The 55,274-nt window shown below is 73.6% G+C and carries 52 protein-coding genes (2 of these 52 running past the window's edge); 27 read left to right on the top strand and 25 right to left on the bottom strand.

Features of this window, described 5'->3' with window-relative positions; translation table 11 throughout:
- A protein-coding gene (locus ACGFX4_RS07020; protein WP_393070942.1) for a DHA2 family efflux MFS transporter permease subunit crosses the window boundary here: on the top strand, positions 1–930 show its 3' portion. 525 nt of this gene lie to the left of the window's left edge; only the last 930 of its 1,455 coding nucleotides appear in the window; its start codon lies off the left edge, out of view; its stop codon occupies positions 928–930.
- A gap of 22 nt (positions 931–952) precedes the next feature.
- Here the strand turns inward: ACGFX4_RS07020 and ACGFX4_RS07015 are convergent, their stop codons facing one another.
- Positions 953–3,733, bottom strand: coding sequence for a molybdopterin-dependent oxidoreductase (locus tag ACGFX4_RS07015; RefSeq protein ID WP_393070941.1), 2,781 nt, complete (start codon positions 3,731–3,733; stop codon positions 953–955).
- A complete protein-coding gene (locus ACGFX4_RS07010) occupies positions 3,730–4,554 on the bottom strand; it encodes an FAD binding domain-containing protein (RefSeq protein ID WP_393070940.1) in 825 nt (274 codons plus the stop codon). Before ACGFX4_RS07010 ends, ACGFX4_RS07015 begins: the two co-directional genes overlap by 4 nt.
- Positions 4,555–4,778: 224 nt before the next feature.
- Between ACGFX4_RS07010 and ACGFX4_RS07005 the strand changes: the two genes are divergently transcribed.
- Positions 4,779–6,002, top strand: coding sequence for a hypothetical protein (locus tag ACGFX4_RS07005; protein WP_393070939.1), 1,224 nt, complete (start codon positions 4,779–4,781; stop codon positions 6,000–6,002).
- On the top strand, positions 5,986–6,756 hold the full coding sequence (locus tag ACGFX4_RS07000; RefSeq protein WP_393070938.1) for a hypothetical protein: 771 nt from the start codon (positions 5,986–5,988) through the stop codon (positions 6,754–6,756). The genes ACGFX4_RS07005 and ACGFX4_RS07000 overlap by 17 nt, the downstream gene beginning before the upstream one ends.
- A gap of 64 nt (positions 6,757–6,820) precedes the next feature.
- Here the strand turns inward: ACGFX4_RS07000 and ACGFX4_RS06995 are convergent, their stop codons facing one another.
- On the bottom strand, positions 6,821–7,423 hold the full coding sequence (locus ACGFX4_RS06995) for a TetR/AcrR family transcriptional regulator (protein WP_345694911.1): 603 nt from the start codon (positions 7,421–7,423) through the stop codon (positions 6,821–6,823).
- 90 nt (positions 7,424–7,513) lie between these two features.
- Here ACGFX4_RS06995 and ACGFX4_RS06990 point away from each other — a divergent pair, with 90 nt between their 5' ends.
- Complete coding sequence (locus ACGFX4_RS06990; protein ID WP_393070937.1) at positions 7,514–8,653, top strand: acyl-CoA dehydrogenase family protein; 1,140 nt, start codon at positions 7,514–7,516, stop codon at positions 8,651–8,653.
- 48 nt (positions 8,654–8,701) lie between these two features.
- Positions 8,702–9,463 carry an SDR family NAD(P)-dependent oxidoreductase gene (locus ACGFX4_RS06985; protein ID WP_393070936.1) on the top strand — a complete coding sequence of 254 codons (762 nt, stop codon included), beginning with the start codon at positions 8,702–8,704 and terminating at the stop codon, positions 9,461–9,463.
- A gap of 28 nt (positions 9,464–9,491) precedes the next feature.
- On the opposite strand, the gene ACGFX4_RS06980 is transcribed toward ACGFX4_RS06985, so the two are convergent.
- Complete coding sequence (locus tag ACGFX4_RS06980; protein ID WP_393070935.1) at positions 9,492–9,857, bottom strand: iron chaperone; 366 nt, start codon at positions 9,855–9,857, stop codon at positions 9,492–9,494.
- A 186-nt stretch (positions 9,858–10,043) separates the two neighbouring features.
- On the opposite strand from ACGFX4_RS06980, the gene ACGFX4_RS06975 reads away from it, so the two are divergent.
- The gene (locus ACGFX4_RS06975) at positions 10,044–10,457 is read left to right on the top strand and encodes an ATP-binding protein (RefSeq protein WP_393070934.1); all 414 of its coding nucleotides are present in this window, start codon (positions 10,044–10,046) and stop codon (positions 10,455–10,457) included.
- A 94-nt stretch (positions 10,458–10,551) separates the two neighbouring features.
- On the opposite strand, the gene ACGFX4_RS06970 is transcribed toward ACGFX4_RS06975, so the two are convergent.
- Positions 10,552–11,988 (bottom strand): carbohydrate-binding protein, encoded by a 1,437-nt coding sequence (locus ACGFX4_RS06970; protein WP_393070933.1) that lies wholly within the window; start codon positions 11,986–11,988, stop codon positions 10,552–10,554.
- A gap of 247 nt (positions 11,989–12,235) precedes the next feature.
- Here ACGFX4_RS06970 and ACGFX4_RS06965 point away from each other — a divergent pair, with 247 nt between their 5' ends.
- From ACGFX4_RS06965 to ACGFX4_RS06955, 3 genes are all read left to right on the top strand, one after another.
- A complete protein-coding gene (locus ACGFX4_RS06965; protein ID WP_393070932.1) occupies positions 12,236–13,759 on the top strand; it encodes a glycoside hydrolase family 64 protein in 1,524 nt (507 codons plus the stop codon).
- Positions 13,760–14,085: 326 nt separating this feature from the next.
- Entirely contained in the window at positions 14,086–14,529 is a 444-nt protein-coding gene (locus tag ACGFX4_RS06960) for a hypothetical protein (RefSeq protein ID WP_393070931.1), read from the top strand.
- An 88-nt stretch (positions 14,530–14,617) separates the two neighbouring features.
- Positions 14,618–15,190 (top strand): RDD family protein, encoded by a 573-nt coding sequence (locus ACGFX4_RS06955; RefSeq protein ID WP_393070930.1) that lies wholly within the window; start codon positions 14,618–14,620, stop codon positions 15,188–15,190.
- 31 nt (positions 15,191–15,221) lie between these two features.
- Here the strand turns inward: ACGFX4_RS06955 and ACGFX4_RS06950 are convergent, their stop codons facing one another.
- The 3 genes from ACGFX4_RS06950 to ACGFX4_RS06940 form a co-directional block, all read right to left on the bottom strand.
- Entirely contained in the window at positions 15,222–16,253 is a 1,032-nt protein-coding gene (locus ACGFX4_RS06950; protein WP_393070929.1) for a hemolysin family protein, read from the bottom strand.
- Positions 16,250–17,602, bottom strand: coding sequence for a hemolysin family protein (locus tag ACGFX4_RS06945; RefSeq protein WP_393070928.1), 1,353 nt, complete (start codon positions 17,600–17,602; stop codon positions 16,250–16,252). Before ACGFX4_RS06945 ends, ACGFX4_RS06950 begins: the two co-directional genes overlap by 4 nt.
- A 135-nt stretch (positions 17,603–17,737) precedes the next feature.
- On the bottom strand, positions 17,738–18,532 hold the full coding sequence (locus ACGFX4_RS06940) for a metal-dependent hydrolase (protein ID WP_393070927.1): 795 nt from the start codon (positions 18,530–18,532) through the stop codon (positions 17,738–17,740).
- A 397-nt stretch (positions 18,533–18,929) separates the two neighbouring features.
- Here ACGFX4_RS06940 and ACGFX4_RS06935 point away from each other — a divergent pair, with 397 nt between their 5' ends.
- From ACGFX4_RS06935 to ACGFX4_RS06925, 3 genes are all read left to right on the top strand, one after another.
- Positions 18,930–19,838 carry an ion transporter gene (locus ACGFX4_RS06935; RefSeq protein ID WP_393070926.1) on the top strand — a complete coding sequence of 303 codons (909 nt, stop codon included), beginning with the start codon at positions 18,930–18,932 and terminating at the stop codon, positions 19,836–19,838.
- An 84-nt stretch (positions 19,839–19,922) separates the two neighbouring features.
- Positions 19,923–20,846: an alpha/beta fold hydrolase gene (locus ACGFX4_RS06930; RefSeq protein WP_393070925.1), complete on the top strand. Its 924-nt coding sequence runs from the start codon at positions 19,923–19,925 to the stop codon at positions 20,844–20,846.
- Between the two features lie 100 nt (positions 20,847–20,946).
- Positions 20,947–21,780 carry a DUF4239 domain-containing protein gene (locus ACGFX4_RS06925; RefSeq protein ID WP_393070924.1) on the top strand — a complete coding sequence of 278 codons (834 nt, stop codon included), beginning with the start codon at positions 20,947–20,949 and terminating at the stop codon, positions 21,778–21,780.
- Here ACGFX4_RS06925 and ACGFX4_RS06920 read toward each other — a convergent pair.
- A complete protein-coding gene (locus ACGFX4_RS06920) occupies positions 21,772–22,779 on the bottom strand; it encodes an NAD(P)-dependent alcohol dehydrogenase (RefSeq protein ID WP_393070923.1) in 1,008 nt (335 codons plus the stop codon). The genes ACGFX4_RS06925 and ACGFX4_RS06920 overlap by 9 nt on opposite strands.
- A 148-nt stretch (positions 22,780–22,927) precedes the next feature.
- Here ACGFX4_RS06920 and ACGFX4_RS06915 point away from each other — a divergent pair, with 148 nt between their 5' ends.
- Positions 22,928–23,593 carry a TetR/AcrR family transcriptional regulator gene (locus ACGFX4_RS06915; RefSeq protein WP_393070922.1) on the top strand — a complete coding sequence of 222 codons (666 nt, stop codon included), beginning with the start codon at positions 22,928–22,930 and terminating at the stop codon, positions 23,591–23,593.
- Between the two features lie 409 nt (positions 23,594–24,002).
- Here the strand turns inward: ACGFX4_RS06915 and ACGFX4_RS06910 are convergent, their stop codons facing one another.
- On the bottom strand, positions 24,003–24,959 hold the full coding sequence (locus tag ACGFX4_RS06910; protein ID WP_393070921.1) for a GyrI-like domain-containing protein: 957 nt from the start codon (positions 24,957–24,959) through the stop codon (positions 24,003–24,005).
- 198 nt (positions 24,960–25,157) lie between these two features.
- On the opposite strand from ACGFX4_RS06910, the gene ACGFX4_RS06905 reads away from it, so the two are divergent.
- Positions 25,158–26,273 (top strand): serine hydrolase domain-containing protein, encoded by a 1,116-nt coding sequence (locus tag ACGFX4_RS06905; RefSeq protein ID WP_393070920.1) that lies wholly within the window; start codon positions 25,158–25,160, stop codon positions 26,271–26,273.
- 141 nt (positions 26,274–26,414) lie between these two features.
- Positions 26,415–29,237, top strand: coding sequence for a carbohydrate-binding protein (locus ACGFX4_RS06900; protein ID WP_393070919.1), 2,823 nt, complete (start codon positions 26,415–26,417; stop codon positions 29,235–29,237).
- Between the two features lie 31 nt (positions 29,238–29,268).
- On the opposite strand, the gene ACGFX4_RS06895 is transcribed toward ACGFX4_RS06900, so the two are convergent.
- Positions 29,269–30,174: a LysR family transcriptional regulator gene (locus ACGFX4_RS06895; RefSeq protein WP_393070918.1), complete on the bottom strand. Its 906-nt coding sequence runs from the start codon at positions 30,172–30,174 to the stop codon at positions 29,269–29,271.
- 84 nt (positions 30,175–30,258) lie between these two features.
- Here ACGFX4_RS06895 and ACGFX4_RS06890 point away from each other — a divergent pair, with 84 nt between their 5' ends.
- Both ACGFX4_RS06890 and ACGFX4_RS06885 read left to right on the top strand, forming a co-directional pair.
- The gene (locus ACGFX4_RS06890; RefSeq protein ID WP_393070917.1) at positions 30,259–31,227 is read left to right on the top strand and encodes a DMT family transporter; all 969 of its coding nucleotides are present in this window, start codon (positions 30,259–30,261) and stop codon (positions 31,225–31,227) included.
- Positions 31,228–31,349: 122 nt separating this feature from the next.
- Positions 31,350–31,625, top strand: coding sequence for a hypothetical protein (locus ACGFX4_RS06885; RefSeq protein ID WP_345694931.1), 276 nt, complete (start codon positions 31,350–31,352; stop codon positions 31,623–31,625).
- A 12-nt stretch (positions 31,626–31,637) separates the two neighbouring features.
- Here the strand turns inward: ACGFX4_RS06885 and ACGFX4_RS06880 are convergent, their stop codons facing one another.
- Positions 31,638–32,273 carry a histidine phosphatase family protein gene (locus ACGFX4_RS06880; RefSeq protein WP_393070916.1) on the bottom strand — a complete coding sequence of 212 codons (636 nt, stop codon included), beginning with the start codon at positions 32,271–32,273 and terminating at the stop codon, positions 31,638–31,640.
- A gap of 155 nt (positions 32,274–32,428) precedes the next feature.
- Positions 32,429–33,514 carry a DUF5937 family protein gene (locus tag ACGFX4_RS06875; RefSeq protein ID WP_393070915.1) on the bottom strand — a complete coding sequence of 362 codons (1,086 nt, stop codon included), beginning with the start codon at positions 33,512–33,514 and terminating at the stop codon, positions 32,429–32,431.
- A gap of 99 nt (positions 33,515–33,613) precedes the next feature.
- Here ACGFX4_RS06875 and ACGFX4_RS06870 point away from each other — a divergent pair, with 99 nt between their 5' ends.
- The gene (locus ACGFX4_RS06870; protein WP_393070914.1) at positions 33,614–34,927 is read left to right on the top strand and encodes an MFS transporter; all 1,314 of its coding nucleotides are present in this window, start codon (positions 33,614–33,616) and stop codon (positions 34,925–34,927) included.
- Here ACGFX4_RS06870 and ACGFX4_RS06865 read toward each other — a convergent pair.
- The 5 genes from ACGFX4_RS06865 to ACGFX4_RS06845 form a co-directional block, all read right to left on the bottom strand.
- The gene (locus tag ACGFX4_RS06865) at positions 34,884–37,271 is read right to left on the bottom strand and encodes a SpoIIE family protein phosphatase (protein ID WP_393070913.1); all 2,388 of its coding nucleotides are present in this window, start codon (positions 37,269–37,271) and stop codon (positions 34,884–34,886) included. The two genes, ACGFX4_RS06870 and ACGFX4_RS06865, sit on opposite strands and share 44 nt — an antisense overlap.
- Before the next feature lie 149 nt (positions 37,272–37,420).
- Positions 37,421–37,597: a hypothetical protein gene (locus tag ACGFX4_RS06860; protein WP_393070912.1), complete on the bottom strand. Its 177-nt coding sequence runs from the start codon at positions 37,595–37,597 to the stop codon at positions 37,421–37,423.
- A gap of 114 nt (positions 37,598–37,711) precedes the next feature.
- Positions 37,712–38,611 carry a UTP--glucose-1-phosphate uridylyltransferase gene (locus ACGFX4_RS06855; protein ID WP_393070911.1) on the bottom strand — a complete coding sequence of 300 codons (900 nt, stop codon included), beginning with the start codon at positions 38,609–38,611 and terminating at the stop codon, positions 37,712–37,714.
- A gap of 111 nt (positions 38,612–38,722) precedes the next feature.
- Complete coding sequence (locus tag ACGFX4_RS06850; RefSeq protein WP_393070910.1) at positions 38,723–39,241, bottom strand: hypothetical protein; 519 nt, start codon at positions 39,239–39,241, stop codon at positions 38,723–38,725.
- Positions 39,242–39,373: 132 nt separating this feature from the next.
- Complete coding sequence (locus ACGFX4_RS06845; RefSeq protein WP_393070909.1) at positions 39,374–39,958, bottom strand: TetR/AcrR family transcriptional regulator; 585 nt, start codon at positions 39,956–39,958, stop codon at positions 39,374–39,376.
- A 95-nt stretch (positions 39,959–40,053) separates the two neighbouring features.
- Between ACGFX4_RS06845 and ACGFX4_RS06840 the strand changes: the two genes are divergently transcribed.
- Positions 40,054–42,300: an MMPL family transporter gene (locus ACGFX4_RS06840; protein ID WP_393070908.1), complete on the top strand. Its 2,247-nt coding sequence runs from the start codon at positions 40,054–40,056 to the stop codon at positions 42,298–42,300.
- A gap of 12 nt (positions 42,301–42,312) precedes the next feature.
- Entirely contained in the window at positions 42,313–43,059 is a 747-nt protein-coding gene (locus ACGFX4_RS06835) for an SOS response-associated peptidase (protein ID WP_393070907.1), read from the top strand.
- Positions 43,060–43,111: 52 nt separating this feature from the next.
- Here ACGFX4_RS06835 and ACGFX4_RS06830 read toward each other — a convergent pair whose 3' ends face one another.
- On the bottom strand, positions 43,112–43,771 hold the full coding sequence (locus ACGFX4_RS06830; protein ID WP_393070906.1) for a DUF402 domain-containing protein: 660 nt from the start codon (positions 43,769–43,771) through the stop codon (positions 43,112–43,114).
- Between the two features lie 83 nt (positions 43,772–43,854).
- Positions 43,855–45,417, bottom strand: coding sequence for an MFS transporter (locus ACGFX4_RS06825; protein ID WP_393070905.1), 1,563 nt, complete (start codon positions 45,415–45,417; stop codon positions 43,855–43,857).
- Between the two features lie 158 nt (positions 45,418–45,575).
- Here ACGFX4_RS06825 and ACGFX4_RS06820 point away from each other — a divergent pair, with 158 nt between their 5' ends.
- Positions 45,576–46,598 carry a MerR family transcriptional regulator gene (locus tag ACGFX4_RS06820; protein ID WP_393070904.1) on the top strand — a complete coding sequence of 341 codons (1,023 nt, stop codon included), beginning with the start codon at positions 45,576–45,578 and terminating at the stop codon, positions 46,596–46,598.
- A gap of 23 nt (positions 46,599–46,621) precedes the next feature.
- On the opposite strand, the gene ACGFX4_RS06815 is transcribed toward ACGFX4_RS06820, so the two are convergent.
- Positions 46,622–47,098, bottom strand: coding sequence for a hypothetical protein (locus ACGFX4_RS06815; RefSeq protein WP_393070903.1), 477 nt, complete (start codon positions 47,096–47,098; stop codon positions 46,622–46,624).
- A gap of 65 nt (positions 47,099–47,163) precedes the next feature.
- Between ACGFX4_RS06815 and ACGFX4_RS06810 the strand changes: the two genes are divergently transcribed.
- Positions 47,164–48,135, top strand: coding sequence for a helix-turn-helix transcriptional regulator (locus tag ACGFX4_RS06810; RefSeq protein ID WP_393070902.1), 972 nt, complete (start codon positions 47,164–47,166; stop codon positions 48,133–48,135).
- 27 nt (positions 48,136–48,162) lie between these two features.
- On the opposite strand, the gene ACGFX4_RS06805 is transcribed toward ACGFX4_RS06810, so the two are convergent.
- A complete protein-coding gene (locus ACGFX4_RS06805; RefSeq protein ID WP_393070901.1) occupies positions 48,163–49,359 on the bottom strand; it encodes a hypothetical protein in 1,197 nt (398 codons plus the stop codon).
- Between the two features lie 195 nt (positions 49,360–49,554).
- Here ACGFX4_RS06805 and ACGFX4_RS06800 point away from each other — a divergent pair, with 195 nt between their 5' ends.
- Both ACGFX4_RS06800 and ACGFX4_RS06795 read left to right on the top strand, forming a co-directional pair.
- Positions 49,555–50,391 carry an undecaprenyl-diphosphate phosphatase gene (locus ACGFX4_RS06800; RefSeq protein ID WP_393070900.1) on the top strand — a complete coding sequence of 279 codons (837 nt, stop codon included), beginning with the start codon at positions 49,555–49,557 and terminating at the stop codon, positions 50,389–50,391.
- Between the two features lie 104 nt (positions 50,392–50,495).
- The gene (locus ACGFX4_RS06795) at positions 50,496–50,846 is read left to right on the top strand and encodes a hypothetical protein (protein WP_393070899.1); all 351 of its coding nucleotides are present in this window, start codon (positions 50,496–50,498) and stop codon (positions 50,844–50,846) included.
- 41 nt (positions 50,847–50,887) lie between these two features.
- Here ACGFX4_RS06795 and ACGFX4_RS06790 read toward each other — a convergent pair whose 3' ends face one another.
- Both ACGFX4_RS06790 and ACGFX4_RS06785 read right to left on the bottom strand, forming a co-directional pair.
- Positions 50,888–51,196 (bottom strand): hypothetical protein, encoded by a 309-nt coding sequence (locus tag ACGFX4_RS06790; RefSeq protein WP_393070898.1) that lies wholly within the window; start codon positions 51,194–51,196, stop codon positions 50,888–50,890.
- Positions 51,197–51,248: 52 nt separating this feature from the next.
- Positions 51,249–51,938, bottom strand: a complete 690-nt coding sequence (locus tag ACGFX4_RS06785; protein WP_393070897.1) for a DJ-1/PfpI family protein — start codon at positions 51,936–51,938, stop codon at positions 51,249–51,251.
- Between the two features lie 187 nt (positions 51,939–52,125).
- On the opposite strand from ACGFX4_RS06785, the gene ACGFX4_RS06780 reads away from it, so the two are divergent.
- The 3 genes from ACGFX4_RS06780 (at position 52,126) to ACGFX4_RS06770 (ending at position 53,876) form a co-directional block, all read left to right on the top strand.
- Positions 52,126–53,064, top strand: a complete 939-nt coding sequence (locus ACGFX4_RS06780; RefSeq protein ID WP_393070896.1) for a GlxA family transcriptional regulator — start codon at positions 52,126–52,128, stop codon at positions 53,062–53,064.
- Positions 53,065–53,151: 87 nt separating this feature from the next.
- A complete protein-coding gene (locus tag ACGFX4_RS06775; RefSeq protein WP_393070895.1) occupies positions 53,152–53,643 on the top strand; it encodes a DUF2975 domain-containing protein in 492 nt (163 codons plus the stop codon).
- Positions 53,643–53,876 carry a helix-turn-helix domain-containing protein gene (locus tag ACGFX4_RS06770; RefSeq protein ID WP_393070894.1) on the top strand — a complete coding sequence of 78 codons (234 nt, stop codon included), beginning with the start codon at positions 53,643–53,645 and terminating at the stop codon, positions 53,874–53,876. The genes ACGFX4_RS06775 and ACGFX4_RS06770 overlap by 1 nt, the downstream gene beginning before the upstream one ends.
- A gap of 119 nt (positions 53,877–53,995) precedes the next feature.
- Here the strand turns inward: ACGFX4_RS06770 and ACGFX4_RS06765 are convergent, their stop codons facing one another.
- Positions 53,996–55,274: the 3' portion of a hypothetical protein gene (locus ACGFX4_RS06765; protein WP_393070893.1), read on the bottom strand. The gene runs 209 nt beyond the window's last position; only the last 1,279 of its 1,488 coding nucleotides appear in the window; the start codon falls outside the window, past its right edge; it ends in the stop codon at positions 53,996–53,998.

The raw sequence follows: 55,274 nt of genomic DNA, 5'->3' as shown, positions 1-55,274 counted from the left end.
GTGCTGGCCGTCCTGGCCGGCCGGCGGCTGCTGGACGACGACCGCGGCCCGGGCCTGCGGGCCGGTGCCGACGCCCTCGGCGCGGTCCTGGTCACCGCCGGGCTGATGATCGGCGTCTACGCGATCGTCGAGGCCGCCTCGTACGGCTGGGCCTCCCCGCACACCGCCGGGCTCGGCAGCCTGTCGATCGCCCTGCTGGCGGCCTTCCTGGTCCGTCAGGCCCGCGCCGCGAAGCCGCTCCTGCCGCTGCGGATGTTCGCCTCCCGCACGGTGGTGGCCGCCAACCTCGTCCAACTGCTGATGCTCGCCGCGCTGTTCAGCTTCCAGGTGCTGGTCGCCCTCTACCTGCAGAACGTCCTGCACTACAGTGCCTCCCGCACCGGCCTGGCCATGCTGCCGGCCGCACTGACCATCGGCACCGTCTCGCTGGCCGTCTCCGCCCGCGCCATCGGCCGCTTCGGCGAGCGCACCACGCTGCTGGCCGGTCTGGCCCTGCTCACCGTCGGCCTCGGCCTGCTCGTCCGGCTGCCCGCCCACGACGCCGACTACGCCACCGACCTGCTGCCCACGATGCTCGCCGCCGGCGGCTTCGGGCTGGCGATCACCGCGCTGACCGCCCTGGGCATGTCCGGCGCCCGGCCGGAGGACGCGGGCCTGGCGTCCGGCCTGTTCAACACCACCCAGCAGGTCGGCGCGGCGCTCGGCGTCGCCGTCCTGACGACGGTCGCCTCTTCCCGCGCCACCGGCCTGATCTCGGCGGGCACGGGTCGGGCGGAGGCGCTCACCGCCGGCTTCCACCTGGCCTTCGCGATCGGCGCGGGCCTGCTGCTCACCGCCCTGGCCGTCACCGCCGTCGCCCTCCGGCGGCAGCGGCCCGCACCCGGAGCCGCGACGGCTCCCGCCGACGCGCAGGTGTCCGTCCACGTCTGACGGCCCCTCCGCCGCGACCGGCTCAGCCCGCCGCGCCGCCCTTCCCTCCGGACGGGCGGGCGCGGCGGCGGTGCTCGTCCAGGGCCTGCCAGACCTTGTCGCGCAGGAACGGGGCCTCGGTGAAGCGGATCCCGGTGGCGTCGCGCAGCGCGTTGGCGAAGGCGGGCGGCACGGGGTTGAACGGGCTCTCGGACATCGACTTGGCGCCGAGCGGGCCGATCGCGTCGGAGGTCTCGCTGAAGTGCACCTCGGTGCGGGGCACGTCGGCGTAGGCGGGCAGCCGGTAGCGGCGGAACGCGGCGGTGGTGACCTCGCCGCGCCCGTCGAGCAGCACCTGCTCGAACAGGGTCGCGCCGAGCGCCTGGGCGACGCCGCCCTCGACCTGGCCGCGGCACTGCAGCGGGTTCATCACCTTGCCGGCGTCGGCGCCGTGGACGCTGCGCAGGATGCGGATCTCGCCGCTGTCGGGGTCGACGGCGATCCGGAACCACTGCGAGTTGAAGGCGACCGACCGCGGTGACCCCCCGAAGTGCCCGTCGGCCCGCAGCTCGACGCCCTGCCCCCGCGCGGCCTCGTACACCTCCTTCAGCGGTACCGTCCGCCCGTCGCACTCCACCGCGTCGGCGGTCAGCCTCAGCAGGCCGCGCGGGGTGCGGGCGTACTCGGCGGTGAAGGTGAGGATCCGTTCGGCGAGCGCGTTGGCGGCCCTCATCACGGCCTTGCCGGCCACCACCGTTCCCGCCGAGCCGAAGGCGCCGGTGTCGTGCCCGACCAGGTCGGTGTCGGACTGCCGGATGCCGATCCGGTCGACGGTGGTGCCCAGCGCACCGGCGGTGATCTGCTGGTGCACGGTGGTGGTGCCGTTGCCGAACTCCGCGGTGCCCACCGCGATGTCGTACGTGCCGTCCTCCAGCAGCTTCACCGCGGCGTCGGCGATGTGGCCGCCGGGCGGGCCGCAGGCGATCGCCGACATGGCGAACCCCTGGCCGACCAGCCAGCCCTCGGGGGCGAGTTCGGCACTGGTGTCGTCGGCGAGCGCGGTGCGCACCACGCCGAGGCACTGGTCGAGGCCGTAGGAGGCGATGTGCAGGTCCTCCTCCTCGCCGAGCGGGCCCTCCATGTGCTCGCCGGGGCCGATGACGTTCTTCTCCCGCAGCACCAGCGGGTCGACACCGAGGCGGCGCGCCAGCTCGTCCATCGCCGACTCCACCGCGAAGGTCACCTGCCCCAGCCCGTAGCCGCGGAAGGCACCGGCGGGCACGCCGTTGGTGTAGACGGAGTACGCCTCGACCTTCTTGTGCGGCGCCCGGTAGATGCCCATCGACTCGCCGATGCTGTGGAACATCACCGCCGGCCCGTGGTTGCCGTACGCGCCGGTGTTGGCGACCACCCGGAACTGGAGGGCCGTCAGCGTGCCGTCCCGCTTGGCCCCGAGCTTCACCGTGACGCGGAACGGGTGCCGGGTGGTGGCGCCGTGGAACTGCTCGGCCCGGGTGAACTCCAGCTTCACCGGCCGGTGCAGCCGCATCGCCGCGAGCACCGCGATGTCCTCGGTCAGCATCTCCTGCTTGCCGCCGAAGCCGCCGCCGACCCGGCCCGCGACCACCCGCACCTTCTCCGGCGGCAGGTCGTACAGGTCGCACAGCGCCCGCCGGGTGAGGAACGGCACCTGGGTGGAGGAGCGCACGACGATCCGCTCCTCGCCGGTCTCCTCCGACTCCTCGAACCACACCACGCAGCCGTGCGTCTCCAGGCTGGCGTGCTGCACCCGCTGGGTCCGGAAGGTCTCCTCGTACACCACGTCGGCCTCGGCGAAGCCCGCCTCCACGTCGCCGAGTTCGCCGTGCGCCTCGCCGCAGACGTTGCGCTCCGGCCGGGCGATCCGCGACTGCGGTCCCTTCGGGTGGATCACCGGCGCGCCCGGCGCCATCGCCTCCTCCGGGTCCAGCACGTACGGGAGTTGCTCGTACTCGACGACGATCCGCCGGCAGCCCTCCTCCGCCGCGCCCTCGCTCTCGGCGACCACGGCGGCGACCCGCTGGCCGACGAAGCGGACCACGTCGTCCAGCACCCGGGTGTCGTCCGGGTCCTCGGTCGGGTGCTCGTGCCGGGCGGAGGAGTAGAGCTTCGCCGGCGCGTCCTCGTGGGTGAGCACCTCGACCACGCCGGGCACCCGCAGGGCGGCCGAGGTGTCGATCGAGAGGATCCGGGCGTGCGGGTGCGGGGAGCGCAGCAGCTTCATGTGCAGCAGGCCGTCGACGGCGACGTCGAAGGTGTACCGGGCCGTGCCGGTGACCACCTGCGGGCCGGCGGGTGCGCCCGGGCTGCGCCCGACGGCCTGGCCGGCGCAGGGCGCCTCGGTGTGCCGCACGCCGCGGATCGCGTCCTCGATGGCCCGGTAGCCGGTGCAGCGGCACAGGTTGCCCTTGAGCGCCCGCGGCAGGTCGGCGCGCTTCTCCTCGTCGAAGGCGTCGGAGGACGTGGTCATCAGCATGCCGGCCGTGCAGAACCCGCACTGGAAGCCCTGCGCGTCGAGGAACCGCTGCTGCATCGGGTGCAGCTCGCCGTCCTCGGCGAGCCCCTCCACCGTGGTCACCGAGCGGCCCCCGGCGCGCAGCGCGGGGTAGAGGCAGCTGTGCACCGGCTCGCCGTCGACCTGTACGGTGCACGCGCCGCAGTCGCCGGCGTCGCAGCCCTTCTTCACCCCGAACCAGCCGCGGTCGCGCAGGTAGGTGCGCAGGCACTGGCCGGCGCGAGGTTCCTCGTCGAAGTCCTCGCCGTTGACCCGGATCGCGAAGCTCATCTGTCCTCCCCCTCGACCAGCTCGCGCCGGATCTCCTCGGCGTAGCGGAACGTCATGTGCCGGCGCCAGGCCGGGAGTCCGTGGATGTCGTCGAAGTACTCCTCCGGCCGGATGCCGTACCCGACGGCCTCGCGGACCGCCTCCGCGTTCGGCGGCACCGCGAACCGCAGCTGGATCGGCCGCACCGTCGACGCGGTGACGGTCAGCGCGAGCTCACCGTCGATCGGGTCGCGGGCGCCGATCACCAGGGCGCCCGAGCGGCCCAGCCCGTACAGCGAGGCCTGCCGGAAGGCGGTGCGGCTCGCCAGTGCCCGTGCGGGCAGGGTGATGGAGCGCAGCAGTTCGCCGGGGCGCAGGTCCTTGACGCCGGCGCCGAGGACGAAGTCCTTGACCGGCACCTCGCGCACCCCGCCGTCCTGGGCGAGCAGGGTGCACACGCCGTCCAGTGCGGCGGTCAGCGAGATCATCGGGCCGGCGGGCAGGCCGTTGCAGAGGTTGCCGCCGATGGTGGCCAGGTTCCAGATCTTCCAGGACGCGAGGAACGCCCGGCAGCACTGCTCGACCAGCGGTGCGGCCGGCCGGTCCGCGCCCCGGGCGAAGCGCGACAGCTCGGCGATCGTGCAGGTCGCCGCGATCTCCAGGTCACCGGCCGCGGTGACCCGCAGCGGCTCCCAGCCCATCCGGCTCAGGTCGAGCAGCCGCCGGATGTGCGGCTGCGGCTCGGAGAACAGGTACGTCCCGCCGCCCAGCCAGGCATCGCCCGGGCGCCACGTCCCGCGACTGCGCGCGTCGCGCAGCTCCACCACCGTGTTCAGGTCCACGTGCCACCACCGTCCTCGACCGATCGACACGGCGATTCAAGCAACGCCCGACCTGCCCGAACGAGTGGTCGCGCGCACCACGCCCCACGTCCCGAACTGGACGATCACCCAACGGCGGCTCGTTGCCCGCCGTCCTGCGCCCGTGAGAGCATCGGGGTCCAACGGTCCGTCATGTCCACGGCTTTGCACGGTCCACCGAGCGAGGCGATGGCAGGTACCGTCCGATGTCCACAGCCCGGCCCGCGGAGGCCCGGATCGAGGAGGCGGGCGCCGTCCTGGTCGCGCCTGCGGCGCTGCGGGACGACACCCCGGTCAGGGACTTCTTCGGGTCCGTCGTCACCCCGGAGGAGCTTGCCTCCGGTTCTCCCGACCTCACGGGGAGGACCGTCTACCTGTGCGGCGACGCCTCGGCGGTCGACGTCCGCCGGCTGCGCACGGCCGCGCGGGTGTTCGTCGTCCGGGAGCAGCCGCACGGCCACGAGGACCTCGCCGGGCCCTGGCCGGTCGTCGGCCCCGGCCGGGTGCCCGTCCGCGTCCACGGCGTCGGCGTGTACTGCCCCCGCTTCTTCGAGCCCGGCGACGACCACTTCGGACGGATCCGCGCGGAGCACGAGTTCCAGTCCCTGACGGAGTCCACCAAGCCCGGCGCGGCGCACCGCAGCGGGATCTACCTGACGCCCGTCACGCGGGACGGCGACGGGCTCCGCTTCCGCCTGCTCCGCTGCTCCACGAACCTCTCCGGGCCGACCGAGAACTTCCGCCCGACGGACACGGGCATCGTCGACGCCCTCAACGCCGAGGCCGCCACCCTCTTCCGGGGCCACGCGCCGCTGAACCACGTCCTCGCCCAGACCTACCACAACACCCGTGCCACGGACGGCCGCAAGCAGTCCAAGGCCAGGATCTCGAACCATGCGGACAAGACCAAGGACATGCCCGCCAACGGCATCATGGCCTTCTGCACCTTCTACGACGGGCTCGACGGGCTGCAGCCCCTGCCGGGCGACGCCTTCGACCGCGGCGTGAAGGGCGTCAGCGCCCTGACCGGCATCCGCTTCCGCCTCAAGGACGCGGCCGGGGACGAAGCCCGCACGCTCCCGGAGCAGTTCACGCTGACCCTCCACCCCGGGTCGGTGTTCTTCATGCCGCTGTCCACCAACCGCCTGTACACCCACGAGATCCGGCCCTCGGCGCTGGACGCCGAGCTGCTCCCGACCCGCCTGGGCTACGTGGTGCGCTGCTCGGACACCGAAGCCGTCCACCGGGACGGCCGGACGTTCCTCAGGACGGCCGGAGGTCCGGTCGAGCTGGAGCCGCCGAGCGAGGCCGGCATGGACGAGCTGCGCAGGCTGTACGCGGAGGAGAACAGGTCCACCTCCCGCATCGACTACGGCGGCCGGTTCCTGTTCAGCATGAACACGGGGGACTACCGTGCCCCTCGGCTCTAGCGTCCCGGACGGGATCCTCCGGCTGTCCGTCCCGTCCGACGCGGACCTGTTCGCGGAGCTGTCCGCGGCGTCCGCCCTGGAGGACGTGGGCAAGGGCCGACGGGGCGCCGTGCTCGCCGGGGTCGACGAGGCGGGCCGCGTCCCGCTGGTGCGCACCACCACCCGGTACGGCAGTCCGGCCCAGCGGTTCCGGGACGTTCACGAGCGCCTCGCGCGGGAGATCCAGGACCGCGCGGGCCTTGCGGTCGGCTTCAACAACGCCCTCGTCGAGGTCTACACGAACGCCTACGCCACCATGGGCGCCCACTCCGACCAGGCCCTCGATCTGGCCGACGGCTCCTTCATCGCCGTGTTCTCCTGCTACCGGCGTCCCGAGGCGGAGCCGGCGAGGAAGCTGGTCTTCGAGCAGAAGGAGCCCGGGGGCGAGGGGTTCGAGATCCCCCTCGCCCACCACGGCGTTGTCGCGTTCTCGGTGGCCCTGAACCGTCGGCTCAGGCACCGGATTGTGCTGGACGCGCCCGCCCGGGCCGCGGACAACGAGTGGCTGGGCGTCACCTTCCGGACGTCGAGGACCTTCCTCCGGTTCGAGGACGGACAGCCGCACCTCCCGCAGGGCGGGCGTCTGACCCCGGCGACCGACGAGCAGAGCCGCGACTTCTACCGGCTCCGCCGCCGCGAGAACCAGGAGACGGACTTCCGCTATCCCCCGCTGACCTACACCGTCAGCGCGAGCGACCTGCTGCCGCCGGTCTGACCTCCGGCGGCCTCCCCCGGCCGTCCCGTTACGGGCCGTCCCGGTACGGGCCGTGCCCGCCGGTTCAGCGGGTCAGGCCGTGCAGCAGCAGCTCGGCGAGGTGCGCGTACGCGGCGGCGTCGGCGAGTCCGGTGGCGGCGGCGACCTGGCGCTGCTGGATCCGGACCATCACCGAGCTGATCACCTCTGCGGCGAACGCGACGTGCACCTCGCGGAACGCGCCGGCCGCCACGCCCTCCTCGATCAGCTGCCCGATCCGGGCGGCGGCGGCCCGGGTGTTGCGCTCGTAGACCTCGGCGGCGGGTTCGAAGGCCGCCACGTCGTCGAAGAATCCGGGCGAGACGGGGGCCAGCTCGGCGGCGACGGCCCGCAGGTAGGCGGCCAGCCGGCCGGCCGGGTCGGTCTCGGCCGCGAGGGCGGCCTCCACCCGCTCGGTGGCCCGGCGGAAGAAGTGCACCACGGCCGCCCGGACGAGCTGCTCCTTGCTGCCGGCCAGCCCGTACAGCGTGCGCTTGGAGCAGTGCAGCCGGCCCGCCAGGTCGTCCAGGGTGAACTGCGCGAAGCCCTCCCCGATCAGCAGTGCGACCAGGTCCTCGAAGAGCTCCGCTCGGCGCGCGGCGCCGCGCCCGGTGGGCCTCGCGGCCGGTGTCGCTGGGGTCTCGATCACCGGCTCAGTATTCCAGCCTCGATCCCGCGCCATGATGGCGCTACGCTAAGCGGTACTGACGTACCTCATCGAGTACCGCTTGGAGCCCTCATGGCCGTGGACCGTCTGCTTCCCACCGAGGAAGCAGAAGACCTGATCGACCTGGTCCGGGACATCGCCGACCGCGAGCTCGGCTCCCGGGTCGAGCAGCACGAGAGCACCGAGACGTACCCGGAGGGCCTGTTCGGCACCCTCGGCAAGGCCGGGCTGCTGGGCCTGCCGTACCCGGAGGAGTTCGGCGGCGGCGGCCAGCCGTACGAGGTCTACCTGCAGGTCCTGGAGGAGCTGGCCGCGCGCTGGGCGGCGGTCGCCGTGGCCACCAGCGTCCACACCCTCGCCTGCCACCCGCTGAACGCCTACGGCACCGACGCGCAGAAGGAGCGCTGGCTCCCCGACGCCCTGGCGGGCGACCTGGTCGGCGGCTACAGCCTCTCCGAGCCGCAGGCCGGCTCCGACGCGGCCTCGCTCGCCTGCAAGGCCGAGCGCACCGAGGCCGGGTACCGGATCACCGGCACCAAGGCCTGGATCACCCACGGCGGCAAGGCCGGCTTCTACGCGCTGTTCGCCCGCACCGCGCCCGGCGGCAACGGCGTCTCCTGCTTCCTGGCGCCCGGCGCCACCGAGGGCCTGTCCTTCGGCGCCCCGGAGAAGAAGATGGGCCTGCAGGGCATCCCGACCTGTGCCGCCTACTGGGACGGCGCCGAGCTGGACGCCGACCGCCTGCTCGGCTCCGAGGGCCAGGGCCTGCAGATCGCCTTCAGCGCCCTGGACTCCGGCCGCCTCGGCATCGCCGCCTGCGCCACCGGCGTCGCCCAGGCCGCCCTCGACGCGGCGACCGCGTACGCCAACGAGCGCACCACCTTCGGGCGCAAGATCATCGACCACCAGGGGCTGGGCTTCCTGCTCGCCGACATGGCCGCCGCCGTCGACTCGGCGCGCGCCACCTACCTCGACGCCGCCCGCCGCCGCGACGCCGGCCGCCCGTTCGGGCGCCAGGCGAGCGTCGCCAAGCTGATCGCCACCGACGCCGCGATGAAGGTCACCACCGACGCCGTCCAGGTCCTCGGCGGGTACGGCTACACCCGTGACTTCCCGGTCGAGCGCTACATGCGCGAGGCGAAGATCATGCAGATCTTCGAGGGCACCAACCAGATCCAGCGCCTCGTCATCAGCCGCGGCCTCGGCCGCTGACCCCGGCCCCCACCCGTACCACCGGACAGCCCCACGAGGAGCATTCGCATGGACATCACCGGATCCGCCGCCCTGGTCACCGGCGCAGCCTCCGGCCTGGGCGCGGCCACCGCCGCCGCCCTGGCCGAGCGCGGCGCCACCGTGTACGGACTCGACCTGCCGCAGGCCGTCGAGGCCGCCGGCCCCCGGCCGGACGGCGTCGTCCTGCTCGGCGCCGACGTCACCGCCGAGGAGCCGGTCCGCGCCGCGCTGGCCCGGATCGACGAGGACGGCGCCCGCCTGCGGATGGCCGTCAACTGCGCCGGCATCGCCCCCTCCGCCCGCATCCTCGGCCGCAAGGGCCCGCACGACCTGGCGCTCTTCCAGGCCGTGCTCAACGTCAACCTGCTGGGCACCTTCAACGTGATGCGCCTGGCCGCCGAGTCCATCGCCCGACACGAGCCGGACGAGCGCGGGCAGCGCGGAGTGATCGTCAACACCGCCTCGATCGCCGCCTTCGAGGGCCAGGTCGGCCAGATCGCCTACGCCGCGTCCAAGGCCGGCGTGGCGGGCATGACCATCACCGCCGCCCGCGACCTCGCCCAGTTCGGCATCCGGGTCGTCACCATCGCCCCCGGCATCGTCGACACCCCGATGATGGCCGGCTTCAGCGACGAGGTCCGGGCCGGCCTCGCCGCGGGCGTGACCTTCCCGCAGCGCCTCGCCGAGCCCGCCGAGTACGCCCGCCTGGTCACCATGGTCGCCGAGCACGACTACCTCAACGGCGAGACCATCCGGATGGACGGCGCCCTGCGGATGGCCGCCCGCTGACCCGACGGGACAGGCCCGGCCGGGAACGTCAGCAGACCGTTCCGGGCCGGGCCGCCGTGGCCCTGAGCAGCTCCCGTACCAGGTCGAAGTCCACGTTCTCCGGCCTGCGGAAGCGCAGACAGCTCCGGCCCATGTCCTGTCCGGCCAGCCGCTCGCCGAACGCCTCCCGGACGTCGCCGCGCATCAGGTAGAACGAGAGGTACTGCCGCTGCGCGGCGAACGCGATCTCGCAGGCCCCGTCCCGCTCGTACGCGGGCATGCCGAACGCCATCACCTCGTCGAAGCCGACCAGCTCCTCCCGGCACAGCTGCCGCAGCCGGGCCGGCGCCGCCCTGCGCTCCTCGGGAAGCTCCGCCAGGTAGCCGTCCACGTCCTTCGCCGCGCTCCGCACCATGCTCCGAGGCTACGCCGGAGCGGCCTTCGGCTCACGGACCAAGGTCCCACCCGCCCGGGATCCTCCGCCCCCGATCGGGGACAGGTGACTCTGACCACAGGGACGACCCCGGCCGTAGCGTCGGAAGTACAGGGGCCGTACGGCAACGACGACGCCGGCCTTCCGATCCTGCCGAGAGGAGCTCCCATGCCGTGCCGAAGGACGTCCCTGGCCGCGACCCGTGTCGAACTGGCCCGCGTGCCACAGGCCGTGCGGGTGGCGCGGCGCCTCCTGCGGACGATGGCGGGCGACTGCGGCGGCTGCGTCGCCGGCGGCCCGGCCGAGCTCCTACTCAGCGAGGTGGTGTCGAACGCGGTGCGGTACGCACGCGGCAGCCATGTGGACGTGGTGGTGGCACCCAACGGGACCAGGGGCCTGATGGCCGCGGTGTTCGACGAGGAGCCGCACCTGGACCGGGGCACCCGGGCCGGCTCCGGGAACGACGGCATGGAGCGAGGCCGCGGCCTGGACCTGATCGAGGCGCTGTCCGACACCTGGGGCGTCACCACCGTCGGCGACCGCGGCAAGTGGGTCTGGTTCACCACGGCCGCCCCCGCCTGACACCCGGGCGACGGACCGTCAGGATGTCCGTGAGGCGCCGTTCGGACCTCGCCGGCGAGGTGAGGATCCGAACGGCTGGACGGGCTGTCGGCGATCAGTGGCCGAAGGTGAACCAGTTGAGGTTGACGAAGTCGGCGGGCTGGCCGCTGGTGAAGGTCAGGTAGACGTCGTGGGTGCCGGTGACGGCGCTGATGTTGGCGGGGACGGACCGCCAGCTCTGCCAGCCACCGGTGTTGGCGACGGCGAAGGAGCCGATCGGCGCGCTGCTGCGGCTGTCGAGGCGGACCTCGACCAGGCCGCTGACGCCTCCGGCGGCGCCGCTGGCCACCCGTGCGTTGAACTGGCGGGCGGCGCTGCTGCCGAAGTTGACGCCCTTGTAGAGCGCCCAGTCGCCGTTGGCGAGCGTGCCGAGGTCCTGGCCGCCCTCGCTGCAGGCCTCCAGGACTGTGCCGGCCTGCCCGTCGTAGGACTCGGCCTGGATGGTGGCGTACGCGTCGCGGTTGCCGGGCACCGGGGTGCCGGTGGGCGTGGCCGTGGGGGTGCCGGTCGGCGTGGGGGTGGGCGTGGAGGTCGGAGTGGGCGTCGGCGTGCCGCCGCCGGGGCCCGTCTGCCAGACGCCGACGTAGTCGACGGTCAGCGGCACGCCCGAGGCGGTGCCGGCGTCCGGGCCGCCGCCGAAGGCGGCCGGGAACTCGCCGCCCATGGCCACGTTGAGGATCAGGAAGTAGCCGTGGTTGGTCGCGGCCGCCCAGGTGCCGGTGTCCATCTGATTGGCGCTCACCGAGTGGAACTGCACGCCGTCGAGGTAGAACCGCACCTGCTCGGGGCTGGTGCTGCGGTCCCACTCCATCCCGTAGGTGTGGAAGCCGCTCTGGCAGGTGCCGGGGCTGCAGACCTTCTGGCCGCCGATGCCGCTCTTCTCGTTGCACGGGCCGCCGGGGCTGGTGCCGCAGTGCATGGTGGCCCACTCGTTGTTGATGCCCTGGACGTTCTCCATGATGTCGATCTCGCCGACGCCCGGCCAGTTCCACCAGTTGCCCCGGTAGGGCGTGCCGAGCATCCAGAACGCGGGCCAGTAGCCCTTGGCCGCGGCGCCGGTGACGTTGGGGAGCTGCATCCGGGCCTCGACCCGGAGCTTGCCGCCGGCCGGCGGCTGGAAGTCCTCGCGGTTGGTCTCGATCCGGCCGGACGTCCAGTGGCCGGCGGCGTCGCGGACGGGGGTGATCCGGAGGTTCCCGGCGCCGTCGAGCGACACGTTGCCGGTGCTGGAGGTCATCGTCTCGACCTCGCCGGTACCGAAGCCAGCCGGGCCTCCGGGGTAGCTGGTCCCGGTGGTGTAGCGCCAGTTGGCGGTGTTGACCCCGGTGCCGGCGGGGCCGTTGAAGTCGTCGGCGAAGACCTGCGTCCAGCCGGCCGGGGCCGGGACGGCGGCGTTGGCCTCGTTCATCACGCCGGCCAGTCCGGCGGCCAGCAGGGCGGCCGTGGAGAGGGCGGCGACCAGGGTTCTGACGCGCCGTGCTCGTGCAGTCATGACTGCCTCTCGGGTGGGGGACGGTCGTTGAGAGCGCTCTCGAACGCATTTGGTACCGACCGCACGACAGAGTGTCAATGCATTGGACTCAAAGGCACATTCTTTATTGAATAATTAAAGACTGGTGAGCGATTTGATACGGTTTCAACCCCCGCTTCCGGCATGGCACTTGACAGCAAGTGAACCCATCGCCACGCTCACCGAGAGCGCTCTCATTCCCCGTCCCCACCCCCACGAGGGATGCGCCATGCCCCGTTCCCGTCGTTCCACCCCGGGCCTGTTCCTGGCCGTACTGCTGTTGATCTGCGCGGTCTTCGCGGGAGCCCCGCCCGCCGGGGCCGCCGTCGACTACACCCAGGGCGTCGCCGCGGCCGGCGCCGGCCAGGCCCAGTTCTGGTTCAAGCCCGCCACCCCCGCCGCCCTGGTCGACGTCCACTACCTGGTCAACGGCTCCGGCCAGCAGAACTTCCGGATGGACAACGCCGCCGGCACCTGGACGAAGACCGTCACCGGCCTGCCGGGCGGCGGCGCCGTGGACTACTGGTTCACCTACGAGAAGGGCGGGCCGCTCTTCGACACCCCGCACTTCGCCTGGACGGCCGGGTCCGGCGGCAGCACCCCGCCCCCCGGCGGCGGAGGCACCACACCGCCGCCCGGCGGCACCGGCACCTTCCCCGTGGTGTTCCGGAACAACACCCGCGGCGTCTGGCCGGACAGCCAGGTCTACGTACTCGTCCTCGGCATGGCCACCCCCGGCCAGTGGTCCTACCTGAAGCCGAACGGCACCCTCGCGCACATCAACCACCTGGAGGAGAACGCCCCGGGCCACCTCACCAAGAACGGCCGCAACTACGCCGCGATGTCCTTCTCCCTCGCCCAGGCCTCCACCGTCACCGTCCCCAGCGCCCTGGAGGGCGCCCGGATGTACCTCTCCGTCGGCTCGCCGATGTTCGTCCCGATCTCGCCGGACGACGCGGGCTGGGGCGGACCCGACCTGCTCAACCCCGCCGACCCCAACGCCGACGTGTACTTCGACTGGTACGAGTTCACCTACCGGCACGGCGTCATCCCGTTCGGCGGCAACACCACCCAGGTCGACATGTTCGGCTTCCCGGTCACCGCCCGCCTGGAGCAGTCCGCCACCGGCTACGACCAGACCGTCGGCATCACGCTCACCCGCGACCAGGTCCGCACGCAGTACGCCGCCGCCGTCGGCCCGGCGTTCCGGCCGCTCGCCTCGCCGTACCGGATCACCGCTCCGCGCAGCGCCGCCGCCTTCCGTCCCGGCGGTGCCCAGGCCGGGTACCTGCAGCCGGCCATCGACCAGGCCTGGTCGTACTACACCGGGCACCAGTTCACCCTGACCCGGCTCAACCAGACCTTCACCGGCCGCGTGGTGAACGGGCGCCTGCAGTTCACCAAGGACGGCGCCGGGCCGTTCTTCCTGAGCAAGCCCACCACCGCCGATGTGACGGCCTGCGCCGGGGCCCTCGCCTCGGCCGGGATGAACACCACCGAGCTCGAACTCGGCGCCGAGTTCTGCGCCGCCTTCAACCGCGGCGTCGCACTCGACACCACCCAGTGGTACGCCCCGGCCGCGTACTACCCGGCCGCCACGCCCAAGAACGACTACGCCGGGTTCTTCCACACCGTCGGCCTCGGCCACCGGGCCTACGGTTTCGCCTACGACGACATCAACGACCAGAGCTCGGTCCGGATCCTGCCCAACGCCGACCCGCCGACCCGCCTCACCATCGGCATCGGCTGGTAGCCGGCGCCCCTCCCCCGCGTCCACCCGCCCGCAAGCCAGGGATGCCCCGGGTGGACGCGGGCCAGGGTCTCGCACGGGATGCCGTCCCGAGTGCGGAGGACGATGTCGCGGTAGGGAAGCCGTGGAACACGTCGAGCAGGTAGTTCCCGGTGCGCGGATCGCGGAGCCAGGTCTGGTGCCCGGCGGCGAGCACGTCCGGTCGGGCGTCCTCCCGGATCCGACCGCTGCCTGCCGCGGAACAGGTCACCACCGAAAGCTCTCGGCGGGCGGCGGGCGCGCGGGCCGCAGGAGCCGAGCGGCGGACCGGGCGGCGATAGCATCGACGGGTGAACGATCTTCGGACGTCCCCGGCGCGCCGGGAGGACGCGATCCGCCGCTGGCTGCCCCGGGTGCTGCGGGTCGCCGGCTGCCTGCTGGTGCCCTGGATCGTGGCGCTGGGCCTGTCGGTGCGCCGCTTCGGCGCCCGCAACCTCGCCAACTCCTGGATCTGGCTGGACGTCATCGAGGTCTGCGCACTGTTCCTGCTCGCGTACCTGGTCCGCCGGCGCCACCCCGCGACCAGCCCGGTGGCCTCCGCGACGGCGGTCCTGCTGGCGATGGACGCCTTCTTCGACCTGTGGTCCGCCCACCACGGATCCGACTACCGGCTGGCCCAAGTCCTCGCGTACGCCGCCGAACTGCCCAGCGCCCTGATGCTGGCCGCACTCTCCTGGTACGCACTTCCCTGGGCGGCCTCCGGACGCTCCCGGCGAACCGTACTACCACGGTAACGACTTGCGTTTCCGTCTTCCGGTGATCGACGCCGACCCGGTAGAACAGCCGTGTCAGCGCCGCCCGAGAACCAGGGAACAGGTCACCATGAGCACCAGCGATCCCGCAGGCTTCGACAAGGACCCCTACGCGCAGCAGCCCCCGTACGGCCAGCCCCAGCAGCCCGGGTACGGCACCCCGCCGCCCGGGCAGGCGCCGCAGGCCGGTTGGCCGACCTGGCTGCCGCAGGGTGGCGCGCCGGTCCCCGGCACCCCGCAGCTCGCCCCGATAGGCGAGCGGCTGGTGGCCCGGCTGATCGACGCCGCCGTGCTGCTCATCCCGACGCTGCTGCTCGCCGCGATCCTGGGCACCTCGTACCTGTACTACGCGCTGGCGGCGCTGGTCGCCTTCGGCTACGAGGCGGCCATGCTGCTGACCCAGGGCGGACAGACCGTCGGCAAGAAGGTCATGAAGCTGCGCATCGTCGACGTCGCCCAGGGCGGCCGCCCCGCCGACAACGCCTACCTGATCCGCGCCGCCGTCTACGGCCTGCCGAACGCGGTCTACTGCCTCGGCTCGCTCTTCACCCTGGTCAACGTCCTGTCGCCGCTGTGGGACAAGCCGCTGCAGCAGGCCCTGCACGACAAGGCCGCCTCCACCGTGGTGGTCAAGGAGTCCTGAGCGACCGGCCCCGCACCCGCCGTGCGACAGCTCAGGTCCGCCGCACGGCGGGCGCGGGGCCGACCAGCTCCTTCAGCACGTCCTCCAGCGTCACCAGGCCGAGCGGGGTGCCGTCGGCGGCGACCGCGGCGGCCAGGTGGCTGCCGGAGCGCCGCATCGCGGTGAGGACGTCGTCCAGCGGCATCGATCCGGGCACCCGGGCGATCGGCCGCAGGGTGCCCGCCGGGAACGGCCGGTCGCGCTCGGCGTCGTGATCGAGCGCGTCCTTGATGTGCAGGTAGCCGGCGACCGTCCGGTCGACCGCGAGCACGGGGAACCGGGAGAAGCCGGTGCTCGCGGCGAGCTGCTCCAGCTGCGCCGGGGTGGTCCCGGGGTGGGCGAAGACCACCTCGGGACTCGGGGTGACCACCTCGGACACCGGACGGCTGCCCAGTTCCAGGGCGTCGTGCAGCAGTTCGGTGTCGCGGTCGCCGAGCAGCTCGGCGTCGGAGGAGTCCCTGACCATCCGGGCCAGCTCCTCCTCGCTGAAGACCGAGGCCACCTCGTCCTTCGGCTCCACGTTGAGCAGCCGCAGGATCCGGTTGGCGAAGGCGTTGATGGAGAACGCGATCGGCCGCACCGCCCGGGTGGTGGCGACCAGCGGCGGTACCAGCAGCAGGGCGGCCTTCTCGGGCGCGGCGAGGGCGATGTTCTTGGGGATCATCTCGCCGAACAGCATGTGCAGGTAGGTGGCCACGGCAAGGGCGACCACGAAGGCGATCGGGTGGATCAGGCCCTCGGGTACGCCGAGCGCGTGGAACGGGGGTTCCAACAGGTGGGCGATGGCCGGTTCGGCGACCATGCCGAGGACCAGCGAGGAGACGGTGATGCCGAGCTGGGCAGTGGCCAGCATGGCGGAGACGTGCTCCAGGCCCCACAGGACAGTGCGGGCCCGGCGGTCGCCGGCCTCCGCGCGCGGCTCGACCTGGCTGCGCCGGACGGAGATCAGCGCGAACTCGCCGCCGACGAAGAAGGCGTTGGCCACGATGGTGAGCAGGCCGACGATCAGCTGAAGAGCGGTCACCGGTCGTTCTCCTCGCGCTCGGCGGGGTCCTCGTCCGCGGTCGGCGTCTCGGGGGCGGTGATCCGCACCCGCTCGGCAACGTGGTGGGCCACGGCGCGGACCTGCAGCGACCAGCCGCCGACCTCGGCGGTGTCGCCGGGTACCGGGATCCGGCCGAGCCGTTCGGCGATCAGGCCGGCCAGGGTCTCGTACGGGCCTTCGGGCACCGGCATGCCGAGGCGCTCGAGTTCGTCGGTGCGGGTGATGCCGTCGGCGTCCCAGAGGTGGCGGCCGTCGTCCGCGGTGCCGAGGTCCACCAGGTCGGGGGTCTCGGTGGGGTCGTGTTCGTCGATGACCTCGCCCACGACCTCCTCGACGATGTCCTCCAGGGTGACGATGCCGGCGGTGCCGCCGTACTCGTCGATGACCACCGCCAGGGTCTCCTCGCCGCGCATCCGGTCCAGCAGCCGGTCCACCGTCAGCGACTCGGGGACCAGCATCGGCGCGGTCATCAGCTCGGAGACCGGGTGGGTCGACCGCCGCTCGACCGGGACGGTGAGTGCGTCCTTGATGTGGACGGTGCCGACGACCTGGTCGAGGCTCTCGCGGTAGACCGGGAAGCGGGACAGGCCGGTGGCCCGGGTGAGGTTGGCGACGTCCGCGGCGGTGGCGTTCTCCTCCAGCGCCCGGACGTCGACCCGGGGCTTCATCACGTTCTCCGCGGTCAGCTCGCGCAGGTTGAGCGAGCGGACGAACAGCTCCGCGGTGTCCGGTTCCAGTACGCCCTCGCGGGCGGAGTGGCGGGCGAGCGCGACGAGTTCCTGCGGGGTGCGGGCGGAGGCGAGGTGCTCGGCGGGTTCCAGGCCGAGGCGGCGCACCGCGCGGTTCGCGGTGTTGTTGAGGTGGCCGATCAGCGGCGAGAACGCGGCCGAGAACCAGTACTGGGGCCCGGCGACCACCTTGGCGACCGCGAGCGGCCGGGAGATCGCCCAGTTCTTCGGGACCAGTTCGCCGGCGACCATCAGCACCACGGTGGACAGCAGCACGCCGAGGACCAGCGACACGGTCCCGGCCACTCCTGCGGGCAGACCCACCGCCTCCAGCGGGCCGCGCAGCAGGGCCGCGACCGACGGCTGGGCGATCATACCGATCACCAGGCTGGTGATGGTGATGCCCAGCTGCGCGCCAGAGAGCTGGAAGGTCAGCCGCCGGACGGCCTTCAGCGCGGTTGCCGCACCGGGTTCACCGGCCTCGGCGGCCCGCTCGACCGCACCGCGCTCGACCGTCGTCAGGGAGAACTCCGCGGCGACGAACACGGCGCAGGCCGCCGTCAGGAGCAACGCGAGGAGCACGAGGAGCACTTCGGTCACGGGGTCCGCGACTCCTTTGCGGCGGAGATGATCGGTTCTACAGGAGTGTAAAGCTCTGGCAAATCGGAAACGCACAAGGCCCGGCCCCGGGCGGCCGGTTGTCGCGGCCGCCCGGAGCCGGGCCCCAAGGTCGGTTCAGCCCACCAGGCGCAGGGCGATCAGCGCGCCCACCGCGCCGAGGCCCATGAAGACCGGTGAGAGCACCTTGATCTCGACCCAGCTGCCGGCGCGGAACCGCATCGCCTTCGGCGGGCCGATCGGGTACCAGCGCTTGCGGCCGATCGGGATCGGCCACAGGATCGGGCAGCCGGAGACCGTCAGCGCGTCGCCGATGCAGTGCACGAGCGCGCCGAGCACGATCGGCAGGCCGATCCACAGGTACTCCTGGCCCGGCTGGTCGAAGAGCCACTGCGAGCCGTTGCCGGGCTTGTCGAGGATGTCGGCGAGCATCCAGGCGCTGGTGACGCCCAGCAGCCAGACCAGCACGTCGCTGGACATCCGGGCGTGGCGCCACAGCAGGCCCTCGATGGCCAGCACCATGTGCACGAACAGCACCAGCAGCACGCCCCAGCGCCCGCCGTACAGCGCGATCGCGGCGGCCACGCCGCCGCACATCACGGCCCAGAGCCAGGTGTGGGTGAGCGTCCGGTGCCCGCCGGAGCGGCGGGCGTCGCCCTTGCCCCGGGTGGACTTGTAGACGGCGTACGACAGCTTGTCGATCACCTCGCACGCCCACCGGGACACCGGCCCGAAGGCCCGGGATATCGTCGCCGCCTTGTGGTCGAGGTCCGGGGCGAGCGCGGCACCCGCGCAGATCAGGGCGCCGACCAGCAGTACCGGCCACGGCATGGGCTCGCCCATGCCGGCCGCGATCGCACCGACCCCCAACCACGCCGCCGCACCGGACAGCGCGTGCGCCGGTCCCATCATGGTGATCCCACCCTCTCGTTCCGTCCCAGACACCGCGCGGCATCTGACGGAGCGGGAGCATATCCGTCCGTGATCACGACTTGACCACGGCCCGGCACCGGCGGCCGCTGCGGGGCTCGTGCGCGGACGGAGGATCAGCGGCGTGCCGCCAGGCGGGCGAGGACGAACTGCTTGACCTGACCCGGGCGGGACGGAAGAGCCCGCGCGGGCGGGTGGCCGCTGTCAACCGTCCGCGAGGTGCCACGGCCGCTGCCCCTCGACCGGACAAGGGGCGCGCCACGATCGGGGGATCCCCCGCGTGCCTATTCACCCCGGGCGGCGTTGGGAGTCCCGGAATTCGATCATCGCCGCGGCCGGGGAGAAGCCGACGGGCCGGTGGTCGACGTGGAGGAGCGCGATGACTCAGTTGACGGTACCGGCGTCCGGCCGGCGGATCCTCGCCACGCGGTGCCGGGCGGTGTGCGAGGCCCCGGCGTTCGGGTTCGCCGTCCTGCTGGTGATCCTGGTGAACGCCGTACTGCTGGGGGTGGACACCTACAGCGGTGTCGCCGCGGAGTACCACGAGGTGCTGAAGCGTTCCGAGGATCTCTGCGTGACGGCGTTCACGGTGGAGATGGTCCTGCGCCTGGGGGCGCACGCGGACCGGCCGAAAGCTTTCTTCCGGGATCCCTGGAACGTCTTCGACCTGGTGGTGGTCTCCTCCGCCTTCGTGCCGTTCCTGCGCGAGAACACCACGCTGCTCCGCCTGCTGCGGCTGGCCCGGGTGCTGCGGACCGCCCGGTTCATGCCGCAGCTGCGGATCCTGCTGGTCGCGGTCGGCCGCAGCCTGCCGGGAACGGTGAGTTTCCTGTTCGTGGGGGCGTTGATCCTCTACGTGTACGCCATGGTGGGCTGGATCTGCTTCGCCGCGCGCGACCCCGAGCACTACGGCTCGCTCGGCCGGGCCGGTCTGACGCTGTTTCTGCTGATGATGATGGACGGGCTCGGGGAAGCCGTCCACGCGGGGCTGGCGATCTCGCCCCTGAGCATCCTCTTCTACGCCTCGTTCGTCCTGCTGGCCTCGTTCGTGCTGGTCAACGTCCTGATCGGCGTGGTGCTCAACGCGCTGGAGGAGGCCCGGGAGCTGGAGCGGACGGAGGCCCGGGAGGCCGAGGAGGCCCAGGCCGGCCCGCCCCCGCCGGTGGAGGCCGACCACGGACTGCGGCAGCGGATCGTCGCGATGCGCGACGCCCTGGACGAGTTGGAGGCCCGCCTCGACCACGAGGCGCCCGGGGCGCGGCCGCCGCTGACCGGAGCCCGCAGCTGAACCTCGCGCCACGAGGGGGCGCCGTTGCGCCGACCGGCGCAGCGGAGGTTCGTCCCGCCCCGGGCCGGGAGACGTAGTGGGGCCATGAGCGAAGAGATGGCCCTGGACGTCGGCCCCGCGGGGATCGCGATGGCGTACGAGCGGTTCGGCGACCCCGCGGCGCCGGCCGTCCTGCTGGTGATGGGCGCGGGCGCACAGCTGGTCTACTGGCCGGAGGGATTCTGCGCCGAGCTGGTCGGCCGCTGCCTCCAGGTGGTCCGGTTCGACAGCCGCGACTGCGGCCGCTCCTCCCGCTTCCCCGCCGGCCCGGACCCCGCCCGGGCCGGCTACACGCTGTCGGACATGGCCGCCGACACGGTCGGGCTGCTCGACGCCCTGGGCATCGGCGCCGCGCACCTGGTGGGCGGCTCGCTGGGCGGTATGGTCGCGCAGACCGTCGCGATCGAGCACCCGTCCCGGATCCTGTCCCTGACCTCGCTGATGTCCGGCACCGGGGCGCCCGGCGTCGGACGGACCGATCCGGGGGCGGTCGCCGGGCTCGGGCCGCCGCCCGCGGACCGCGCCGGCTACGTCGCCTGGGAGGTACGGGCCCTGCGGGCGGTCGGTTCGCCCGGGTTCCCGTTCGACGAGGCCGAGGCGGCCGACCGGGCCGGACGGGCGTACGACCGGGGCCTCGACCACGCCGGTGCGGCCCGGCAGCTCGCCGCGGCCGCGGCCTCCGGGGACCGCACCGGGCGGCTGCGCCCGGTGCGCGTCCCGACCCTGGTCGTCCACGGCACCGACGACGTCCTGTGCGACGTCAGCGGCGGCCGGGCCACCGCGGCGGCCGTCCCGGGCGCCGAGCTGATGATCGTCGAGGGCCTGGGCCACGACCTGCCCGCCGGGCTGTGGGCCCCGCTCGCCGCCCGCGTCGCCGCCCTGGTGCGCCGCGCGGAAGCCGGAGCCGCAGCCGCAGCCGCAGCCGGGCACCGGTCGGGGACCGGGGACCGGCGGTCGGGCCGGGGGTAGTCCATGGCATTGGCGTGAACCGCGTTCGCACACGGAGCGCCGTTGCGACCGAAGGCTCGGACGTGGCCCAGGCTGGCCGGGGAGACGCAGGACGCTGCCGATGCGAAGGACCCTGTCCGTGGAACTCTGGCTGCTCAACCACCTCTCGACCCTCGTCCTGGCCTTCGCGGTCGTCGGCGGGGTCGTCGTCCTCGCCGTCGCCGGAAGCGTCCTGACGAGCCGCCTGAAGCCGTCGCTGGTGAGCGGTGAGCACAACGACATGGTCGGGGTGGTGCTGGGGATGTTCGGAGCGATCTACGGCATCATCCTGGCCTTCGTCATCGTCAATCTCTGGACGCAGTTGGAGACCACCGAGACGGTGGTCGCGACCGAGGCCACGGCGGCGTCCCAGATCGTCCGCGACGCCCGGGTCTTCCCCGATGCCGACCGGGCCCGGGTGAACGCGGCGGTCGCAGACTACGTGCACGCCGTGGTGGAGCAGCAGTGGCCGCTGATGCGGGCCGGGGCGGGCGACTTCGCGCGTACCGCGGACCGGGTCGAGGCCATGTACCAGTCGCTGCGCGTCTACGAGCCGCAGACGCAGGCCGAGCAGGCCTTCTACGGCCAGGCGGTGGACAGCCTGGACGAGCTGGTCGCCCAGCGCCGGGCCCGGATCGCCCAGAGCAACGCGGAACTTCCCACGCTGCTGAAGGCGCTGGTGTTCGGCGGCGCCCTCGTGATCCTTCCGCTCACCTTCCTGTACGGGATCCGCAGCCAGGGCCTGCGCCTGCTGTTCGTCGGCTCGGTGGCCGGTCTGATCGGCTTCAGCCTGCTGCTGGTGGTGGTCCTCGACCGGCCGTTCGCCGGGGACCTGTGCGTCAGCCCGATGCCGTTCAAGCAGAGTGCGCTGGCCCAGTTCTGGCCGGTCCAGCCGGGCCCGACGACCTCACACTGAGCCGGCGGCGGGCATCGCCAGGGCCACCTTCCCGACGGCCCGCCCGTCGAGCAGTCGGCGCACGGCGGCGGCCGCCTCCGCGAGCGGATGGACCCGGTCCACGACGGGGGCGAGGGCGCCCGCGTCGATCAGGCCGGTCAGCTCGCGCAGGCCGTCGGCGTGCTCGGAGGCGATGAAGGTGCCCAGGTGCTGCCCGACGAACGGTGAGAGCAACTGGGCGCGGAGCTGCCGGTCGGTGCCGCCCAGCAGGCGGCCGCCGGTCTCGCCGCCGGTGATGACCAGCCGGCCGTGGGGTGTGAGGGCGCGGCGCAGGTCGCGCAGCCGCCGATTGCCCGCGATGTCGATGATCGTGTCGTAACGGCGCGGCCCGGCGAGGAAGTCCTCGCGGGTGTAGTCGACGACGCGGTCGGCGCCCAGCACCCGGACCGCGTCGAGCTTGGCCGTGCTCGCGACCGCCGTCACCTCGGCGCCGAGGTGACGGGCGAGTTGGACGGCGAAGCTGCCGACGCCGCCGGCCGCTCCGGTGATCAGGACCTGCCGCCCCTCCCCCACCGCGCCCTTGTCGCGGACCGCCTGCAGCGCGGTGAGCGCGCTGATCGGGACGGTCGCCGCCTCCTCGAAAGCGAGCCGGGCGGGCTTCGGGGCGATCCGGTCCGGGCGGACGACGGCGTACTCGGCGAAGGCGGCCGGGGCGGTGCCGTAGACCTCGTCACCGACGGCGAAGCCGGTGACCTCGGCGCCCACCGCGGCGACGACTCCGGCGAGGGCGCGGCCCGGGTTGGAGAGCTTGGGCCGTCGCAGGCCGCTGACCGGCCGGACCGCGTACGGGAGGCCGGCCATCAGGTGCCAGGTGCCCCGGTCCACGCTGGCGGCGTGCACCCGGACCAGCACCTGGCGCGGGCCGATCTCCGGGAGCGGCAGCCGTCCCAGGCCCAGGACGGCCTCGGGCCGCTCGCCGTACCGCTCCTGCACGACAGCTGCCATCGTCTCGGCGCGCATCGTTCCGCCTCCCGCTCACTTACGACGTAAGTCCTTCACTTACGCCGTAAGTACAGCACTTACGGCGTAAGCTCGTCAACGTCGGGAGACCACCCGGAGACCACCCGGAGACTGCCCGGGCACCGTCGAGAGAGAGCGACCGCCCACCGTGACCCCACGCGCCACCTCGCGGCCGGGCCGCACCTCGCTCACCCGGCAGCGGGTGCTGGAGGCAGCCGTCCACCTCGCCGACACGGCCGGGGCGGAGGCACTCACCATGCGACGGCTGGGCGAGGCGCTCGGGGTCGAGGCGATGTCCCTCTACAACCACGTGGCCAACAAGGAGGACCTGCTCGACGGCATGGTCGACCTGGTCTTCGCCGAGGTCGAGCTGCCCGCCGACGGCGAGGAGTGGCGGCCGGCGATGCGGCGCAGCGCGCTGTCGATGCGCGCCGCGCTGAGCCGCCACCGCTGGGCCGTCGGGCTGATGGAGTCCCGCACCGCCCCGGGACCGGCGACCCTGCGCCACCACGACACGGTGCTCGGCTGCCTGCGCCGGGGCGGTTTCTCGCTCGCGCTGACCGCCCACGCCGTCTCGGTCCTGGACAGCTACGTCTACGGCTTCGCGCTGCAGGAGAAGTCCCTGCCGTTCGACTCCCCGGCCGAGACCGCCGAAGTCGCGGAGTCCATCATGGGTGGCTTCGCCGAGGGCGAGTACCCGTACCTGACCGAGATCGCCACCGCCCACGTCCTGCAACCGGGGTACTCCTACGGCGAGGAGTTCGCCTTCGGACTCGACCTCGTCCTCGACGGCCTCGCCCGCGCCGCCGGCTGACGCGCCGTGGGCGCACCCGGCTCCGAGGGAGCCCCTCCGGCTGTGCGGGCTCAGGCCGTCGGGCCGCCCGGATCCGCCCGGTGCAGGCGCTCACGGATCCGGCGGACGCGCTCCGCGGCCCGACCGGGCTCGTCGATGCCGAGCCGAACGCGCCGGTGGAGGCCTCCGACGACCGTCCGGCCCGACGGGGCGTCAGGCGTCTTTCGCCAGGTCGCCGGCCGTCGGCGGAGCGCGCCGCGTTCGACCGCCTCCGCCGAGGAGTCCGGTGCGAGCGGCCCGGAGAGTGCGGCCGGCACGGTGCGGGCGCGTCGCCGGTCTGCGCTGTCGACGGCCTGCTTGTTGCGGCGGATGTTCTTCCGCGAGCTCCTGTCGTTCTCGCCGTAGCTGTTGCGCCGGTCCTTGGCGCAGCTCAGCCGCTTCTTCTCCCGGGGCGTCCTGCGTCGTCCCGCGCCTCACCCCCACGGGCCTCGCCGAGGCTGTCGCCAGGGGGCAGCCGCAGCAAGGGAATCCGCTCGACCGGGATCCACAGCTGGGAGTCGGTCTCCGCGCCCAGCTCCACCGGCCGCGCCCGCAGGAGCTCGGGGCCCGGTCGGCTGACGTACGGGTTGGAGGGGAACCACTGCGTGAACACGTCGCGCCACAGCTGCTGGAGGGCGCTCGGATAGGCCCCGTGGTTGTCGAAGACCGCCCAGGTCCCAGCTGGCACGTCGAGGGTGTCGAGTCCCTCGCAGGCCGTGTCCGGACCGGTCACCACGCCGATCCACCAGTCCGCCTCGTCGCCCTCCTCCCGGCTGTCGGTCAGGTACACCGCCGCCGACAGGATCCCCGGCGGCTCCCGGTCGGCGAGCTCCTTCATCCGGACGATCGCCCGCTGTCCCAGGCTCTCCAGGTGGGCCGCGGCGGCCGCGTTGAGGCCCTCGTGCACGAGCGGGACGCGGGCCTTCCTGCCGACGATCCGGAAGGGCTCCTTCTCCACGATCCGGTACCGCATCGCCGCACTGCCCTCGATGACGAGGCGGAAGGAGATCCTCGGCTGGGCCGTGAGCACCGCGCCCGTGCGCCGGGCCTCGCCGGGCCCGATGCCGTGCACCGACCGGAACGCCCGGGCGAACGCCTCGGCCGACCCGTACCCGTACCGCACCGCGATGTCGAGCAGCGTCGGTTCACCGGCCAGCACGTCGGCTCCGGCGAGCGTCATCCGACGGCGCCGCAGGTAGACCGGCAGCGGCATCCCGGCGAGCGTGGAGAAGAGCCGCCGGAAGTGGTACTCCGACACCGTGGCGATCCGGGCCGCCTCGGCCACGTCGACCTCCCGGCCGAGGCCGGCCTCCAGGTGGTCCAGCGCCTGGTTCAGCCGTTCCAGCACGCGTATCAGCCCTTCCTCGCCGTTGGTCGCTCCCTCCCTCGCAACCCCCATACTGCCAACCGGCCGCGGCCCCGGTGGCCGCTGCGGCCGTCGGGTCCGCCCGCCTGGAGTAGACGGGGGTCCGACCGCGCCGCGCCCGACCGAACCGGTGCGGGAACGGTCGGGCGGGAGCCCGGCCTCTGCCCGAGGCTTGATGCCATGACCGATATCGAGGGATTCTGCGAACCGCGGTTCGCCGCCGTGCGTGCCGCTCTTGAGGCGTCGCTCGGCAAGGAGGACGTGGGTGCCTCGGTGGCCGTCCACGTCGACGGCGAGCCGGTGGTCGACCTCTGGGGCGGGTACACCGACGAGGCCCGCTCCGTCGGCTGGGAGCGCGACACCCTCGTCGGTGTGAACTCGACGACCAAGACCATGACGGCCCTGTGCGCCCTGCTGCTGGCCGACCGGGGCGAGCTCGACCTGAACGCACCGGTCGCGGCCTACTGGCCCGAGTTCGCGACGGCGGGCAAGGAGCGCGTCCTGGTACGGCACGTGCTGTCGCACACCGCGGGGCTGCCGGACCTGTCCGGACCGACGGCGGTCGAGGAGCTCTACGACTGGGAGGGCGTGACGTCGGGCCTGGCCGCACAGGCGCCGGAATGGGAGCCGGGAACGGCTGCCGGCTACCACGCGCTCACCTTCGGCTACCTGGTGGGTGAACTCGTCCGCCGGATCACCGGCCGCAGCATCGGCGCGTTCTTCGCCGAGGAGGTCGCCGGACCGCTGGGCACGGACTTCCACATCGGGCTCCCCGTCGGGCACGACCACCGCCTCGCACCGCTCCTCCCGCCCCCGTCGCTGTCCGCCGAGTACGCCGCCGACGCGCCGACCCGGCCGGACGGCACTCGCCGCCGGGGCACGGGCCTCTCGATCCGGGTGGAGGACACCAACTCCGCGGCCTGGCGCCGCGCGCAGATCCCGGCGGTCAACGGCTTCGGCAACGCCCGCTCCGTCGCCCTCGTCCAGTCGGTCCTGTCGAACCGGGGTTCCGCCGGCGGCGTGCGCCTGCTGTCCCCCGAGGGCTGTGAACCCGCGTGGCACGAGGAGTTCCGCGGCGTCGACCGCGTGCTGGGGACGCCAACGACCTGGACGGTGGGCTTCGGCAGGTTCGGCAACACCTTCGGCTGGGGCGGCTGGGGCGGCTCGCTGGTCGTGAACGACCCCGACGCCCGCATGACGGTGGCCTACGTCATGAACCGGATGATCGACCGCGAGCGACAGGCGGACGACCGCGGCATGGAGATCGTGACCGCCGCCTACGGCGGCCTCCACTGACCACGCGACACCCCGGGCAGGATGCGATCAATCTTCTTCCAGCAGTGAGATTCTTCCGCACTTTGATATGAACCTTGCAAGCATCCGTAGCGCTCTGTACGGTCGGGCCCCACACCCACCCGTGTTCTGAAGGAGCGTCATATGCCGTGGTTCACGCTGCCGTTGCGCAACTCGGGACGTACAAGGCGAAGGCCGGCGGTGTCCGCCGCGGCCGCGGCCAGCGCGCTGTGGCTGTCGATGGCGCCGGCGGCCGCGGTACCCCACCACGCCGCTTCCGCTGCCTCTGCGGCGAGTTCGACGGTCGGCGCCACGACGGCCTTCACCGGGTTTGAGGCGGAGGCGGGGACGCCCGGCGGCGGTGCGGCGGTCACCGCGGTGACGGTCGCGCCGACGACGCGGTACTCCAGCGCGGCGCTGGAGGCCTCGGGCCACGCGTACGTCCGCCTCGGCGGGACCGGGCAGTCGGTGCAGTGGACGAACACCACCGGCCGGCCGATCAGCTTCCTCAACGTCCGCGCCAGCATCCCGGATTCGCCCTCCGGCGGCGGTACCACCGCCACCCTGGACCTCTACGTCGACGGCATCTTCCGGCAGGCACTCGACCTCAACTCCAAGCAGAGCTGGGTCTACGAGGGCGGCAGCAACAACTACAACACCAGCGACAACCAGAACCCCTCCGACGGCAACCCGCGGGTCTTCTGGGACGAGGCCCACACCTTCGTCACCGGCGCGCCCATCCCCGCCGGCGCCACCTTCTCCCTCCGGAAGGACGCCGCCAACACCGCCGCCTTCTATGACATCGACGTCCTCGACGCCGAGAACCCGCCCCCGCCAGGCACCCAGCCCGCCGACTCGCTCTCCATCACCAGCTGCGGCGCCGTCGCCGACACCACACCCACCAACGGCACCGCCGCCCCGGGCTCGGTGGACAGCGGCCCCGCGATCCAGACCTGCATCGACCAGGCCCAGACCCAGCACAGGACCCTGTGGATCCCCCCGGGCACCTTCTACGTCAAGGGAACCCGGGGCCTGAACGCCCAGGGCATCACCATCGCCGGCGCCGGCCAGTGGTACAGCACCGTCTACCGCGACGTCCCCGTCCCCAACACCACCCCACTGGCCGCCCTGTTCAACCTGACCTCCTGCACCGTGCGCGACTTCCACATCGACGCCAACGCGGTCAGCCGCTCCACCATCGGCGGCGACGGCGGCGCCATGGACACCACCGGCACCAACTGGTCGGCCAGCGGCATCTGGACCCAGCACACCATGTCCGGCTTCTGGGCGTCCGGCACCGGCGGCAAGGTCAGCAACAGCCGCCTCACCTCCATCTGGGCCGACGGCATCAACATCAACAACGTCGCCCTCGGCGCCGACACCGGCAACGACCTCACCGTCACCGACAACTTCGTCCGCGGCACCGGGGACGACGCGATCGCCGTCAACTCCGTCGACTACAACACCAACAGTGACGGCACCAGGACCTACTACCGGCCGATGACCGACGCCACCGTCTCCAACAACACCTCCGTCGCCCCCTGGGGCGGCAAGGGCGTCGGCATCTACGGCGGCAGCGGCCACCACATCACCGGCAACCGTGTCAGCGACACCGCCCGCTACATCGGCCTCGGCGCGGGCCGCTTCGGCGTCAACGGCAGCGACCTGCTGTCCGCGACCGTCACCGGCAACACCGTGGTCCGCTCCGGAGGCAACGCCTACAGCCAGGGCCAGCCCGCCCTCCACGTCGGCAACGGCGGCGACGGACAGAACACCGGCACCGTCGACAACGTCACCGTCACCGGAAACACCGTCACCGACTCGCTCTACGACGCCGTCGGCTTCTCCACCTCCACCAACACCCAGTTGAGGGACAACACCCTCACCAACCCCGGCCGCAACGGCGTCGTCATCGCCCCGCCCTTCTACCCCGCGCCCACCGGCTCCGCCACGATCACCGGCAACACCCTGACCGGGCTGAAGTCCGGCGCGCTCGCGTACGCCAACAACTCCGGCGGCTTCACCGCCTCGCTCAGCGGCAACAGCTGGCAGGGCACCACCACCCCGCAGGGCCCGTTCGGCGGCACCCCCGCGGCCGTGCCGGGCACCGTCCAGGCGGAGAACTACGACACCGGCGGCCAGGGCGTCGCCTACAACGTCGGGTCCGTCAACGGCAACGGCCCCGGCTACCGTCCCGACGGCGTCGACCTGGAGACCACCTCCGACACCGGCGGCGGCTGGAACCTCGGCTGGACGGCCGGCGGGCAGTGGTTCCGCTACACCGTGGACGTCGCCGCCGCCGGCAGCTACACCGTCGGGCTGCGGGTGGCCGCCCCCGCCGCCGCGGCCGGGGCGCTGCACCTCGCCGACGCCTCGGGCGCCGACCTCAGCGGCCCGGTCACCGTCCCCGCCACCGGCGGCTGGCAGACCTGGACCACCGTCACCACCACCGTCGTCCTCCCGGCCGGACGCCAGGTACTCACCCTCAACCAGGACAACGGCGGCTGGAACCTCAACCAGCTCACCTTCACCGCGTCCGGCACCACTCCCCCGCCCACCGACCTCGCCGCCGGCCGGCCCACCACCGAGTCCAGCCACACCGACGTCTACGCCTCCTCCAACCTCACCGACGGCAACCGCAGCAGCTACTGGGAGAGCGTCAACAACGCCTTCCCGCAGTGGGCCCAGGTCGACCTCGGCGCCGCGAAGAGCATCGGCAGGGTCGTCCTGCGACTCCCCGCCGGCTGGGGCGCCCGCACCCAGACCCTGACCGTCCAGGGCTCCCCCGACGGCACCACCCTCACCACCCTGAAGCCCTCCGCCGCCTACACCTTCGACCCGGCCACCGACAACACCGTCACCCTGACCTTCACCCCCACCACCACCCGCTATCTCCGCATCACCGTCACCGCCAACACCGGCTGGCCCGCCGGCCAGCTCTCCGACCTCCAGGTCTGGAACGCCTAGGGTCGGCCACTGGGCGGACGTGATCGCCCGGTCACTCCGGCGACGGGTCGCGGGCGGATCTCCTGACGAGGAGGTCGGTGACCAGGGCGAGCGCCGGCCAGTCCAGTCGGCCGTGGCGGGTGACGGCGTAGGCGCGCAGCTCGACTTCGGGGGCGGTGAGCGGGACGAGCCGTACGGCCGGGAACGTGACGGTGCCGAGCGGAAGCAGGCCGACACCGAGCCCTGCGGTGATCATGCCCTGGACGAGGTCGAGGCTGTCGGCCTGGTGGGTGATGCGGGGGCTGAAGCCCGCCATCGAGGCCAGGGTGCGGATGACCGTCTCGTCCGCCGTGTTGCGCGAGTTGACGATCCAGTCCTGCCCGGCGAGCCCGGCGAACACGTCCAGCGTCGTCCCTTCGCGGAGGTCGGTCCGCGCGGGGACGCCCAGCCCCCAGCCCGCGGTCCACAGGGGGGTGGCGGACAGCGCCGGGTTCTCGGCCGCGGGCGCCAGGTTGTAGTCGTAGGTCAGGGCCAGGTCGGTCGCGTCCTCGGCGAGGAGCTGCAGTGCCTCGGCGGGTTCGTGTTCGCGGACCAGGACGCGCAGCCGGGGGTGGCTCGTGGTCAGAGCGGTGACGACGGGAAGCAGGTGCGCCCGGATGGCGGTGGCGTAGCCCGCGACGCGCACGGTGCCGTTGGGCTCGCTTCCCGGGGCCAGATCGTGGCGGGCGGTCTCGACGGCGGCGAGGATCGTCACCGCGTGCTCGGCCAGCCGGCGGCCCGCGGGGGTCAGCCGGACCAGGCGCCCGTACGGTTCGGTCAGGGCCGTGCCCATGTCGTCCGCCAGGGTGGCGATCTGCTGCGAGACCGTCGAGGTCGTGGTGCCCATGGTCTCGGCCACCGCGCGCATCGATCCCAGGCGGGACAGCTCGAGCAGCATCCTCAGGCGTCGGGTCTCCATGCCGCCATTGTCCAGGATTCCCGAACGGACCGTTCATGATCGACACGTGGACACGAACGGTCCGACCGGCGTGTACTCGGATGCATGAGCGTGCTCACCCACCACGACCGCGCGGGACTGCGCCTGCGCCTGCCCTCCGCCGCGACCGGCGCCCTGATGGCGGTGGCCTCCATGTCCACCGTCCAGCTCGGGCTGGCGCTGTCGGTTCCGCTGGTCGACCGGCTCGGCCCGCTGGGCACGACCGGGCTGCGCATGGCCTGGGCCGGTGTGCTCCTGCTGGTCCTGGTACGGCCCCGGCTCCGCGACTTCACCGGCCGCGACCTTGTGGCGTGCGCGGCGTTGGGGCTGGTCAGCGCTGGCATGATGGTGTTCTTCATGCTCGCCGTGACCCGGCTGCCGCTGGGTACGGCCAGCGCGCTGGAGTTCCTCGGGCCGCTGGCCGTGTCCCTCTACGGGCCCGGACGCGGCCGCAAGCGCTGGACGGCCCTGGCCGCCGTCGGCGTCGTGGCCCTGACCGAACCCTGGCGCGGCGGCATCGACGCGGCCGGCGCCGGCTTCGCCCTGACCGCCGCGGCCTGCTGGGCGGCCTACATCCTGCTGACCCAGCGGGTGGGCGACTCCGTGACCGGTCTCAACGGCCTGGCCGTCTCCATGCCGGTCGCCGGTCTCGTCGGTCTGCTCGTCGCAGCACCGTCCGACCTGGGAAACGTCACCTGGAAGCTGCTCGCGGCGATGCTCGGGCTGGCCGCCCTGGGCGCCGCGCTCCCCTTCGTCCTCGAGTTCCTCGCCCTGCGCCGCCTCACCACCTCGGCCTTCGGCACCCTGATGAGCCTGGAGCCGGCCATCGCACTCCTCGCCGGCCTGCTGGTGCTCGGCCAGGTACCCGGTCTCGCACCCACGGCCGGTGTCGCTCTCGTCGTCGCCGCCGGCATCGGCGCCACCCGCAGCGGCGCCCGCCCAGCACCCGCACCCGCACCCGCACCCGCACCCGCACCCGCACCCGCACCCGCACCCGCACCGGGCCTCCCCGAACTCCAGGTCCGGAACACCTAGCCCCGCGCTCAGCCGTCCGACACCTCGGGCCGGGTCGGCGCGGCCCCTGCCCCCGCACCCAGCGCCGCTGATTCGGGCGCTCCTGACGCCAGGTCCGAGCACAGCGGCCGTAGGATCGGGCCATGTCGAGGATGTCGTGGTACTCCCGCGGTTCGGTGCTCTCGATCGGGTCGGTGGGCTCGTGCCTGTCGATCGGGTCGGTCGGGAGTGTGCTGTCGGTCGGGTCGGTCGGCAGTGCGCTGTCGGTCGGGTCGGCGGGGTCGTGGCTGAGTGCCGGTTCGCTGCTGTCCGCCCGTTCGTGCTGGTCGGTGATGTCCTGGCGTTCCGACCGCGCGGTGCTGGCGGCCGGGGCGGTGGCGGTGCTGGCCGGGGTGGCACTGGCGCGGCGTCCCCGGTAGCGGCGGGCGGGCTCAGGCGTCGTCGGCGGTGGCGCTGCTGTCCTGCTGGACGTGGGCGTTGTCGTTCCAGCGGAGCAGGGCGGGGATGCCGTGCTGCGCGCCGAGGACGGTGAGGGACGCCGGGCCGAGGCGCAGGTGGGCGGCGAAGTCGACCTCCTGGTCGAGCCAGCGGGCGGCGACGGCGCACAGGATGTGGCCGTGTGCGAAGACCAGCTTGTCGGCCGTGCTGGCGCGCGCCCAGGCCACGACCTCGTCGGCGCGGGCGCTGACGGCGTCGAGGGACTCGCCGCCCGGGGTGCCGTCCTGCCAGAGCTGCCAGCCGGGCCGGTGTTGCTGGATCTGGGCGGTGGTGAGGCCTTCGTAGTCGCCGTAGTCGACCTCGGCGAGGGCCGCCCAGGTGGTGGCGCGGTCGCCGAAGCCGGCCAGCTCGCAGGTGCGGACGGACCGCGACAGCGGGCTGGTGCGCACCTCGGCGCCGGGCAGGCCGTTCCAGGGCGCGGCGTGCAGGCGCCGGCCGAGCAGGGTGGCGCGGACCTCGCCCTGGGGCAGCAGGGGGATGTCGGTGCGGCCGGTGTGCTGTCCGGATTCGGCCCAGGTGGTGAGTCCGTGGCGGGCCATCAGCAGCCGGGGTGCGGCGGGTTCGGGCATGGGTGGTCTCCCGGCTCGGGCGCCGCGTCTCCCGACGCCGATCTCTTGTTGACCCCGCTCATCCAACGAGGTGTCGGCCGGTCCGTCGGGGAGGCGGGGGGAGGCTGGCCGGTGGGCGCACCCGTTCGGCCCACGGGTACGTCACGCGGGGGCGGTCAGCGGAGCATCGCGGTGAGCAGGTCGCTGCCGAGGCCGGTCAGTGCGGCTTGGTCGAGGGTGTAGCTGACGTAGCGTCCGTGGCGCCGGGTGGTGAGCAGGCCGGCGCGGCGGAGCAGGGCGAGGTGGCGGGAGACCTCGGGGGGTGTGAGGTCCCAGGCGGTGGCGAGTTCGCCGGTGGTGTGGGGGCCGCGGGCGAGGGTGCGCAGCAGGCGCAGCCGGACGGGGTGGGAGAGTGCTTCGAGGCGCAGTTCGACGGTCTGCAGGGGGACGGGGCGCGGGGGTCGGGGTTCGGCGACGGGGTACTGGACGACGGGTTGCCAGCCGGGTGCGCTGACGACGACCAGGTGGGGGCTGCCGAAGACGCTGGGGATGAAGGTGACTCCGCTGCCGTGCGCGCCGGTGGCGTTGTCCTGCAGTTTGTCGACGAGGATCCGGGTGCCGTCCGGGGAGAGGGCGACGGCGGCGGAGACCGAGGTGAGGGCCGGGCCGATGCCCTGGTGCCTGAGCAGGTCGTTCTTGAGGCGCAGGTCGGTGGCGAGTTGGGTGGTGATGTCTGCCCAGGCGGTGTCGAAGAAGGCTTCGCCGCACAGTTCGAGGGTGTGGCGGACGCGGGCCCGCACGCCGGCGGGGTCGGCGAGGAGGCGTTCGGCGAAGGCCTCCTGGAGGGCGCCGCGGGCCTGGGCCTGGGCGAGGGCGCGGTCGCGGGCGGCCGGGTCGGTGAGCGGTGATCCGGTGCCGAAGCGGACGCGGTTGCTGCCGCAGGTGGTGATGAGGGCGGCGGTGGCGTAGGTGTCGTCGTCGAGCAGGTCGAGGTCGTCGAGTTCCTGGGCGAGGGTCGGCCGGGGGCGGGCGGGGACCAGGAAGTCGGCGCGCGAGGAGCGCCAGAGGAACTCCGCTTCGCGGAGGCGTTCGGCGAGTTCGGGGCGGAGGGCGGCCCAGGTCTCGGCGGCCCAGCCGGCGAGCTGCGGGTGGTGTCCGGGTTCGGCGAGGACGTGCAGCATCGAGGTCAGCTCGGCGAGCGGGGAGGCGGTGAACCGCAGGCGTTCGGCGGGCAGTCCGGCGATGTCGATCGTCAGTGTCACGGGTCCATCCTCGCCGGTGGGGCGGCCGGTTCCCGCGTCGGTTGACGGTTTCCGTCAACCGACGGGACCGGCGGGGCTGCGGTCCGCACCGTTGGCGGCATGTCATCCACGATCCGGCTCCGGGCCGCCGCTCTCGTCCGCTCCTCCGGAGGTCCCCGCTACGCCGTCGCCCTCGCGGTCGACGCGCTCGGCACCGGCCTGCTGCGGCCGTTCCTGCTGCTGTACGGCCTGGCGGTGCTGCGCCTGTCGGCGCCGGTCACCGGGACGGCGATGACGGTCGGGGTGGTGGCGGGGCTGGCGTGCATGCCGGCGCTGGGTGCCTGGCTGGACCGGGGTGCGCGCAGTTCGGCGGTCGCGGCGTCGATGCTGGTGCGGGTGGTGGGTGTGGTGCTGCTGCTGGTCGCGCCGCCGGGCGGCGCGGTGCTGTTCGCCGTGGCGGCGCTGTTCCTCGGGGTCGGCAACCAGGCGTGGCCGGCCGCGCACGCGGCGCTGGTGGCGACGGTGAGCGAGGGCCGGGAGCGCGATGCCGCGCTGGCGGCGGGCCGGGCGCTGCGCAACGCGGGCCTGGGGGTGGGGGCGCTGCTGGCGACGGCCTGTCTGGCGGGTGGCGCGACCGCGCTGCGGCTGCTGGCGGCGGCGACGGGGGTGGCGTACCTGGTCGCCGCCGCCCTGGCCCGGTCGGTGCGCGTCGAGGCGCCGCCGGCTGCCGGGCGGGCCGCCGCGGACGGTCCGGCGCCCCGGCTGGGGACGCTGCTGGTGGCGAACGCGGTGTACGTGTTCTGCCTCAACGTCCCGGAGATCGCGCTGCCGCTGGTCCTGGTGACGCAGCTGCACGCCTCGCCGGTGTGGTCGGCGGCGATCTTCGTGGCCAACACGGTCCTGGTGGTGACCCTCCAGGTGCCGGTCACCGTGGCGCTGGCCCGTCTCCCGCGGCGGACGGCGCTGGCCCTCGGCGGGCTCGTCCTCGCGGTCTCCTACCTGGGCTTCCTCGCGGCCGGTGGGCTCGGCCGCGGCTGGGCGGCGCCGGCCGTCGCCGCGGTCTCGGTGGTCTGCACGGTCGGCGAGATCGTGTACGCGGGGACGGCGACCGCGCTGGTCACCGAGCTCGCCCCGCCGCACGCGCTGGGCCGGGCGCTGGCCCGCTTCCAGCTGTCCACCGGCGCCGGCCTCGCCGTCTCCCCGGCCGTGATCACCGCCCTGGCCCCGCACGGCCCGGCCGCCCTGTGGGGCACGCTCGCCGCCGGGACGCTGCTCGCGGCGGGCGCCGTCGCCCGCCCGGGCACGGACCGGCCCCGGGGCCCTCGCGTCCCCGGCGCGGCGGCGGGCCCTCGCGTCCCCGGCGCGGCGGCGGGCCCTGCGACGGGCGGCGTCAGCCCGGCACGGTCTCGGGCAGTGGCTGCTCGCACCAGATGATCTTGCCGGTGTCGGTGTACCGGGTGCCCCACCGGCGGGTCAGCTGGGCCAGGATGAACAGGCCCCGCCCACCCTCGTCGGTGGTCCGGGCGTGGCGCAGCCGCGGGGAGCTGCTGGCGCCGTCGGAGACCTCGCAGATGAGGGACGCCTGCCGGATCAGCCGCAGCGAGATCGGCGGCCTGCCGTAGCGGAGGGCGTTGGTGACCAGTTCGCTGACGGCCAGTTCGGTGGTGAAGGCGAGCTCCTGAAGCTCCCACACGTCGAGCTGGCGCGCCGCGAGGAGCCTGGCCCGGGACACCTCGGTGGGGTCGCTCTCCAGGTCCCAGGTGGCGATGCGGTCGGGTGCGATCCGGCCGGTGCGGGCCACCAGCAGGGCGACGTCCTCCTGCGGCACGGGCGGCAGGGCGCGGACCAGGCGGTCGCAGACCAGTTCCGGGGGGTCGGCCGCGGACACCGCGTCGGGCAGCGGCCGGCCGCCCTCGTCCGGCCGGGCGGCGCGGGTGGTGAGGGCGAGCACGGTGCCCTCGGGGAGGTCCAGGGCCGTGGTCTCGAACGGCAGGCTGCCCTCGCCGAGCGGCGGGCCGGGCGGCAGGCCGAGCCGGACGGCCGGGTTGCCGGGGCGGGCCAGGATCGGCCCCGGGTGGCCGGCGCTGGCCGCGGTGCACCGCCCGGTCGCCGGGTCGTGGACCAGGTAGAGGCAGGTGGCGCCCTGGGCCGCCGCCGCGGCGCCGCCGTGCGGCTGGTGGGCCCGTTCCTCGCCGAGGCGCAGCACCAGGTCGTCCAGGTGGGCGAGCAGTTCGTCGGGCGCCAGGTCCTGGTCGGCCAGGGTGTGGACGGCAGTGCGCAGCCGTCCCATCGCGGCGGCGGCGTCGATGCCGCGGCCTGCCACCTCGCCGACCACCAGCGCGGTGCGGGCGCCGGGCAGCGGGATGACGTCGAACCACTTGCCGCCGACCTCGCCGGCGGTGGCGGCCGGCAGGTAGCGGTGGGCGATCTCCAGGGTGGGGCCGCTGGGCAGCACCGGCGGCAGCAGGCTGCGCTGGAGGGCCAGGGCGGTACGGTGCTCGCGGGCGAAGCGCCGGGCGTTGTCCAGGCAGACCGCGGCCCGGGACACCAGCTCCTCCGCGAGGGCCACGTCGTCCGGCTCGAAGGGTTCGCCGCGCAGCAGGACGACGACGCCGAGGACCGCTCCGCGGGCGCCGATCGGGAGGGCCAGGACGGCCGAGGCGGCGCCGCTGGTCACCGCGGGCTGCCGGCTCAGGTCGGCGGCGAGCCACGGCGGCCAGGGCAGCAGGTGGTTCTCCAGCACCGCGGACCCGGTGGCGAGGGCGGCGGCCATCGGCGAGTCCGGGTGGTAGTGGGGCTCGCCGCCGACGGCCGCGACCGGCCGGATGCCGTCGGGGCCCGCCGCGGCGTGGGCGACCCGGCGGAGCCTGCCCACGGCTGCTCCCGGGTCGGGTTCGCCGCCGGCGAGGACGGTCTCCAGCAGGTCCACGGCGGCGAAGTCGGCCAGCCGCGACACCACGACGTCCGCCAGCTCCCGTGCGGTGGTGGTGAAGTCGAGGGTGCTGCCGATCCTGGCGCCCGACTCGGTGAGGAGCACCAGGCGTTCGCGGGTGCGGACCCGGTCGGTCACGTCGATGCCCATGTAGCACAGGCCGAGGGTGCGGCCGCGGTCGTCGTCCAGGCGCAGGTAGCCGGCCGAGAAGACGCGGTCCCGGCCCGGGTCGGCGGGCACCCGGCCGCGGTACTCGAAGTCGAGCACCGGCTGCCCGGTCCGCAGGACGTGCCGCATCACCTCGTCCACGGCCTCCGACCCGAGCTCGGGCAGGATCTCGGCCATCCGCCGGCCGACCCGGGCCGCGTTCGGCACGCCCGCGATCCGCTCCAGGGTGCGGTTGCCCCAGACGTAGCGCAGCTCGGTGTCGAGCACGGCGATGCCGTACGGGGAGTCGCTCAGGAAGCGTTCGAGGGCCGAGTGGCTGGAGCGCCACCAGGGCGCGGTGGCGAGGTCGATCGCGGCCAGGGACCACAGCCGCCGGCCGCCGGGTCCGTCCAGCGCGGTGGCGTGGACACCGAGGGTGAGGACGCGTCCGTCGCCGTGCACGGCCCTGAGCACCACCCCGTCCTCCACGGCGGAGAGCTCGGGCATCGCGTGGCCGTCGGCGAGGAGCGCGGTGAGCGGCTGCCCGAGGACGTCGGCGGCCGGGCGGCCGAGGAGCTCGGCGGCGGCCCGGGACCATCCGGTGACGGTGAGTTCGTCGTCGGCGAGCGCCCGCGCCATCGGCATGGTGTCGAAGGGCACGGCGGGGGTCGGGCCGTGGAACGGGTCCGCTGGGGGCATGGGCGCACCTTCCTCGCACGCGCTGCCGACCGGTCTCCCACACTACGCCTGGCGACCGCCGCCGGGCGCGCGGGGACACGGCCGTGTCCCGCCCCGTGCGCCGGGCACGGGGCGGGACAGCGCCGGACGGCGGGTGCGGGCGCGGCCGGTCACGGAGCCCGGACGTCGGCGGCCGGCGGCTCGGGCCGGTCCTTCCCGCCCGCCCGGTCGTCGGCCTTCTCGCGGACGTCCCGCGGGGTGGGTGACGTGATGTTCCGTTGCTCTGCCGAGCGCTCGACCGCCTCCTCGTCCTCGAGCGGGGCGTCCTTGTCACCGGGGGTGGTCATGACGCGGTCCTCTCGCCGGGGTCTTCTCGCCGGGGTCCTCTTCCGCGGGCGCGGCTACCCACCGACGCCCGGTCCACGCCCGACCCGCCGGAGGGAGATCCACCGGGGCAGGGGTCATCGGTCCCCGGCGTGCTCCTTGGCGAGTTCGAGCAGCGCCGGTCCGTACGCGGGGTCGGCGAGGACGTGGGCGAACTGCGCGGTCAGGTAGGCGAGCGGGTTGCCGGTGTCGTACCAGCGGCCCTCGATCACCTGCCCGTAGACGGCGCGCCGGGCCGCGTAGGCGTTGAGCGCGTCGGTGAGGTAGAGCTCGCCGACCGGGTTCTCCTCGAAGTGCCGGTACTGCTCTCGCAGTTCGTCGACGACACCGGGGGTGAGGACGTAGCCGCCGATCGCGGCGTAGCCGGACGGGGCGTCCTCGGGCCTGGGCTTCTCGACGAGTCCGGTGATCCGCAGCGAGCCGTCGCCGAGGTCCTCCTTGACCACCGGGACGCCGTAGCGCTGCGAGTCGGCCGGGTCCATCGGCATCAGCGCGAGGACCGGGGCGTTGGTCTTCTCGAAGGCGGCGACGAGCTGCCGGGCGCGGGGCACCTCGGCGACGAAGACGTCGTCCGGCCAGAGCACCAGGAAGGGCTCGTCGCCGAAGTTGCGCGCCGCGTTCAGCACGGGCGTGCCGTTGCCGTACGGGCCGTGCTGGTACAGGTAGGTGATGTGGCCGCGGCGGGAGAGCTCGCCGACCTCCTCCACCGCGTCGGCGTACGCGGTCTTGCCGTCGGCGCGCAGCTGGGCGACCAGCGCGGGCGTGGGCCGGAAGTGCTCCTGGATCGCCGACTTGTCGCCGGAGACGACGATGGTGATGTCGGTGATGCCGCTGTCGATCAGCTCGCGGACGGTGTGCTCGATGACCGGCCGGTCGCCGACCGGCAGCATCTCCTTCGGCGTGGCCTTGGTGAGCGGCAGCAGGCGGGAGCCGAGGCCGGCGGCGGGGATGACGGCGCGGCGGATGGTGGTGGGCATTGCTCTCTCTTCCACGTCCTCTACGGTGCGCTGCCATTCGACCACGGCGGGGGGCCGGCCCGGGTTCCACCGGATGAACGCGGCCGGTGCGCTTCCTGAACGTCGCCGCTCTCACGCCTCCGTCTCGAACGCCTCGCTCCCGGCCTCGACCAGGCGGACGGCCCCGTGCAGGACCGGCCCGCGCTCCTGCGCGTCCTCCAGGACGGTTTCGAGCATCCCGTCCAGCGCCTCCGGCATCAGCCCGGCCAGGCCCTGCGGCCAGGTGCCGGGCGGGACGACGGTCAGCACGATGCCGCCGTCGGCCTCGGCGGCGGACAGCCACTGCTCGCTGATCTCGAGCGGGGAGTCGGGCTCCCAGACCTGGCGGCCGCCGACGAGGTCGATCCTGGTCAGCCGGTGGCCGTCGACGTGCACGGCCGCCGTGGTCGGCGGCGGCTCGCCGACGGCGAGGGCCAGTCCGCTGTCGAGGGCGTCCGTCACGACGACCGGGTAGCGCGCGGTGTCGAACTCGATGATCGCCTCTGCGTAGAGCGGCTCGTCCTCGTCGGCGGAGGCGTGCACCACCAGCGCCCACACCATCGCCTCCGGCTCCGCGCCGGCGCCGCCCGGCGTGTCCGACCGGCCGGTCACGGCCGGTCACCGCCCGGGCGTTCCACTGCCGCCATCGCCGTCTCCCTCTGCCGGATCGCCGACGCTCGACGCAGCGATCGTCCCGGACGTCTGCCCGGTCCCGGCGCTTTTCACCACCGGATCGGCGGCGGCTCAGGACGGGCGGCCGCCGGGGAGGGTGGCGATGCCGGCGCTGAGGAAGGCCATCGCGGCCTCCAGGTTGGCCTCGCTCGGGCGCAGGCAGACCTCGCTGATCACGGCGGCGGCGGCCGCGGCGACCATCCGCGGGACGAAGTCGTCGGGCGCGCTGCCGTGTTCGGCGGCGAAGATCCGCGCGCCTTCCTGGATGGCCTCGGCGAGGCGGCTGTTGGCGACGGCCCGCAACTGCGGGTTGCGGTCGAGCATCAGCTCCCAGAGCTCGTCGAGCTCGTCCCGGCCGTCGTTCTCGGCGAGGTCCTGGCGGAGCCAGTTCTCCAGTGCCTCCAGGGCGCTGACGCCGTCGGCGCGGCCGTCCACGGCGCGGCTGAGGTCGTCGGTGAAGTCGGCCAGGTGGGAGGTGGCGAGGTCGAGCTTGGCCGGGAAGTAGAGCGTCACCGTGCGGGGCGAGACCTCGGCGCGTTCGGCGATGTCGGCGATGGTCGTCGCCTCGAAGCCGCGTTCCGCGAACAGCTCGTAGGCGGCCCGCAGGATCGCCTGTCGGCGCCGGGCCTTGCCGCGCTCTCTCGCACCTTCCGCCATGGCCGCATGCTACCAGCGGAGGTAATTTTGCAGTCGACTGCAAAGTTACCTTAGGCTGCAAAAATCCAGTGGACTTCGAACACGAGGGGGACGCCATGGCGTCGGTCCTGTACGCGTGGGGGCAGTGGGCGGTGCGCCGCCGCGGCCGGGTGATCGGGCTGTGGCTGGTGCTGCTGGCCGCGGTCGGCGGCCTCGGCACCACCCTGGCCGGGCCGACCAGCACCGAGTTCAGCGTGCCGGGCATCGAGTCCCAGCAGGCCCAGGACCTGCTGCAGCGCAGGATGCCGGAGGCCGCCGGAGGCACCGCCCGGATCGTCCTCGCCGCCCCCGCGGGCAGCACCCTCGACGCGCCCGCCGCGAAGGCCGCGGTCGAACAGGGCCTGCAGCGCGCCGCCCAGGTGCCCGGCGTGGTCCAGGTCGCCGACCCGTACACCGCGCGGACCGTCTCGCCCGACCTGCGGATCGGCTTCGCCGACGTCCGGTTCGACCGGGCCGCGCACGAGGTGCCGCAGAGCGCGAAGGACGCCCTCGCCGACGCGGCCGCGCCGATCCGCGCCGCCGGGATCCAGGTCGAGTACGGCGGGACGGTCATGGAACCGGTCGTCGAGGTCGGCGGCCCCGCCGAGGTGGTCGGCGTCGTCGTGGCCTTCGTCGTGCTCGCCGTCGCCCTCGGCTCGCTGGTCGCCGCCGGTCTCCCGCTGCTGACCGCCGTCGTCGGCGTCGCCATCGGCGTCCTCGGCGCGCAGCTGGTCGCCAACGTGGTCGACATGACCAACACCGCCACCGTGCTGGCCCTGATGATCGGCCTGGCGGTGGGCATCGACTACGCGCTGTTCATCGTCGCCCGGCACCGCGAGCAGCTGGCCGAGCCCGGCGCGGACGTCGAGGAGTCCGCCGCCCGGGCCACCGCCACCGCGGGCAGCGCCGTGGTCTTCGCCGGCGCGACCGTGATCATCGCCCTGGCCGCCCTCGCCGTCACCGGCATCCCGTTCCTGACCGTGATGGGCCTGGCCGCCGCCGCGACCGTGCTGCTCTCCGTCCTCATCGCCGTCACCCTGGTGCCCGCCGTGCTCGGCCTGCTCGGCGAGCGGCTGCGCCCGCGCCCCGGACGGCAGCCCAAGGCCCGGCCGGCCGGCGCCTGGTCGCTCGCCTGGGCCCGCGCCGTCACCCGCCGGCCGCTGCTCGTCCTGCTCGCGGGCGTGGTCGCGCTGGTCGGCCTCGCGCTGCCCGCCCGGGACCTGCGGCTGGGCCTGCCCGGCAACAACGCCCAGCCCGCCGCCAGCACCCAGCACCGCGGCTACGACCTGCTCAGCGAGGGCTTCGGCCCCGGCTTCAACGCCACCCTGGTCGCGGTCGTCGACACCGCCGGCGTCCCCGCCGCCGACCGCGGCACCGCGCTCGCCGACCTGCACGCCCGGCTCGCCGCGGACCCGGGCGTCGCCGTCGCCGGCCGGCCCGTCGCCAACGCCGACTCCACGCTCGTCGCCGTACCGGTCGTCCCGCGGACCGGCCCCGACGACCCGGCCACCGCGGACCTCGTCGACCGGCTCCGCGCCCTGGCCCCGGACGTCGCCGGGCACGGCGGCACGCTCTACGTCGCCGGTGCCACCGCCGCCGCGATCGACGTCTCCGCCAAGCTCGCCGACGCGATGCCGCTGTTCGTCGGCGTCATCGTCCTGCTCGCCCTGGTCCTGCTGACCGTCGCCTTCCGCTCCGTCCTGGTGCCGCTGAAGGCCGTCCTCGGGTTCCTGCTCTCCATCGCCGCCTCGCTCGGCGCCACGGTGTGGGTGTTCCAGCACGGGCACCTCAACGGGCTGCTCGACATCCCGTCCGCCGGGCCGGTGACCAGCTTCCTGCCGGTGCTGCTGATCGGCGTGCTGTTCGGCCTCGCCATGGACTACGAGGTCTTCCTGGTCAGCCGGATGCGCGAGCACCACCAGCACACCGGCGACGCGGCCGCGGCCGTCACCCACGGCGTCGCCCGCAGCGGACGGGTCGTCACCGCCGCCGCCCTGATCATGGTCGCGGTGTTCGGCGGCTTCGTCTTCAACCACGACCCGATCATCAAGTCCATCGGGTTCGCCCTGGCCGTCGGCGTCTTCATCGACGCGTTCGTCGTCCGGATGACCCTGGTCCCCGCCGCGATGGCGCTGCTCGGCCGCCGCGCCTGGTACCTGCCGTCCTGGCTCGACCGCCTCACCCCCGACGTCGACATCGAGGGCGCGAACCTCCCTTCCCCCACGCGCCCCGCCCCGACCGGAACCGTGAACGTGAACGTGACCGGGACCGTGTCCGACAGGCCGAACCCGGCCCGGAACGGCACGCCCGGCGTACGGTCGTGACAGGGTGGGGGCATGTGCGGACGCTTCGTCTCCACCGTCGGCCCGGCGGACCTGGTGGACCTCGTGAACGAATTGCGCTGGGACCCCGCCGAGGTCCTCGCGCCGAGCTGGAACGTCGCGCCCACCGACCCCGTCCCGGCCGTGATGCAGCGGGTCGACCGGTCCACCGGCGAGCTGGAGCACCGGTTCCGACCGCTGCGCTGGGGCCTGGTGCCGTCCTGGTCGAAGGACGCGTCCGGCGCGGCCCGGCTGATCAACGCCCGCTCGGAGACCGTCGACCAGAAGCCGTCCTTCCGCAGGGCGTTCGCCGCCCGGCGGTGCGTGATCCCCGCGGACGGCTACTTCGAGTGGCGCCCGGTCCCCGCCGGGGACGGCCGGAAGGCGTTCAAGCAGCCGTACTACCTGACCACCGGCACCACGATGCTGATGGCCGGCCTGTACGAGTTCTGGAAGGACCCGGCGGTGCCGGAGGACGACCCGGCGGCGTGGCTGACCACGGCGTGCATCCTCACCCGTGACGCCACCGACAGCGCCGGCCGCGTCCACGACCGCATGCCGGTCGTCATCGCCCCCGACGACCTCGCCCTGTGGCTCGACCCGACCGTCTCCGACCGCTCGGACCTCCACCACCTGCTGAACCTCCCCGCCGACGGCGAAATGGCCGTCCGGGCGGTCTCCACCACCGTCAACAGGGTCGGCACCAACGGCCCGGAACTCCTCGACCGGGTCGAGGACCCCCTCGGCATCGCCGACCACTGACCACCCCGCCCGGCCGCTGCGACACCCCGCGCGCGACCGCCGACCGGCGCCGCTACGCCCGGTCGGCGCCGTCGGGCAGGGTGGGCAGGGGCCAGTGCGGGTCGGGTTCCCAACGGGACCAGCCTCCGGCGAACGGGCCGGTCCGCTCCGCGATCATCGCGACGGCCCTCTCGCGGCCGCGCTCGACCTCGCGGTGCGTCGGGTCGTCGACCAGCCCCAGCCGGCGCACCTGGGCGCACTCGTCCTCGTCCTTCCACCGGTGGGTCGACAGGTCGGGGGCGACGACCAGGTCCAGGCACAGGTCGAGGGTGTCGATGCCGAGGCCGGGGCGGCGCCGGTAGGGCTTCTCGAAGTTCACGTACCAGTGCAGCGGCTCCTTGGTGACGGCGTCCTGGAAGCAGTGCACGGAGAACCATTCGCCGGCCAGGCAGTGGGAGCGCAGCGCGGTGCGCTCCCACCGGTAGCGGCCGAGGGCCCAGGTACCGGCGGCGAGTTCGTCGAGGCCGCCCTTGCGGGTGGCGTCGTCGCCGGTCCGCGTCGAGGTGATCCAGGACGTCGGCGCGAGGCTTTCGATGCCCGGCCAGCCGGCGAGGGTCAGCACGGTGCCGGTGTCGGCGACCACCCGCTGGGGCATGGCCGTCCACACCCGGTCGGCGTGGATGTCGCGGCGCACCACGGTGGTGCCGGCCGGGAAGAGGTCGGTGTCGGTCACGGGGGCAGTGTTCCCGCCCGGGGGCAGCCGACTCCGCCCGATCGTGTGACGCCGCGCCGTGCCGGGATCCCGCCCGCCGGGCGCTACGCCTCCGCGCCGCCCGCCGTCCCCGGAGCCCCCGCCGCCCCGGTGCTCGCCGCCCGCGGAGTCCCCGCCGTCCCGGCGCTGGGCGTGGTGGGGACGGTGTGCGAGCCGGCCACGGCGTAGTGGGCGGTGGACGGAAGGCCCGCGGGGCGGATCCGGCCGACCAGCAGCGCCAGCGCGATGCCGAAGGCGCAGAACAGCGCCAGGCCGATCGCCGACCGGGAGAACCCGCTCGCGAGCGCGTCCGCGTTCGCCGCGCCGGTGGCCTGCTGGCGGACGGCGACCGAGTTGAAGAGCGCCGCGGTGACGGCGGTGAGGACGGCGGCGCCCACGTAGCGGCCCATGTTGGAGATGCCGGAGGCGGCGCCGACCTGGTCCTCGGTGACGCAGGCGGTGGCGACCGAGGAGGAGGGGCCGTTCGCCAGCCCGAGCCCGACCGCGAGGACGACCATCGGCACCACGAACGCCCCGTACGCCCAGGACGAGTGGACGAAGCCGAGCACGGCGAACGCGACGGTCGCGACCGCGAACCCGCCGGCGATCACCTTGCGCGCACCGGCCTTGTCGACCAGCGGTGTGATCAGCGGCGCGGTCGCGACGATGCCGGCCGCCGCGGGCAGGGTGGCGAACCCGGCCTGCAGCGGGGTCATGCCGAGGCCGTCGGGGTTCTGGAAGTACAGGCTGCAGATGTACATCACCGCGTTGATGCAGCCGGCCACCACGAGGATCGCGACGCTGGAGCCGACCAGGATCTTGTTGCGCAGCAGCGCCAGGTCGATCAGCGGGGCGCTGACCCGCTTCTCCACCACCGCGAAGCCGATCACCGCCGCGGCCGAGGCGATGAAGCACACCAGCGTCTTGGCGCTCAGCCAACCCCAGTCGCCGCCCTCGGTCACCGCGAAGACGAACGGGACGAGGATGCCGGCCACCAGCAGCGTGCCCGCGATGTCGATGGAGCGCGGACGCGAGGGGTCCAGGGATTCGCGGACCGTCCGGAGGGTCAGCGGCACGCAGGCCGCGGCGATGCCCGCGTCGATCCAGAACAGGCCCTGCCAGCCGGTGATGTCGACGAGCAGGCCGCCGAGCAGCGGGCCGGCCGCGGCGCCTGCGGCCGAGGCCGCGCCCCACAGCGACACCGAGCGCATCTGCGTCTCGCCGGAGATCCCCGCGGAGAGCAGGCTGAGCCCGCACGCCAGGATCGTCGAACCGGCCGCGCCCTGGATCGCGCGGCCGGCGATCACCAGTCCGGCGCCGTTGGCCAGCGCGATCAGGACGCAGGACGCGACGAACAGCAGCAGGCCGCCGATGAAGATCCGGCGCCGGCCGAAGATGTCGCCGAGCGCGCCGGAGGTGACGATGACGGCCGCGCCGACCAGCGAGTAGCCGGTCACCGCCCACTGCAGGGTGGCCAGCGAGGCGCCGGTGTCGTCGCTGATCGCCGGCAGCAGGATGCTGACGGCGGAGGTGTTGGCGTTGACGACGAATGCGGAGACGCAGGTGGCCGCGAGCACACCGGTGGCCGCGCGCGCGGGCGCGGCCGATGAGTCGGCGCCGGTTCCCATGGTCGATCACCCTCCCGAGCCCGGGCGCTGCGCCCGAGTTGATCACTGCCTGCGGCCAGTGTCACGACTTCCGGGCCGTACAGCCCAGCCGGGTTGGTCCATCGGGGTGACGGAACCGGGTTGAGTCTCCACCGACTGGAGGCTGCACAGTGGGGGGCATGGACGCGACGACCCTCTTCCCGATCGGTGAGCTCTCCCGCCGGACCGGACTGTCCGTCAGGACGATCCGGTTCTACTCCGACGAGGGGGTGGTCGCGCCGACCACTCGAACCGCCGCCGGCTACCGGCTCTACGACCTCGACGCGCTGCTGCGCCTGGAGCTCCTGCGCACCCTGCGCGAGCTCGGCATCGACCTTCCCGCGATCCGGCGGGTGCTGGATCGCGAACTCACGGTCGCGGAGGTCGCCGCCGCGCACGCCGACGCCCTGGACCTGCGGATCCGGGAGCTGCGGCTGCGCCGGGACGTGCTGCGCGCGGTGGCCCGGCGCGGTTCCGACCCCGAGGAGACCACCCACGTGCACCGGCTCACCCGCCTCACCCGTCTCACCGCCGAGCAGCGTCGGCGCCTGATCGACGACTTCCTGACCGGCACCTTCCCCGACCCTGGCGCCGGCCCGCACCCCGGCCCCGCCGCCGACCCGGATACCGGCCCGGACGCGGGCGCGGGCGCGGGCGCGATGCTGCGCGCCGCCGTCCCCGACCTGCCCGACGATCCGTCCGACGAGCAGGTCGCCGCTTGGGTGGAGCTCGCCGAGCTGGTCGGGGACGAGGAGTTCCGGGAGCGGATGCGGCGGAGCTCCCCCGGCCTGGCCGCCGGGCGACCGGCTTCCGCTCACCCGGCCGCCGTCGAGGTCGAGGCCGGTGAGGAGCTGACGGCCTGGACCCACCGGCGGGTGACCGAGGCCGCGGAGTGCGGGATCGCGCCGGGGAGCGAGCGGGCCGCGGCCGTGGTCGACGACCTGGTCCGGCGCTTCGCCGAGGCGTTCGGGCGCAGCCCCGGCCCGGAGTTCCGGGACTGGTTGGCCCGCCGCTTCGAGGAGGCGCACGACCCCGCGGTGGACCGGTACTGGCGGCTGGTCTGGATCGTCAACGGCTGGCAGGAGGTGCCCGGCCTCGTCCCGGTGCACTCTTGGCTCGTCCGCGCCCTGCGCGGCGACCGGGAGGAGGCGGCCGGCGGGTAGGACGCGGCCGGCCGGCCAACCGGTCAGCCGGTCCGGCGGGTGAAGTCCATCTGCCAGTTGGTGATCCAGCTCCGTCCCCCGTCGACGGAGAACGCCTGCTCCCAGTGGGCCGTGGTCGCGGTGATCCCCGACCAGAGGAAGCGGGCCTGCACGGCGCGGCCCCGGTACTCGTCGTCGCCGAGGAAGAGGCCCGTGCCGTCCGGCCGGAAGCCTCCGGTGACGGGCGGGAAGAGGGTGCCGGTGCGCCCGCTCGCCCAGTACAGGGACCACGCGTCGGCCGCGGGGTCGTACAGGCGCAGGGCCAGGCCCGCGAAGCCCTTGGTCGGGAACTCGATCTCGTCGAAGCTGGCGCGGCCGTCGAAGTGCGCGGAGGCCCGGGTCACGCCGGGGAACTCCTCCCAGCGCCCGTCGCCCTCGGCCGGGTCGAGGAAGTCCTTGCGCCAACGGTTGACCACGTCGTAGGTGCCGGTGAAGAAGCCGAAGCCGGTGCTGTTGTCCATGGCCGGGACGCTAGGGCCGATCCACTGACACCGGCTGTCAGTGGATGCGGCTAGATTTCGGCGCCATGCGCGCCGACCGACTCCTCTCCCTCCTCCTGCTCCTGCAGAACCGCGGCCGGATGACCGCCGCCGAGCTCGCGGCGGAGCTGGAGGTCTCCGTCCGGACGGTCTACCGGGACGTCGAGGCGCTCGCCGCGTCCGGCGTCCCGGTGTACGGCGAGCCCGGCCACGACGGCGGCTACGCGCTCCTCGACGGCTACCGCACCCGCCTGACCGGGCTGACCGCGGGCGAGGCGGAGGCGCTGTTCCTCGCCGGGCTGCCCGGGCCGGCGGCCGAGCTGGGGCTCGGCCCGGTGCTGACCGCCGCCGAGCTCAAGCTGGAGGCCGCCCTGCCGGAGGGCCTGCGCCGCCGGGCCCGGCGCGTCCGCGAGCGCTTCCACCTCGACGCACCCGGCTGGTACCGCAACGCCGACGACGTCCCGCACCTGCCCGCGGTCGCGGCGGCGGTGTGGCAGCGGCGGGCGGTCCGGGTCCGCTACCGGCGCTGGTACGCCCCCGAGCTCGTGGAGCGGCGGCTCGAACCGTACGGCGTCGTGCTCAAGGCGGGCCAGTGGTACGTGGTGGCCCACGCGGGCGGTGATGCGCCGCGGGTCTACCGGATCAGCCAGATCCTCGAACTCCGGCCACTCGACGAGGAGTTCGCGGTGCCGCCCGGCTTCGACCTGGCCGCGCACTGGCAGGAGCACTCCGAGCGCCTCCAGGAGCGGCTCTGGCAGGGGCGCGCCGAGATCCGCATCTCCCCCGCCGGCGTCGAACGGCTGCGGGAGATCGCAGCGCCCGCCGTCGTCGAGGCCGTCGACGCGGGGACGCCCGAGCACCCGGGCGGCTGGCGCCGCGCCTCGATCCCGATCGAGAGCGCGACGCACGCGGAAGGCCAACTCCTCATGCTGGGACCGCAGGTCGAGGTCCTCGCCCCGCCCGACCTGCGCGAGCGCCTCGCGGCCGCGACGCGGGCGATGGCCGCGCTCTACGGCTGACGCCCGGTCGCCTCCCGCGCTCGGCGGTCAGTGCTCGGTGGTCCGGGTCCAGCTGAAGGGCCCGAAGGACGTGTCGGTGGTCGGGTGGTGGGCGCCCGGGGTGACGGTGAGCTTCAGCCACTCCAGCGGCACGGTGCTGCCGTGGACAACGATCCGGTGGAAGTTCGGCACGTCGTACCCGGGGTGGCTGCTCCACGCGTCGGTGGAGCAGACGTCCCCGTCGCCGGCGCAGGGCGCGCCCTGGCTGAGCGGGTTGTCCGAGCGGTACACGTGCGAGTCGCCCATCAGCAGGAGCACCGGCCTGCCGAACGTGGTGGTGTGCGAGGCGAGGCTCGCGACGATCGGCTCGTAGCCGGCCACGTGCGTCGCGGGCTTGCCGTCCAGGTCCCACATGTCGGCCTGGGTGGTGACCACGACGGAGGATATCCCGCCGACGTGGGCGACGGCGAAGGCGGCGTCCAGCCAGCGCAGGTCGGCGGCGGTGCGCCGGGCGGCCTCGTCGAGCTGCTCCGGGGAGGCGGTGGGCGCGCCGTACCAGGGGTCGGCGTCGTTGTTGGAGCCGCCGGGGACGTTGACCGTGACGAACAGCGTGCCGTTCTTGATCCACAGCACGTTCTCGACGTACTCGGCGTCCTCGGGGTGCGCCGGGTTGGGGAGTTCGGCCTGGGAGAGGACCCGCAGCGTTCCGCTGCCGAGCGTGTGGCCGGCCTGCGGGAAGAAGGTCCGGCGGACCAGGTCCAGGTTGGCGACCGGGTTGCCCGCCGCGTGGTCGACGGGCTGCCCGGTGACCGGGTCGAGCACCGGGTCGACCTTGCCGGTCGCGGCGTTGTACTTGCCGCCGCCCTCGGCGGCCTTGTGGCAGTCCGCCCACTCGTTGTCGCCGGGGGTGTAGACCAGCGGGTCGGCGAAGGTCCGCCAGAGCGCGGCGACGGACTCGTCGTACGCGGCGGTGCAGTACTGCTTGCCGGAGTGGATGTCACCCACGTGGATGACGGTGCTGACGTCCGGGTCGGCGTTCACGTAGGCGATGAACGCCGGCGTGGCCTGGAACTCGGCGGTGTCGGTCGGCGAGGTGCCGTACGGGGCGTCGCCGTACACGGCCAGGGTGAACGGCGCCCGGGCGCCGCGGGTCGGGCCGCCGCCCTGCTCCGCCGTCGCGACGGTGGCCGGCACCACGCTCATCGCGAGGGCGAGGCAGGCGGCCGCGCGGATACGTCTGTTCATGTGCTGTCTCCCGGAGGGTGCGCCGTACGAAGTCCGTGCGGGCAGCAGCGTGCACGGCGCCGGGAACGGCCGGGTGAACACCGGTTCAAGGGCTCACCAGGAAATTGACGACCCGCCACCGACGGCGCTCGCGGACCCCCGCGGTACGGCAAGCTGGTCCGGTACCAGAACCGCCGTGAAGCGAGGAAGTCCGCCGTGAGTGCCATCAGCGTGATGCAGGCCGCCGTGCTCGGAGTGGTCGAGGGGGTGACCGAGTTCCTCCCGATCTCCTCGACCGGCCACCTGAAGATCACCGAGGGGCTGATGGGGATCCCGGTCGACGACAAGGCCGTCGTCGGCTTCACGGCGGTGATCCAGGTCGGGGCGATCGCCGCGGTCCTGGTCTACTTCTTCAAGGACATCGTCCGGATCGTCTCCGCGTGGGGCCGGGGCCTGGTCGACCGCGAGGAGCGCTACCACCACGACTACAAGTTCGCCTGGTGGGTCATCTACGCGACCGCCCCCATCGTGGTCGTGGGCCTCGCCGCCAAGCCGCTGATCGACGGACCGCTCGCCTCCCTGTGGGTGGTGGCCGGTTCGCTGATCGCCGGCAGCGGACTCATGTGGGTCGCCGACCACGTCGGCCGCCACAAGCGCGGCGAGGACGACACCGACCTGCGCGACACCATGATCGTCGGCTCGGCCCAGATCCTCGCCCTGCTCTTCCCCGGGTTCTCCCGCTCCGGCGCCACCATGTCCACCGCCCTGATCCTCGACCTCGACCGGGTCGCCGCCACCCGCCTCTCCTTCTTCCTCGGCATCCCCGCCCTCACCGGCGCCGGCCTCTACGAACTCAAGGACGCCCTCGGCAGCGGCGTCGACCCCCTCCCCGTCGCCGTCGGCACCGCTGTCTCCTTCGGCGTCGCCTACGCCTCGATCGCCTGGCTGCTCAAGTACGTCGCCAAGCACTCCTTCAACGCCTTCGTCGTCTACCGCATCGTCATCGGCCTCCTCCTGATGGGCCTCCTCGCCACCGGCGTGGTCAACGCCTGACCTCCTGGCCCGGGCCGTGGAATCCGGATGACACGGCCCGGCGGCACCTGCAGAATGCCGACCGTGACCGAGTCGGTTCCGGTGCGAGAGGGTGTGCAACCGGCATGAGCGTCTCCGACGTTCCATCACCCTGGGCGCCCCGGCCCTGCGCCTACTGCGGGGCGGTGTACCAGCCGGGAGGCCGGGGCAACGGTGGCTGGTTCCACTTCAGAGTGGTCGCGGTAGAGCGCCGGAACGACGGCCGGGCCAGGATCTCCGGCCACTGGCGGGCGGGCGACTGGACGGACGGGATGCCGCTCGTCCTCGCCACCCGCAACGGCCCACGAACGACAGTCCTCGGGGCAACCATGGAACCGCCGCGCAACAACGCGTGCGAGGCCGGCGGACAACGCACCCTGCTCGTCCCCGACCTCGGCCCGCTCGAACCGACCAACTGCATCCACGCCGCAAGGTGACACACCCCGAGCACCCGGGACCTGCCACCCCCGAGGCCGCATCAGCGCCGGGCGGGGCGGCGGGTTCCGGTGACCTTGGAGGCGGGGAGGCGGCCGGCCTTGGAGGTGCCGTGGAGGGTGTCGCCGGTGACGGTCAGGTCGAAGGCGAGGTTGAGGCGCAGGGGCTTGGTGACGGCCTGTTTCCAGGTGAGCCGGTCGTCGTCGAGGACGAGGTCGGTGAGGGGCACGTCCTCGCCGGCGCCGTGGGCGATGCCGGTGAGGGTGCCGCCCTGCTCGCGGAGGTCGACGACGGCGTCGAGCCTGCCGATGGGAGTGGCGATGGACAGGTCCCAGGTGCCTGCGACGGACATGGTGAAGGTCTCCTGACGGTGTGAAGGGGAGGGCGGACGAGGGAGCGGAGGCTCAGAGCGTGCTGGGCACGGGGCCCTTGGCGGGCCAGACGGTGCCGCGCCGCTCGTGGGCGAAGAGCTCTTCGACGGCGTGCGCGACGCGGGGGCCCACTTCGCGTTCGAGCAGGTAGAGGCCGAGGTCGAGCCCGGAGGTGACGCCGGCGCCGGTGATCAGGTCGCCGTCGTCGACGATCCGGGCACGGACGGCGTGGGCGCCGGTGGCGTCCAGCAGGTCGAGGCCGAGGTGGTGGGTGGTGGCGTGGCGGCCTTCCAGCAGGCCGGCCAGGGCCAGGACGAGCGAGCCGCCGCAGACGGTGGCGACGGTGGTGTCCGGGTCGTCCATCGCCTGCCGCAGGAGTGCGGGGAGTTCGGTGGTGAGCGTGCGGCCGAGCAGCACCGGGATGAACTCGTCCTGCTGCCGTTCGCCGGCGCCGATCTCGTCCTCCGGGACGTCGCCGGGTTCGCCCACCCGCCCGGAGGCGCCGGGTACCAGCAGCAGGTCGGCCCGCTGCAGGTCGACGGCGCCGGCGGCGCGCAGGGCCAGCCCGCCGGTGCCGCTGACCACGTCGCGCGGGCCTTCGGCGGAGACCAGTTCGACGGTGACCGCGCCGTCGGACGCCGAGCCGCCGGCGTACAGCACCTCGTAGGGGGCGATGACGTCGAGCGGGTCGAAGCCGTCGAACAGGACTACCTGGACGTGCATGGGGGGCTTCCTTCGGGGTCGTTCGCGATCGGACGCTCCGAAGTCAACCGTCCGACGGTGCGGTCGCCCAGTGGCGGGAGTGACGGCTTTCAACGGGAAAGTGACACCACCGCCAGGACCTTTCCGACCTGCAGGTTCCTGCGCCGGCGGCTGTGGTCGGCGTCCGGCGGGGAGGTAGGTTCTGGCCATGCACACCGTTGCCGTACTCGCGCTGGACCGGGTGATCCCGTTCGACCTCTCCACGCCGATCGAGGTCTTCTCCCGGACCCGGCTGCCCGACGGGCGGCCCGGTTACCGGGTGCGGGTGTGCGCCGAGCGCGAGGAGGTCGACGCGGGGGCGTTCACCCTGCGTGCGCCGTGGGGGCTGGAGGGTCTGCGGGGCGCGGACACGATCGTCGTGCCGGGCGTCGCCGACCCGGCGGCCCCGCTCTCCCCCGCCGTGCACGACGCGCTGCGCTCGGCCGCCGCGGACGGCACCCGGATCGCCTCGATCTGCGTGGGGACGTTTCCGCTGGCCGCCACCGGGCTGCTGGACGGGCTGCGGGTCACCACGCACTGGCGCGCGGCCGGGCTGCTGGCCGCGTCCCGTCCCACCGTGGAGGTCGACCCGGACGTCCTGTACGTCGACAACGGCCAGTTCCTCACCTCGGCGGGGGCGGCGGCGGGCCTGGACCTGTGCCTGCACATGATCCGCCGCGACTACGGCTCGGCGGTCGCCGCCGACGCCGCCCGGCTGTCGGTGATGCCGCTCGAACGGGAGGGCGGGCAGGCGCAGTTCATCGTCCACGACCACGCGCCCACGCCGCAGGGGTCCGAGCTGGAGCCGCTGCTCGGCTGGCTGCGGGAGAACCTGGCCCGGGAGCTGACCCTCGCCGACATCGCCGAGCGGGCGGGGACGAGCACCCGCACCCTGATCCGGCGGTTCCGCGACCAGACCGGCACCACGCCGCTGCAGTGGCTGCACCGCGCCCGGATCCGCCAGGCGCAGCACCTGCTGGAGACCACCCGGCACCCCGTGGAGCGGATCGGCGGCCAGGTCGGCTTCGGCTCGCCGACGGCCTTCCGGGACCGGTTCAAGCGCACCACCGGGGTCAGCCCGCAGGCCTACCGGCGTACCTTCGGCTGAGCCGGGGGCACGCCTTCGGGTGCACGCCTTGTGAGACCTATCGTTTTTCGATAGCTTTCCATCGCAAGTCGATGGAAAGGAAGCGCTGTGGGAAGACTGGCAGTGGGTGCGCTGCGCACCGTGCTCGCGGTGGTGTTCACCGGCACCGTGCTGGTGCAGGTGCTGATGGCGTGGGTGCTGATCAGCGGAAGCGATCCGGAGGACGGGTCGATTCCACTGACCGCGTTCCGGGTGATCACGATCGTGGGCCTGCTGACGGCCGAGGTCGCCCTGGTCTGCGTCTGGCAGCTGGTGGGGATGGTGCGGCGGGGAACGGTGTTCTCCCACGCCGCGTTCCGGTACGTCGACGGCGTGATCGGCTCGATCGTGGCGGCCGCCCTGGTCTGGTTCGCGGTGACGGCCGTCAACGCGCCGGGCCAGCGCGAGGACCCGGGCGTGACCGTCATCATGGCCGGGATCGGTGTGGCGATCCTCGGGGTCGCGCTGATCGTGCTGGTGCTGCGGATGCTGCTCGCCCAGGCCGTCGCCCGCGACGTCGAGGCGACGCGGATGCAGGCCGAGCTGGACGAGGTGATCTGATGCCGATCGCCGTCGACATCGACGTGATGCTGGCCCGGCGGAAGATGTCCGTCGGCGAGCTCGCGGACCGCGTGGGGATCACGCCCGCCAACCTGGCCGTCCTCAAGAACGGCCGCGCCAAGGCGGTGCGCTTCGCGACCCTCGCCGCACTCTGCGAGGTCCTCGAGTGCCAGCCCGGCGACCTGCTCCGCTGGGAGGCCGACGTGGACGTGGACGTGGCCGTCGGCGACTGACCGACGCAGCCCCGGATCCGCGACCGGCGTGACGCCGCGGACCCGGGGCCGTCGCACGAGTACGGACGGCACGGGCCGCTGCTCGTTGTCGGACCAGCGGGGCCCGGGCGGGTCGGCGGCTACAGACCCGCCCGGTCCAGCAGCCGCTCCATGTGCTCGCGCGGAAGGAACGGTGAGGCCGCGGCGGCTTCTGCGACGCGCTCCGAGGAGTCGGCGAGGAGACGGAGCAGGGCCGGCAGCGGGAGGTTGCGGTGGGGCGCGACCGCGCGGCGGACGCGGTCTTCGGGGTCGGCGGCCAGCTTCTCGGCGAGTTCCGGGGGCAGATCCGGATCGCGGGGTGCGAAGGAGCGGAGCCGGGTCTCGGGGTCGGTGGCGAAGCGGCGCAAGGTCGCCGGCGGGAACGTCAGGACCTCCCTCTCGTCCCACCAGAACGTGAACTTGTCCCCCCGGGGCCGGTAGCGGCGCTCGATGCTCTCGGCGGTCGCGGGATCGACCAGGTGCGGGGCGGTGTGCGCCATCGTGAGGCGGACCATCTCCTCTTCGTCGTCGAGCAGTCGGGCCACCGCGTCGGCGGGAAGGGCCTTGCCGGCAGCCGCGGAGACCCGGAAGCCGACGTAGGGCGAGTCGATGTGCGGCAGCGGATCGGCCGTCACCCAAGGCAGCCGAAGGATCCGCAGTTCCGTGGGCGCGAACGCGTTCTCGTACCACCGCAGGACCGTGTCGTCGTCCGCGTCGGGGTCCGGATCAGCCGTCGAGCGCGACACCTCGTGGACCGAGGCGTGGATCTGCGCCCGCACGTGCTCGGGCGTGTCCGGCCGGGCGAAGACCTTCACCCGGACGCTCAGGGCCGGATCGACCGCAAGGGCGTCGCGGGCCGACGGCGGCAGGTCGGGATGCCGGGCGAGCTCGGCGCGAACCTCGCTGTCCGGATCTGCGGCGAGCCGCTGCAGGGTGTCCGCCTCGAGAACGGCGTGAACGACCGCGCCCGCCCGGGTCACCGGGTCCGCCAACAGCGCCGGCAGCAGGTCCGACGGCGGCGTCGGATACGGCCGATGCGCGTAGTAGGTCGAACAGGCCGCAGCGCGGACCCCGGCCTCGGGATCGGTCAGCAGAATCCGGCGGACCGCCTCCGGCGCCTGTGGCCAGTGCCTCGCCAGCGCGGCGCGGATCGCGGGGTCCGAGTCGGCGGCGAGGCGGGACCGGAGGTCGGGCGGCGTCCAGTGGCCCTGAGCCAGGTACGTACGGACCCGTGGATCGGGATCGTCGATGAGCTGTTCCAGCATGCTCCGCGGTGCGCTCGCGGCACGGATCACCAGCGCGGCCCGCACCGCACCGTCCCGATGTGCGGCCAGTCGCATACGGAACCGGTCCGGCAGCCGCTCGTTGAGCGCCAGGCTG

The sequence above is a fragment of the Kitasatospora sp. NPDC048365 genome, from assembly GCF_043200835.1.
Lineage (GTDB): Bacteria > Actinomycetota > Actinomycetes > Streptomycetales > Streptomycetaceae > Kitasatospora > Kitasatospora terrestris.
This window is presented reverse-complemented; position numbering and strand designations above follow the sequence as displayed.

Coding starts and splice junctions, on each gene's coding strand:
- ACGFX4_RS07005 (WP_393070939.1), top strand. CDS start 4,779: ATGTCCACAGCCCGGCCCGCGGAGGCCCGGATCGAGGAGGCGGGCGCC.
- ACGFX4_RS06860 (WP_393070912.1), bottom strand. CDS start 37,597: ATGACCACCCCCGGTGACAAGGACGCCCCGCTCGAGGACGAGGAGGCG.
- ACGFX4_RS06820 (WP_393070904.1), top strand. CDS start 45,576: ATGGACGCGACGACCCTCTTCCCGATCGGTGAGCTCTCCCGCCGGACC.
- ACGFX4_RS06990 (WP_393070937.1), top strand. CDS start 7,514: ATGGCCGTGGACCGTCTGCTTCCCACCGAGGAAGCAGAAGACCTGATC.
- ACGFX4_RS06780 (WP_393070896.1), top strand. CDS start 52,126: ATGCACACCGTTGCCGTACTCGCGCTGGACCGGGTGATCCCGTTCGAC.
- ACGFX4_RS06825 (WP_393070905.1), bottom strand. CDS start 45,417: ATGGGAACCGGCGCCGACTCATCGGCCGCGCCCGCGCGCGCGGCCACC.
- ACGFX4_RS06980 (WP_393070935.1), bottom strand. CDS start 9,857: ATGGTGCGGAGCGCGGCGAAGGACGTGGACGGCTACCTGGCGGAGCTT.
- ACGFX4_RS06795 (WP_393070899.1), top strand. CDS start 50,496: ATGAGCGTCTCCGACGTTCCATCACCCTGGGCGCCCCGGCCCTGCGCC.
- ACGFX4_RS06985 (WP_393070936.1), top strand. CDS start 8,702: ATGGACATCACCGGATCCGCCGCCCTGGTCACCGGCGCAGCCTCCGGC.
- ACGFX4_RS06895 (WP_393070918.1), bottom strand. CDS start 30,174: ATGGAGACCCGACGCCTGAGGATGCTGCTCGAGCTGTCCCGCCTGGGA.
- ACGFX4_RS06845 (WP_393070909.1), bottom strand. CDS start 39,958: ATGGCGGAAGGTGCGAGAGAGCGCGGCAAGGCCCGGCGCCGACAGGCG.
- ACGFX4_RS06905 (WP_393070920.1), top strand. CDS start 25,158: ATGACCGATATCGAGGGATTCTGCGAACCGCGGTTCGCCGCCGTGCGT.
- ACGFX4_RS06870 (WP_393070914.1), top strand. CDS start 33,614: ATGTCATCCACGATCCGGCTCCGGGCCGCCGCTCTCGTCCGCTCCTCC.
- ACGFX4_RS06900 (WP_393070919.1), top strand. CDS start 26,415: ATGCCGTGGTTCACGCTGCCGTTGCGCAACTCGGGACGTACAAGGCGA.
- ACGFX4_RS06920 (WP_393070923.1), bottom strand. CDS start 22,779: ATGCGCGCCGAGACGATGGCAGCTGTCGTGCAGGAGCGGTACGGCGAG.
- ACGFX4_RS06955 (WP_393070930.1), top strand. CDS start 14,618: ATGAGCACCAGCGATCCCGCAGGCTTCGACAAGGACCCCTACGCGCAG.
- ACGFX4_RS06855 (WP_393070911.1), bottom strand. CDS start 38,611: ATGCCCACCACCATCCGCCGCGCCGTCATCCCCGCCGCCGGCCTCGGC.
- ACGFX4_RS06770 (WP_393070894.1), top strand. CDS start 53,643: ATGCCGATCGCCGTCGACATCGACGTGATGCTGGCCCGGCGGAAGATG.
- ACGFX4_RS06805 (WP_393070901.1), bottom strand. CDS start 49,359: ATGAACAGACGTATCCGCGCGGCCGCCTGCCTCGCCCTCGCGATGAGC.
- ACGFX4_RS06925 (WP_393070924.1), top strand. CDS start 20,947: ATGCGAAGGACCCTGTCCGTGGAACTCTGGCTGCTCAACCACCTCTCG.
- ACGFX4_RS06940 (WP_393070927.1), bottom strand. CDS start 18,532: ATGATGGGACCGGCGCACGCGCTGTCCGGTGCGGCGGCGTGGTTGGGG.
- ACGFX4_RS06815 (WP_393070903.1), bottom strand. CDS start 47,098: ATGGACAACAGCACCGGCTTCGGCTTCTTCACCGGCACCTACGACGTG.
- ACGFX4_RS06840 (WP_393070908.1), top strand. CDS start 40,054: ATGGCGTCGGTCCTGTACGCGTGGGGGCAGTGGGCGGTGCGCCGCCGC.
- ACGFX4_RS06865 (WP_393070913.1), bottom strand. CDS start 37,271: ATGCCCCCAGCGGACCCGTTCCACGGCCCGACCCCCGCCGTGCCCTTC.
- ACGFX4_RS06785 (WP_393070897.1), bottom strand. CDS start 51,938: ATGCACGTCCAGGTAGTCCTGTTCGACGGCTTCGACCCGCTCGACGTC.
- ACGFX4_RS06970 (WP_393070933.1), bottom strand. CDS start 11,988: ATGACTGCACGAGCACGGCGCGTCAGAACCCTGGTCGCCGCCCTCTCC.
- ACGFX4_RS06935 (WP_393070926.1), top strand. CDS start 18,930: ATGACTCAGTTGACGGTACCGGCGTCCGGCCGGCGGATCCTCGCCACG.
- ACGFX4_RS06975 (WP_393070934.1), top strand. CDS start 10,044: ATGCCGTGCCGAAGGACGTCCCTGGCCGCGACCCGTGTCGAACTGGCC.
- ACGFX4_RS06885 (WP_345694931.1), top strand. CDS start 31,350: ATGTCGAGGATGTCGTGGTACTCCCGCGGTTCGGTGCTCTCGATCGGG.
- ACGFX4_RS07015 (WP_393070941.1), bottom strand. CDS start 3,733: ATGAGCTTCGCGATCCGGGTCAACGGCGAGGACTTCGACGAGGAACCT.
- ACGFX4_RS06930 (WP_393070925.1), top strand. CDS start 19,923: ATGAGCGAAGAGATGGCCCTGGACGTCGGCCCCGCGGGGATCGCGATG.
- ACGFX4_RS06965 (WP_393070932.1), top strand. CDS start 12,236: ATGCCCCGTTCCCGTCGTTCCACCCCGGGCCTGTTCCTGGCCGTACTG.
- ACGFX4_RS06810 (WP_393070902.1), top strand. CDS start 47,164: ATGCGCGCCGACCGACTCCTCTCCCTCCTCCTGCTCCTGCAGAACCGC.
- ACGFX4_RS06880 (WP_393070916.1), bottom strand. CDS start 32,273: ATGCCCGAACCCGCCGCACCCCGGCTGCTGATGGCCCGCCACGGACTC.
- ACGFX4_RS06835 (WP_393070907.1), top strand. CDS start 42,313: ATGTGCGGACGCTTCGTCTCCACCGTCGGCCCGGCGGACCTGGTGGAC.
- ACGFX4_RS06890 (WP_393070917.1), top strand. CDS start 30,259: ATGAGCGTGCTCACCCACCACGACCGCGCGGGACTGCGCCTGCGCCTG.
- ACGFX4_RS06790 (WP_393070898.1), bottom strand. CDS start 51,196: ATGTCCGTCGCAGGCACCTGGGACCTGTCCATCGCCACTCCCATCGGC.